Origin of the sequence: Microbulbifer mangrovi (genome assembly GCF_002009015.1) — a bacterium.
Classification (GTDB): domain Bacteria; phylum Pseudomonadota; class Gammaproteobacteria; order Pseudomonadales; family Cellvibrionaceae; genus Microbulbifer; species Microbulbifer mangrovi.
Genome location: NZ_LZDE01000323.1, coordinates 1 through 43,189 on the forward strand (window position 1 = coordinate 1; position 43,189 = coordinate 43,189).

Sequence of the window (43,189 nt, forward strand, 5' to 3'; positions counted from 1 at the left end):
CGCGCTGGTCCACCTACGATGCCGCGCGCACCGGGCTGAAACGGCCGGAAGACCTGCCCGTCAGTATTCAGGAACGCGCCTGGACATCGCCAATCTGGTACACCCCTGACGCACAACCGCAGTAGGGAAGATCCGCCTGCGCGTCCGGTATCACTCGGGAAATACCTTTTCCCGGTTGCCGCGCCGCAGGCGACTGAAATACTGTAATTCCCAGGGTCGCAGTGCCACCAGCAGACTGGAACCGTAACGCTCATTCAGCGCCAGCGCACTGTCGGCGTCGTGCAACTCATCAAACTGCTGAAGTAGGCGATCCATTTTTTTCATCAATTCGGCGTTCGCGGCCCGCGACAACATGCCCGTGCGGAACACGAGTTTTTCTCCGGGGCCGGAGAAACTGGACGCCAGGAACTCCGGCTGTATTTCCCTCTGAAACAGCTGCTGTATCGGTCCCTTGGGGAGCCAGTGGAATTCTTTTGCCACGATCAGCCGGTAGCGGTTGAGCGGCATTAGCTCGATCAGCTTTAGCCGGTCGAGACGCGCCAGCAACTGAATGCTTTCGGTCTCACTCAAATCGTAGGTTTCGAGAATCTGCTCGATGGTCCAGTGGTTGAGTACACAAACCGCCATCAACAGCAGATGAGGGTCCGCGGCCACTTCGCGCTCCTGCTCTTCGCTGAGGGTGGCGATGCCCCGTCGCGCCTCTGCCGCCTTGCGCACCAGCTCCGCAAAATCCAACCCGGCGATACGACACAGGGATTCGAGCCGGTCAACGGATAAAGTACCGCCGGTTAACATGCGCTTGATACTGCTCTCCGACAGGTCCAGCTGCCGCGCAATCTCCACGTAGGTCACTCCCCGCGCCTTCAGTTCGCGCTTCAGCGTCTTCATTAGCGCCTGTACCTGGCTCATTGCTCTCCTCCCTTGAAACTACCCATAGAACCCTGTCTCGCAGAGCCACAACGGTATCACCATTTGATACTTTCTAGCTCAATCGACGCGACTTTTTCAAATTCAGGTGATTCCTGCGAGCCTTTACCGATAGATTCCTCAGCAATGCGTGCCCTGGTGGCGCGCATTCCCAATCCGCCCCTGTTGGCATATGGAGGAACCGACAATGCAAGGTTTATGGCGCAATACCATCGGCTGGTGTGTGTGTTTACTCATGGGCACCATGGTACCGGGGCTCGCTGTGGCCGCAGGCCTGCTCACACCGGCGAACAGCAATCTGCCCCAGTTGGAAATCAAGGAGCACCACGTCAACGTGGTCATCGAAGACGGCTACGCCATCACCGAGGTGGACCAGACGTTCGCCAATCCGCACGACCAGGAGCTGGAAGCCATTTACACCTTTCCGGTCCCGGCAAAAGCCTCGGTGGGAGAATTTACCTACTGGATAGATGGCAAGCCAGTGACCGGTGAGGTGATGCGCAAACAGCAGGCGCGCGCACTGTACGAACAACAGAAATCCCAGGGCAGACGAACCGCCCTGACCGAACAGGATGAGTACCGCAGCTTCGACAGTCGCGTCTATCCCGTGCTGCCAAATGACACCGTGCGTATCCGTCTGGTGTACATCCAGCCGGTACACGCCGAACTCGGTATCGGGCGCTACGTATATCCACTCGAAGAAGGGGGTGTGGATGAGGAACGTATGGCGTTTTTCACCTATCAGGAACACGTGCAGGAAGCCTTCAGTTTCAAGCTGACAATGCGCTCCTCCTACCCTATCGACCAGTTCCTGATGCCCGCTCACCCGCAGGCACAAGTACAACGCGCTTCGGACCAGGAATGGCAGGTGTCATTCGCCAATTCAGCCGGCGCCGCCGCGTTTGCCGATGCTGAAGACCATACGCAAGGACAGCTACCGGAATCGATGACCACAGCAACACCGACTAATGGCAGCGCGTTTACCCTAGACAAGGACATTGTCGCCTACTGGCGACACCAGCCCGGCTTACCCGGTGCCGTGGACATGGTCACCTACCGCCCCGAAGACAGCGACCGCGGTACTTTTATGCTGACACTGACACCGGGGGATGACCTGGGTGAAATATCCCAAGGGCGCGACTGGACCTTTGTGCTCGACCTCTCCGGCTCCATGGCAGGGAAATATCACAGCCTTGCAGAAGGTGTGCGCAAAGGGCTGGGCAAACTGCAGCCGGGAGATCGCTTCCGTATGGTGCTGTTCAACGACCAGGCCCGTGAACTGACCAGTGGCTATGTCGCCGTCAATGACGCCAACGTGCGTCACTATTTGCAGTTGCTGGAATCGACTCAGCCTGACGGCGGCACCAACCTGTTCGCCGGCCTGAAAACCGCATACAACGGACTCGATGCCGATCGCCCCAGTGCGGTAATCCTGGTGACGGACGGCGTCGCCAATGTGGGTGTGGTTGCGAAGAAGGCCTTCCTGCAACTGCTCGAACAACACGATATCCGCTTGTTCACCTTCGTGATGGGCAACAGTGCCAACCGTCCGCTGCTGGAGGGCATGGCCAAGGTATCCAACGGATTCGCCATGAACATTTCCAACAGCGATGATATTTCCGGTCGGCTGGTGCAGGCGGCGGACCAGTTGCGCCACGAAGCCTACCGGGATATCTCCCTGAGTATTTCTGGCACCAAGTCAGGATTCAAGGTACGCGATATGAGCCCGGCACAGATCGGCTCCCTGTACCGCGGCCAACAGCTGATCGTGTTCGGTCACTACTGGGGCGATGGTCCGGCGAAGCTCGATATCCAGGGCAAGGTTTCAGGCCGCGAGGTCCACTACCGCTCAGACTTGAAGTTCCCGGCAACCGATACCCGCACCCCGGAACTGGAGCGACTCTGGGCTTATGCCGCCATAGAAGATATCCAGAACCGCATGGATTACCTAGGCCACGACAGCGACAGTGAAGACGCCATCGTCGGCCTTGCAGTGGAGCATGGGCTGGTAACGCCTTACACCTCAATGGTAGTGGTGGAAGAACAGGTATTCGAACAACAGGGCATTGTCCGCAACAACAAGGCCCGCGTAGAACGGGAAAGAAACGCCCGCGAAAACCGGGCCGTAGCACCAGTCCAGGATAACCGGCAGGACAGTGCGCAACCGGCCTTCAGCGGCAAACGCGCCTATCCCCGCAGCAGTGGCGGGTCGACAGGTCCGGTTATGATCCTGCTGTTACTTGGCGTAATCCTGTTGCGCCGGCAAACTCGCCGACATGCGGTCGGAAATTAATCCATTAACAAAAATTTCAGGGCCTCAGCGGGCCCTGTTTTTTTTGCGTAATGCGCAAGTTATCCTGTTTAGCTTGGAATGTTGTGTAACATTCAGTCGCGACGGTTTTGATACAAACGCTGCACCACAGCCAATACGACCGCAGTTGTCCACCCGAACATGATGATGCCGATGGCGGCCTGAAAAGAAGACAATAAACGCAAGCTGCCTTCGAGCACGATATCCCCGTAACCCAGTGTGGTGTAAGTCACCATGGAGAAATAGATCGCTGGCTCGCCTTCACTGAAGACTCCCAGCCACCGGTAAACCAATGCCCAGGTCATGACTTCGGCTACGGATGCAAAGAACATCAGTAAAACCACGGCCGACACCACCACTGGTCGGCCTGTGGGAAGGAATGGATGAGCCGGGTGTAACGCAGCGATATAGCGGCTCCAGCGGATAGCGACTGTCATCGCTATCGCGTGAATCATCGTATTCACCACCAACAATACCGATGCGATTAACAAAACTTTAAATAGCATCTTCTCACTTCAACGCGCTCTCACTCGCGAAACACCTTGAGTCAGCATCCGGTGTGCTGTTGCATTTCTTCGCGAGGCTCTGGTGGCACCAGCTCAATCGATGACAGGTGTTGCCGCATCTCTCAGCACCCGTCCAACCCCGCTATCACCTGGCCGATGGCTAGATTAAGAAACAAAGAATGGCGACACAGATACCATCGTTATCCACTGCAGAGGAGCCAAGGATTAAAAATTGACGACATACCTAGACACTATCGAGCTTAGACCTTGCAGTAATAAGACACCTAAATAGCTTCGCCACATAATATTCTCTCTAATATCGTCGGTTAAATACACCTACGCGGCGTAATCTCAACCAATATCTAGAAATTCATTAACCGCGCTTTTAAAAAAGTTTTTTGGGGATGACCAGCCCCTTGTCCGCATAGCACTCAAGGCGCGTCTTTACCGTTAACTCCAAAAGTGCGGTGGCAGAACAAACTAAAGCCCCCTCCGCGAGGCCGAAAAAGCTGAGGTTTTTAACACGATGAAACGCTTACTGGTTATCTTGCTGATGAGTTTTCCCTTCTGTCTGGCGCAGGCACAAAGCTACGGCCGACCAGAGACTTTCGGTGGCGGCCCACCGGATCGCTGGATGGTGGGTGCCGAAGTCTATATCTGGGGCGCCAGTGTTAGTGGGGATACCAGAAGCGGCGACAGTATTGATATTGACTTTGATGAGCTGCTCGAAGACCTGGAAATGGGCTTCATGGGCACACTGGCCGCCAGTCGCAACGAGTGGACGGTGTTTGCGGATATGATCTACCTGAATGCCTCCGACGATATCCGGCAAACCGTTCGCTTTCGAGGTGAACTCTTTCGTGTCGGCGCAGATATTGACCTTCAGGGCTTTGTTTCCACGCTGGGCGGCGCCTACCGTTTTTATGAGACGGATACCACGCGGCTTAACCTGACATTCGGCGCGCGCTATCTGTGGCTCGACGTGGATGTCACAGGACGCTTCGATCGATTCCGCCGCTTTAGAATTGGTGATTCAGATAGTGTCTGGGATGCTGTGGTCGGCTTCCGCGGCAAGACGGATATTGATGAGCGCTGGTATCTTACCTACTACGCCGATGTAGGCGGGGGCGACAGTGACTCGACCTGGCAGGCACTGGCGGCAATCAATTATCGCTGCTACCGCTACGATATTGTCGGTGGCTATCGCTACCTGAAATGGAATTTTGACCGCTCGCCATATTTTGATGACCTGGCGCTGAGTGGCCTATTCGCCGGCGTCAAATTTTCGTTTTAGCAGCCCGGTCACCTTATTAAATTTCCGTGACATACGATGGAATATGCTGCCACTTACGGAGCCATTTCCTCCGGGGTGCTAGATTTTTTCAGAAAACTTTACTCTAACCTGGTTCCGCCAATGCACCGTTTACTTAAGCTTATCTGCCTGGCTACAGCCGCTATCCTATTTGGCTCCGCCCAAGCCGCTTATGCACAGTCAAACGTCTCGACCCCACCTTCCATAACAACACCAGACAAGGTGGAGTCGCGCATAGGCACACTGGAATTCGACGACGGCATGCCAAGCGAGGAGACCAGCAAAAAGGTTTATGAACAGCTGGATCTGGCCCACGCGGTACGCGCCTTTTCCGACACCATGCGCGGGGTGAGTATCCACGCAATGCGCAAGGGCCTGCGCGATATCGGCGTCAAGGATAACGAGGTATTGGTTTTTTCCCAGCTAATGGACGCCAAGTCGCTATTCCTCACCGCCAACGCGGACACAGTGTATCTGATGGGCGGCTACGATCTCAGCAACGGTCCCCTGGTCCTGGAGGTGCCACCGCAGGTGCTCGGCACGGTGCAGGATGCATGGTTTCGCTGGGTGATCGACATCGGTATGCCGGGGCCGGATCGCGGTGAAGGCGGAAAATACCTGATCGTGCCCCCGGGTTATGACGGTCCATTACCCCAGGGTGGCTTCTACGTAGCGCACTCCAAAACCATCCATGGCGTATGGTTTGCCCGCGCCTTCCTGGAAAACAACAACGATCCAAAACCGGTGGCCGAACGCATCCGCAAGTTCACCAGGGTCTATCCGTACAACCCCGGCGGCGTCGGCACCTCCGTCGCTGAATTCCTCGCCGGCAAAGCCAAGCTTGGCAAACCCACCAAGCCCGCCGAAACAGTATTTCATGAGGGCAGTGGCAAGGTGATGAATACCGTTCCGCCAAACGACATGTCGTATTACGAAATGCTGAACGCGGTGGTGCAGGAAGAACCAGCGACTTCGCTTGACCCGGAACTGATGGGGCCTATCGCCGCCATCGGTATCGTCAAAGGCAAGCCGTTCGCACCGGACGCGCGCATGAAAAAAATTCTTGAGGAAGCGCTGAAAATCGGCAATGCCACATCGCGCACCCTGTTAATGAATCCGCGGGATCGCAGTTGGTTCTATTACGACGATTCCAACTGGCAGAACATGCTGTTTGTCACCGGTTACGAATTCGAGACGCCGATTCCATTGATCACCAAACAGGGGGTCAAGCCATTCCCGACCACCGGCTACCGCCAGCTCGATGCACGCCAGGCGTTCTTTTACGGCGTTACCGGTATCACCCCGGCCATGGCCATGCGTCTCACCGGCATCGGCTCCACCTACCTGTGGACCCTGACGGATTCGGACAACAACTATTTCGATGGTTCCAAAACTTACAAGGTCACCCTGCCGAAGAATATCCCCGCCGAGAAGTTCTGGTCGTGGACCCTGTACGACACCATGACGCGCTCGATGCTCGATACGCCGCAGCGCTATCCACGGGCCGGCAGTCAGAGCTACCCATCTCCCGCCGCCGAGGCCGCCAGTGACGGATCTATCACCGTATATTTCTCGCCGGAACAACCGGATGGCGTGGCTAGGGGGAACTGGATCCAGACCATTCCGGGCAAAAGCTTCTTCCCGATTTTGCGCCTCTATAGTCCACTGGAACCCTTTTTCATGAAACAGTGGCGCCCAAGTGAGGTAGAACGGATGAAGTGATCGAATTCAGCCCTCGAAGCCCACTTGAAAAATTGAAGGGTTAGCAGCGCGGGCCGGCCGTTCTAGTACCGGCCCCACGCTTAATTACCAGGCGCCACCCGATGGTCACCCTTTCCCCTGCAACCTCGCCACCTCATGCTACTTTTACTGTTGCCTTTGAGAATTTCTGATAATTATTTATTCGCTATCTGCAGCGCCATTCAATCAAAACTGGGGCGCCATTAACTCAAGATACGACGAGCGGCCAGCCAACGATAATCAGGCCGCCAGCGTCAACCGGTGTTAAACGGAGTTAACAATGAAAAAACTCAAGCTGGCCGCTTGCTTGGCATTTTTATTCCCAATTATTGCGCAAGCGCAGATCCCTGTTTCCGATGTAGACCTTACCCGTTTTTACGTGCGTGTCGGGGCCAGCTTTGTTTATCCCGATGACAATAACACCTCACTCAAATACTATCTTTTGCAGGACTGGGAGCTCTACAGAACCCGCTGGGAAATCGAGGACGACACCACCTGGAATGTTTCCGGTGTATGGCGGCCGCTGCCTTATCTGGGTATTGAAATGCTGTACGTGGGCGATTCCGATCACTCACTGCTATTGCAGAATTTCCGCGCCCGCCCCGGGCGGGACAATATCCACTTCGGACGATTCAGTGCTTCTTCCGCCAACCTGTTCGTCAACTGGTATATGACTGACCTCGACTGCCTGGGGCAACCCTACATCGGGGTCGGTGTAAATTATTCCGACTATTACGATGACGATCTCTATCCAGAATTCCAGCACTACTTATACGGCAGTGGTATGGCAACGGGCCCCGGGCATTTCGGGATGACCCACTCCTGGGGCGCCAGTGCACAGTTGGGTATAGACTGGCGCCTGGGTCGCGGGTTTATGCGCTCCTGGCTGATCAATGCGGCGGTGATCTACACCGATTCCAACCTCGATACAGAAGTTACCTACCCAACCACACTCGGCTACGAACGCCTGTATTCAGACTTTGAAACCAATCCCTGGACTCTGAATCTGGGTATTACCTATGAGTTCTGATTCAGTATTCCGGCGACACTCAGGTTTTTGGCTCATGCTTGGGTTGACGGTGTTCCCCTTGAGTGCCGTTGCCGACTGCAGTCCGGGTAATACCGGTACCGCCGGGCCCGACCAGATATTGTGTGACGAAGACAACGACGCGGCGGGGGCCGACGTAAACAGCCTGGGAGGCAACGACACCCTGGATCTGAATGGTGGAACCATTGGCAATGTGGACGCAGGGGAAGGTGATGACCAGGTCAACGTGAATGGCGCAGTCGTCGAAACCAGCCTGCTTACAGGCAATGGTAACGACACCGTCATCATGGACGTTCGGGATTCGGAAATCGGGAACTACTTTGGCGGCGGGCTGGATACCGGCGCGGGGGACGATCGCCTCGAGCTTTACGATGGACTCATCTTCGTTGCCGATATGGGCGCCGGCGACGATTACGTGTTACTCGATGGCGGCTTTATTTATCAGAATCTGCTACTCGGCGACGGCGACGATACCCTCTACCTGGACGAGGGCCTGGTTTACAGTGTCGATGGTGGAAATGGATCTGACTATATAGAAATAGATGCCTATGCCTACGAAGGCGATGCCATTCTCGATGGCGGCGATGACCTCTACGCCGAAGACGGCTACGTTGACACCCTGCGCTTCAAACTGGATCACCTGATTGACGGCAGTGACCTGCGCAACTGGGAGCGGATTATCGTCAACGGCAGTACACGCTTACGCCTGTTTAATGACCTGTTTGTTGGTGGTGGCAGCGATGGGCGGGAGGCTCTGGGGCTGGATATCCGCTTTGGCGCCATTGTTGAACCCACGGAATCTCAATTCACAATTTTTGGCGATGTAAACAACGCTGGCACCCTGTTACTCGCAAATGAGGAATTCAACCGTCTCGATATCAGCAGCCACGCAAATGGACGTTTCGGAAATTATGACGGGCGCGGGCGCGACGCGCGCCTGTGGATGGATACTACGCTCGCTGGGGATAATTCCCCTACAGACTTCCTGTCTATCGAGGGTAACGCAAGCGGGCGCACCTTCGTGCGTATTTATAATGCCGGCGGTGACGGTGCAATCACTACCGGCAATGGTATTCCCGTTATCCACGTTGGTGGGGATAACCCGCGCAGTGCTTTTGTTCTCGACGGCGATTACCGCGGCTACGACAGACGTCCGGCTACTGTCGGCGGTGCTTACGGTTACAGCTTGCATCGCGGAGGAATAAACAACTCGGACAACGGTACCTGGTACTTGAGATCGACCATCACTGATCCCTTCACCGATAGCGGCGACCTTATTCCGCGTTGGCAACCGGGCGCTGTCCTTTACGAAACCTATGCCCAGGCGATCCGCAGGATGAACGCACCAACCACGCTGCGCAAGCGTGTGGGCAACCGCTTCTGGGCCGGGACCAGTCACCGAGATCGCGGTGTCTGCTGCTACGGCAATGCCATCGAACGCGCGATTGACGGCGGCGGCCTGTGGATAAGAGGAAGTTCCGCCTACAGCGAAAACGATCCCGAGCGGTCAACATCCTATGCACAGTGGCAACAGGACTTTGGACTGATTCAGTTAGGCGCAGACTTTTCCTTTGATCCGGCGGTTTACCGGGGACGCCTGATTCTCGGTGTTTTTGCCCAGTACGGCTACGGCAGTACGGAGCTGGATAGCTTTTTTGGGCACGGCGATATTCGCACCGATAACTGGGGCATTGGCAGTACCTTTACCTGGTATGGCAGTCAGGGTAGCTACGCGGATATCCAGGCACAGTTCAACTGGTTCGACTCCGATCTTTACTCTCACGAGCTGTGGTATCTCGGTACCGGTAACGATGCCATTGGCTTCAATTTTTCCGTTGAGGGTGGGCACAGTTTCAGGTTGTGTGACTTTTACTCCATCACTCCCCAGCTGCAGCTGGCCTATACCGCTGAAGATATCGATGACAATTTCGACCCTTACGGCGTCTACCTGGAAGACACCGATAACCAGGGTGCATTTGCCCGACTGGGTGTGGCGTTCGAGCAACGGGTGAGCCAGCGCGTCAACCGCAATATGTACGGTCAACTGCTGCTGGAACGCATCGGACTCTATGCCATCGCCAATGCGTTCTATTACTTCGACGACAAGACGGAAGTGGATGTTTCCGGCAGCGCGCTTTATCAGGCACGCGACGACTGGTGGGGCCAGCTGGGGATAGGGTTTACCTACGACCAGTGCGGCGACCGCTGCTCGGTCTACGGAGAGGTCGACTATGCGACCAGTATGGATAATTTCGGGGACAGCTATCAGGCGAGCCTCACATTCGGCTTCCGCTTCAAATGGTAGTCGGGAACACTGAATGTCCGCATACAGCCGAGGGTTAGCCTGCCCCCCGCTTTTATTTATAATCGGCGAATGACTGATCCTGGCAAGACCGCTTTTCTCTCAACCTATCCAGACCATTGGCGCAATCTACTGTGGGCGCTGACCAGTCGCGACATCAGTACACTCACTTCCCTGCCCTGGCTCCCGAGCGAACGACGCGCAGAATTGGGCAATTTTTTTGCCGCACCCGCGACGCGCGCTTCGCTGGAGAATATTTTGCAAATGTTCGTGGAGCCGGCCAGCAGCCGGCGCCTGGGGGTTTACTTCGAAAACCTGTGGACGTTCGCTTTCCGATATCACCCTCAGTACCACCTGATTGCGCGCAATCTCCCGCTCAGAGTTGTAGGCAAGACTCTAGGTGAACTGGATTTTGTGGTGCGCTATCTGCCCGATGATGTCACCGAACACTGGGAAGTCGCAGTGAAGTTCTATTTACAGGTCGCAGATGTCTGGGTCGGCCCCGGCCTTAAGGACCGCCTGGATATCAAACTTGCACGCACCCGGGACCACCAGCTTCCGATCATCCACCAGCCTGAGGTCGAGCCACTTCTGCGCGACCAGGGTATTGAGATTCAGCGGCAATGGACCCTGATGCCCGGACGCCGCTTTCGCCCACTGGACACCGCCACAACCGGTGAGGATTACTGGTGGTCCGACTGGCCGAGCTTCCTGCAAGCCTTTGCTGACAAGCCCTGGCACTGGCTGCAACTGCCCAAGCAGTGCTGGCTGGCCCCCTGCACCGCCACCCACGATACGCCGCCGGCGGCATTGACCGATGCCACACGCGCAATCAACGAGAAACTAAAAGCCCGGGGTCCGCTGTGTGTGGCCGCTGTGGATAAACACCGCGAGGTCACCCGCGGGTTTATCGTGCCGGATGACTGGGCTTCCCGGGCTCAGCTCGCCATTCCCTAGCAAATGAAATGACTGCCGAACTTGACACCAGTCAATCCTCGTTTACAATTTTCAGAAATTTCTGAAAGTTAAGAACATAATGAAACTCTCCAGTCAGGCGCAGGCCTTCGTACTGCATTTTGGTGAAATGGGTAGCCGCTGGGGCTTCAATCGCACCGTCGGGCAAATGTTTGCCCTGCTGACGATCCACTCCGAACCGGTAAACGCCGACCAGCTGGCGGAGGCGCTGAAGATCAGTCGCGGCAATGTGAGCATGGGGCTCAAGGAATTGCAGGCGTGGCGCCTGATCGAATTGCATCACCAGCCCGGTGACAGAAAAGATTATTTCACCGCGGCCGGTTCCATCTGGGATCTCGCCCGCACGGTATTTGAAGAACGCCGCAAGCGCGAACTGGACCCCACCCTCACTCTGTTACGACAGCTGCTGTTGACCGATCCTAGAGACCCGCAGGAAGCTCAGGCGCAGGAGCGCATCCAGGAAGTCTATAGCCTGCTGGAAATGCTCGACCAGTTCGCCAATACCCTGAGCAAACTGGAGCACAAGGACCTGATCCGGCTCATGAAACTCGGCTCGGGACTGAACAAACTGCTGGATCTCAAGGCCGGCGCCAAGTCGAAAAAGACCAATAGCTAAATCAAGGGAGAAGCGCACCCCCCAAACGTTCCCGGCACCCGCTGTAACCCACCCGCGGCCGATGGCCGCCTGCCACCGAGGTACCTATGCTGGACACTCTGATGCTGTCGCGAATACAGTTCGCCACCAATATCAGCTTTCATATTCTGTTCCCCACCATCACCATTGCCCTCTGCTGGATCCTGTTCTTTTTCAAACTCCGCTTTGATCTCACCGGTAACCCCGTGTGGATGCGCGCTTACCGGTTCTGGGTAAAAATATTTGCATTGACGTTTGCGCTGGGCGTGGTGAGCGGTATCACCATGTCGTTCCAGTTCGGCACCAACTGGCCGGGCTATATGGAAAAGGTGGGCAATATTGCCGGGCCTCTGCTGGGTTACGAAGTACTCACTGCGTTTTTCCTGGAGGCCACCTTCCTCGGCATTATGCTGTTCGGTATCAAGCGCGTGCCGAGCAGGGTACACACCTTCTCCGCACTGGTCGTGGCCATCGGCACGACGCTCTCCGCATTCTGGATTCTCGCGCTCAATTCGTGGATGCAAACGCCGGCGGGCTATGAGATCCGCGATGGTGTGGTGCATGCAACGAACTGGCTTCAGGTCATCTTCAACCCTTCCTTCCCCTACCGCTTGGTGCATATGCTTCTGGCGTCGGGGCTGACGGCAGCGTTTTTTGTTGCCGGCCTCTCCGCTTACCGAATTCTGAAAGGGGATGAAAAACAGGCGCCGCGTCTGGCACTGAAAACCGGTCTGATCCTGGCCGCGGTGCTGGCCCCCCTGCAGGCATTTGTCGGCGACCTGCACGGGCTCAATACCTTCGAGCACCAGCCGCAGAAAATCGCCGCCATGGAAGGGGTATGGGAAACCGAACAGGGTGCACCGCTGCTGCTGTTTGCCATTCCGGATGAGGAAACCCGCAGCAATCACCTGGCCGTGGGCATCCCCAAGCTGGCGAGCCTGATTCTCACCCACCACAGCGATGGCGAGATCCGCGGCCTGAATACATTCGAGGGCGACCACCCACCGGTCAAGCCGCTGTTTTTCGGCTTCCGCATTATGGTGGGCATGGGCCTGCTGATGATGGCAATTGCCTGGGTTGGCTGTTATCTGCTGCGCAAGCCACAGGTACCACGCACCTTTCTCAAAGTGCTTGTAGCGATGACTTTTTCCGGCTGGGTGGCCACTCTGGCGGGCTGGTACGTAACCGAGGTCGGCCGCCAGCCGTGGCTGGTCACCGGGATTCTCACTACCGCAGATGCGGTTACTCCGGTTGCGCCGGCCAATGTGGGGCTTTCACTCACCCTCTACCTGATTGTCTACGTAATCCTGATGTGGGCATATATCCACACCCTCAAACGCATGGCGCTCAAGTCGGTGTATGTGGAGGAGTTTGAAACCAACGAGCCCGCACCAGATGGCAGCCTCACCAATCTGCCCGAATCCAAAATCGCCGGAGGTACCCGATGAACAGCTTGAGCGCAATTTCCAGTAGTGGCGACTGGCTGCCGGTGGTGTTTATCGGGCTGATGGGGCTGGCGGTACTCGCCTACGCGATTCTCGATGGCTACGACCTGGGTGTGGGCATCCTGTTGCCCATGGGCGAGCAGGATGAGTGGCAGCGCGACACCATGATCGCGTCGATCGGCCCCTTCTGGGATGCCAATGAAACCTGGCTGGTACTGGCGATTGGCCTGCTGCTGATTGCATTCCCGGCGGCACACAGTCTGATCCTGATGCATCTGTATATCCCGGTGGCGATCATGTTGATCGGGCTGATCATGCGCGGGGTGGCGTTCGACTTTCGCGCCAAGGCGGCGGTGGATCACAAGCTCGCGTGGGATCGTACCTTCAAGATCGGCTCGCTGGTTACTACGCTCACCCAGGGCTATATGCTCGGCCAGTACGTGATGGGCTTTGACCAGAGCCTGCCTGCCCTGCTGTTCTGCGGCATCAGTGCTCTCGGAGTGACCGCGGCCTACAGCTATATCGGTGCCGCCTGGCTGGTACTGAAAACCGAATCCTCACTGCAGACGCGGGCGGTGCGCTGGACCAGAGCGGCCGGGCGCGCATCACTCGTCGGCGTGGTGGCGGTGTGCCTGATCAATCCGCTGGTTAACCCGGGGGTATTCGACCGCTGGTTTACCTTCCCGCTGGTGATGTTTGTGCTGCTGATTCCCACACTGTGTTTTCTCGGTTTTGTGGCCAACGATATCCTGCTACGCCGTTTGCCCAAGGAAGCAGATCGTCACTGTGGTGTGCCATTCGCCATCGTAGTGGGGATTTTCACGCTGTGCTTCAGCGGGCTCGGTTTCAGTTTTTTCCCGGACATCGTGCCCGGCCAGCTGTCCATCTGGGAGGCCGCCAGCGCGCGGGAGTCGCTGCAGTTTATTCTGGTAGGTGCCGTGGTGGTTGTCCCGATGATCCTGATGTACACGGCGTTCTCGTACCGGGTGTTCCGCGGTAAGGCCACCGACCTGCACTATCACTAAGCATTTCCATTCATTGGCACCTAAACAAAAAGCCCCCGGGATTAACCGGGGGCTTTTTATGTGACAATGCTGGTGCAGACAACCGGCCTACTCCTGCCGCTTGCGATATTTTTTTAACACCTTATAGGGTTGCTCCGTGTACCAGGCGTAGCCGCGGCGACGCTCTTCCGATATTTCGTCCACGTCGAAATAGACCTTGCCATCGCGATCGCCAAAGATCGGGCGATCTCCGTCGACCTCGTAAAAGCGCGCCCACAGCGGGTCGGCATCTTCCTCCGGCACCAGTGACGGCAGCTTGCCGTCGCGGCGGTAGCGCAGGCCGTCGATGCGGTGCTTCTCAAACCAGTCTTTGGCATCGTCGATGGACTTCTGGATATGTGCCGGCGGTTGCTCCAGTGACATCAGGAACAGCACCAGGTCGGCGCTCTCACTGGTCGCCAGCGCTACCGGCTCAAAAGCGCGCGCTGCGGTGGGGGCAAAGGTTTCCGCATCGTGCTGGGCGCCCCAGATAGCCGGTTTGCCTTGCACCTCAACCTGGGTGGCAGCCACCATTTCCAGTGCCCGATGCAGGCTGTCTTCGGCCTGTTCACGCAGTGCCTGCGGCAAGAACGTCAGGCGCGGATCATCATTGGCCGCGGCGGCGACAATGGCCAGCAGGCTAGTGATCGCGGTGTCGTTGTAGGTGATGTAATCGTGATACTTGCCCCGCAGCGGGAAGGTCTGCGGCCAGCCGCCGTTGGGATACTGGGCGATCAGGATGTACTTGAGCGCGCGGGTTGCAGAGTTGCAGTAGCGCGCTTCCCCGAGGCTGTTGCACGCATTCGCCATCACCCAGAACTGGGTACTGGTGGCGAGATTGTCGAAGGTGGGTACGTAGCTTTTCTCGGTGCCGAACTGGTAACCCTTCTGTCGTGGCACCCCCATATCGGTGCGCTTGGACCAGCCGCCGGATGGCGTCTGGAAAGTCAGCAGGTTTTCAGCGATCTGGCGCCCTTCCGGCGTGGTGAAAAAGTCGCTATCGGTGGCCGCCTTTTGCGCATCAAAACCAAAGCGCTTGGCTTTTTTCGGCTTGGGAGACTTGTCCAGACCCGCGGCCTTGGCTTCCGCCTTAACTGCGGCCTGGTCCAGCTTGTAGAGCTGCTCCGACATGGCCTGGTATTCGGCCATGGTCTTGGCGGGCCGTAATTGATCCAGCGGATCGGCCTCTGCACTGCAACCGGAAACGCTGAACACCAGGGCCGAGAGCAGCAGGGAGCGGATCGGCAATTGCGTAATTTTCATACAAGAGCTCGCTACGGGATTCTGTCAGGCAGAATTTAATTATTTGGTAAGGCCAAACGATGGTAGCAAAAGCCGTGTTGTGATGAAACTGTCCAACAAACCGGACACAAAAAAGCCGGGACAAGCCCGGCTGGAAGGATGCATTCTGGCCCGCGAGCCTCCGCTCAGGCAGAGGCCCCGGCCAGTTGCGCGGCCTTGGCCCGGCGCTTCTCGCGCGCCGCCCTGCGCTTGCCGCGACGCTGGTTCCAGATATAGATACCGGTAATCGACAGCAGCAGCGGTGACAGGCCAATCACGCACCAGATGATCTTACTCACGAGCCCGGCAAAGTTGCCGAAGTGCAGACGGCGATAGCTGTCGAGAATCTTGGCTCCCAGTGAAGCATCGCGGATATCGTAATTGAGCATATGCTCACCACTCTGGGCGCTGTAGGTGATGTTGCTGGCGTACTGGCTAAGCAGCGGGTTGCCGGTATGTACATCGCCCCAGAAAGTCAGGTTTCTACCGGGCTCCCAAGGGAAGGAAATATAGGTGGTCTCGAAGTTCTGCAGCTGGTTACCGGTGTCGTCCATCAGCGCCTGCAGGGAGAGATCGTCGCTGTACAGCCGCTGCTCCATTTTGTAGTGCTCGTGCCCCTCGGCGTGCTCTTCCATTTCGTGGGCGAAGTGGGTGATGTTCCACCAGGCTCCGGTAAACCCGAGAATCAGCAGCACCGGTGCACCGATAATACCGGTCATTTTGTGCAGGTCGGAAAAGTACACGATCATGCGCGCGTTCCAGCGCAGGGTGAAAAAGTTCTTCCAGAATTTGCGGTACAGAATAAAACCGGTGATGCCGAGCAGGCACAGCAGAATGGAAAACACGCTGGTTACCAGCATGCCCCAGTCTCCCATCAACAGGGTGTAGTGCAGGTCCAGCAGCCAGTCGGTGAGATGATGGGTCAGCCCCATGGGGGCGCGCAGGGGTTCGCCGCTGTACTGGTCGATCAGCGCATAGGTCCACTCGTCGGTGCCGCGCTGCATGGTGTAAACCAGGTCCGCGCGCTCCTTGTCCTGGAACAGCGCCCAGCCGACCACTTCATAGTCCGGGAAATTACTCTGCAGGGACGCCTCCAGCGAATCCAAGCTCAGACGTTCGCGCCCGCCGGACTCTACCCGCACCTTGTCGGCGAGGAGCAGGGAATCAATTTCGTGCTTGAACACCAGAATGCTGCCGGTCACGCAGATGACCAGCAGCGGTACAAAGGCGATCAGGGCCATCCAGCTGTGCAGTTTGAACAGGGTCTTATTCATGATTTTTGGCGGTCTGTAAAAACACAATTTCTAAATACACAAACGGGGCGACGGGATTCAGGCCCGTCGCCCCAGAGGATCACGTCACAGCGTTACCGAATCAGTAGCGCCAGTTGACCGACGCGCTGAAGTTGCGCGGTGCGGCATAAAAGCCCTGATCCCAGTAGAGGCTGCTGATGTATTTCTCGTCGGTGAGGTTTTCCCCATTGAGGGAGAAGCTCAGCTGCTCGGTCACTTTGTAATTGGCGAACAGTTGCAGGGTGGCGTAGGCATCCTGCTCGATGGTGTGGCCTGCAGCGTGCATCCGGGAAATATCGTCCTGCCAATTCAGGCCGCCGCCCACTTTCAGCCGGTCAAGCATCGGCGGGCGGTAGCTGGCGTAAAGGCGCACCGTCTGTGCCGGGATAAAGTCGCGGTTCAGGCCGTTGCCCGCCTTGTTGTCGATATTCACCTTGGCGTAGCTGAACTCCATGTTCAGGCCGTCGATCAGCTCACCGCTCACGGTCAGGTCGAAACCGTCGCTGTCGTAATCACGACCTTCGTAATAGTCGATCATGATCTGATCATTGATCGGATCCGGGGTCTGGCCGGCGAATTCCGCCACATTGTTTTGCTGGGTCTGGTAATAGGCCAGGGTTGCAATCACCTTGCCGCCCAGGAACTGCCCCTTCACACCGACTTCGTCATTCACCCCTTCGGTTGGATCGATAAAGGTCAGGTCTTCGGCGATATCGTCCTGGGCGCGGAACGTCTCGGTGTGGCTCGCGTACAGGGAATAGTTGTCGTCAACCCGGTACACCACGCCGGCGTATGGCAGCACCTTGCCGTCCACCTCGGTCAGCTTGCTGGTGCCGTAACCCACGCCCTCGGCTTCCCAGTTCACGACACGCGCGCCGCCCACCAGACTCAGGTTGTCGGTAACACGGAAGCGGGTCGCGGCAAACACGGCGCTCTGCTCGTATTCGAAGTCACTGCCGGTGAGGCCGTCGGTATACACCGGGCGCACCGGCGTCTCGCCGTTCCACTCGGTGAAGTCACCGATCCACGGGAAACCATTGGTGTAGTCGTACAGGGAAACTTCGGTGGTGGAGCCTTCCGACCAGTTGTAGCCAAACAGCAGGTTGTGCTCGCGGCCCAGCAGGTTGTAGGTACCGGAAGCGCGCACGTCGAAGACGTCCCGGTCTTCTTCCAGGGTGTACTTGCTGGCGTAGCCAATCAGGCCTTCATTGGTTTCGCGATCCGGCAGGCTGTACATGTACAGCAGGTCGCTGTCGCCTTCGATATCTGCGGTGCTGTAGTAGCCCTTTACTTCCCAGCCGTTGGCAAGCTCGTGCTTCAACTCTGCGAAAACTTCTTTCTCGATATTGTCCCAATAGGCCCATTTGGCAGAGGTATTGGAGGACACATCGTAGTTGGTAGCTGTGCCGTCGGAGTACACCAGCGGCAGCGCGCCCCACATGGGGCTGTCGGCGAGACTGCTCTGGTAGCTGGCACCCAGGGTCAGCAGGGTCGACTCACCCAGATCTTTTTCCAGGGCACCGTAGGCTACGGATTTGTCGGTGGCGTAGTAATCCAGATAGGAATCAGCATCTTCCTTGGTCATTACCAGGCGGCCGCGCAGACCGTCGGTCAGGGTGCCGGAGACATCGCTCTCCAGACGCAGGCTACTCCAGGAGCCAGCGATGGCACTGAACGACATCTGCAGATCGTCGGTGGGACGCTTGCGCACCATATTCACGGTGGCAGACGGGTTACCGGCGCCGCTCATCAGGCCATTGGCACCGCGCACCACCTGGATGCTCTCGTAGATAGAGGTGTCGCTCTGGCCGTTGCGGTTGCCGTAGGTGGCGGGCAGGCCGACACCGTCAACCTGGAAGTTGGTGACATCAAAACCGCGCGAAGAATAGTAGGTCCGGTCGGTTTCAACACTCTCAACCTGGATACCGGGGACAGCCAGCAGCGCGTCGTTCAGGTTGTACATGTTGAAGTCATTCAGCTGGGTGCTGCCGATAGCGGACACGGACTGTGGCGTATCCATGATCGACAGACCCAGACCGGTGGCGGTGTCTGCCCCGTCTATCAGGTAGGACTCCGCCTGTTCCCCCACGACTTCTACGTTTTCCACTACATTAGATTTGTCGTCGGCGCTGGCGCTGCCCGCCGCGATAAGAGCAGTTGCCAGCAGAGTACGCGCAAACATGTGCTGTTCTGATTGCATCTTTGTATATCCCCAGAAGATGACCCCATGAATTTGGAACGGGATTCTAAAGAAGCACCCTGGTAAATGCAACTTATTATCATTTAGCTTTAGTTAAGCATGTGGGGAGTCTGCCGCCAGCCCGGCTGACATCGAAATCAACAGCTAGACTTTTATCTGTAACGATTAAATTTTCACCAACCTACTGGAGATACATCAATGGCAATACCCTCTCACGCACTGGAAGCCGATTTCCCCAAATTCGCCCAGACCATTCGGCACTTGCGCGAGGACGACCTCGAGTTCCGTTCCAGCAGCGACAGTTACCACAAGCTGGATAAGGAAATACGTGGGCTCGAAGAACGAGGGATAGCCACCGATGACAATCACTTCAATCAGTTAAAGATACGCCGGGCACACATGAAGGACCGGCTGTACCAACAGATCGTTCGCGAAAACGGCTCGGCCTGATACCAGATCAAGAGCCGGCTGAGGCTGCATCAAGATACGTCGATCAACCACAGGTAACAGCCCCCGGGCGCAAGCCTCCACCGGGCACATATTTCATAAATCTGCCACGGGAAACGACTAAGCTGCCCCCTATTTGAGGCGGCAAAGTGACTCCCGAGCGCAAGAGCCTGAACTGGATTCTGCTGCATAGTGCTGCGATGCTGGCGGTGCTGTGCAGCCTGTTTACAGGATTGCGTATCGCCACCCTGCAGCGTCCGCTGGTCGCCGAGTTCGAGGAGCTGCTGCCACAGGGCGCGCTACACCCGCTGCATTTTTTCAGCGCACTTACCATTTCCCTCTGTGCCCTGTTGTATCTGATTTTTCGCGTCAGGAATGCCAGCTTGAAGAAGCGTCCACTCTGGTGTGGATGGCACAGGGCTATTATCCGCGCCGGTTACCCGCTGCTGGCAGGATCAATTGCCAGTGGCTGGCTTTTGTTTTTTATCGCTGGCGCCAGCGCGCGCGACATCCATTTTTTCTGCGCCCTCGGCATGGGGCTGTACCTGCTGGTGCACGGAGGCTTCTACCTGATTCGCTGGGGGCGCTCTGCACTTTTCCACATTGTGCTTCCCGCGCGGTTGCACCTGGGTATCACCGCACTTGCCGCAGTCCCTCTGCTAGCAATCACATGGCAACTGACCAGCCGACAGAGCCATTACCCGCTCGAGGTAGCAAATATTCCCCTGAGCGATCACGTCCATATCGACGGCAATGCCGATGAGCCCCAGTGGCAAGCCGCCCGTGCCATTACCGTGTATACCGATGGCGGCGCCAACTTCGATCACGGTGCTACCGACGTGACCCTGCGCGCGCTGAGCAACGGCACGGAATTTTTCCTGCTGGCCCGCTGGCGGGACCGGGATAAAAGCCTGGCGCACCTGCCCCTGTTGAAAACCGACAACGGCTGGCAGGTGCAGCAGGAGGGATTCCACGAGTTCAATGAAGTGCGCCATTACGAAGACAAGTTCGCGGTATTGCTCTCTCCCAGCTGCGCGTTTGGCGCCGCCGGCACTGCACATCTGGGCCGCAAGCCACTCTCCGAAAAACCTGCCAACTGGCACGGCAAGGGCTACCACTACAGCACGGACGGCCAGCTGCACGACCTGTGGCACTGGAAGGCTGTGCGCACCAACGATATGTATCTCGCCGACGATAACTTTATCGGCCGGGCGGACCGACCCCGCGCCGGCGAGCGCCGTTATACCGCGGGCTACCAGCAGGATGGCAAGGAGTCCGGCGCTTATGTCATGAACTGGCAGTGGTATCGCCGCGACGGTATTACACCCAAACGATTGCCGCAGAGCCTGGAACAACTGGCTGCTCTGCCCGGCACCGGACAAGGCCCATGGGTTATTCCCTGGTTCGATTATCGCCCGTATACGGACACCGCCGACGCCGACATTCCAGTAGGCAGCGTGCTGCCCTCGGTGATGTACAACTCCAACCGGTTCGAAGGCGATCGCGCCGATGTCCGCGCGCGTGCGCGCTGGCATCAAGGGTACTGGACACTGGAAATGGCACGCAGCCTGGTAACGGGTTCGTCGCTGGATGTCCCCATTGGCGATGGTATCTGCCTGTGGGTTTCCGCATTCGACCGCGCGCAGATTGCCCACACCCGGCACACCCGTGCAATTCGCCTGGCGTTCCCCCAATGAACCGCTGGTATCGCACCTTCGTCGTTACCGGCCTGCCCCTGGCCTTGGGTGTGGCGGCATTCCTTACGCAACCCGCCGCCCCGGGGCCACAGCCATATCATCTGGTGAAAATAGATAACCGCGGCGCAGCGCTCGCTCCCTGGTCCGGTCCGTGGTCCTGTGTGTGTGACAGAAATACCGGCCTGTTGTGGGAAGTCAAAACTGACGATGAAAGTATTCACGACGGGCTCTGGACCTACTCCTGGTACCGGGAAGCAGAAACCGGATTTACAACCGTTGCCACCACATCTCATGCCGTGCCGATACCGGCGACAGGTTCAGAAAACCTCGGCGACTGCTATTTCGAGCCGGACCGCTGCGATACCGCAGACCTGCTTCGCCGCACCCGCGCACAGCAACTGTGCGGTGAACATCATTGGCGACTGCCAACGGCAAAAGAACTACACACGCTGGTCTATACCGATAGTAAAGCGGGTCAACCCTCGATCAATACCGCGTTTTTTCCAAAAACCAAGCGCGGAGATTACTGGACCGCAGACTTCGGAAAACCGTTACTGGGTGTTTACCAGCACCTTGGAAACGGCGCTGAGGCGATCAGTTTCGTGGGAGGGCAACAGGTCACAATTCCGCACCGCAATGCGGCATTTGTGCGCCTGGTGGCGAAAAATTCAAAAAGCTGTCACTAACCGCTCCCACACTCTCCCGCGCAGTACATTTTTTCAAATCAATTCGCCCCACAATAATCCTTCAACAGGACAGTTTTCCCATGAACAATTTTCTGGGTAGTAATCTATGGGCCAGGATCGCGCGCAGCACCGCCTATGCTGCGATGCTCGCAGGGCTATCTGTCGCAGACGCCAATGCGGCCACAAAACATCACCGGCTCGTATGGGATAGTGACGGTCGCAACAGTGCAGTGATCGGCTTTTCTCCCGACGGCAGCAGTAACAATCCGTACGTAAGCTTTGGCTACACCACCGATGAAAGCGGCTGGTCCACTGCCGGTGTTGATACCACCCGCACCTTCGACGGCAGTGTGGTCAGCCATTTCGTACGCCTGGAAAACCTCAGCGCGGATGCGGAAATTTTTTATCGTGTGTGTGATCAGGATGGCTGTGGCGATCGTTTCTGGTTTCGCACCGCGCCACAAAACAACGACCCGTTTGTGGTCGTTGCCGGCGGCGATACCCGCACCGGCCACACCACCCGTCGTCAGGGCAACCAGTTGCTGGCAAAAATTCGTCCGCTGGCAGTGATGCACGGCGGGGACTTCACCGATGCCAACAGCGCTTCGCAGATGCTCGCGTTCCTCGACGACTGGGAGCTGACCTACTCAAGTGACCAGATCGATGGCTACAGCTACCAGCGGATTTATCCCCTGATCCCCACCCACGGCAATCACGAAGACAACAACTATTTCACCCTGTGCCAAGTGTTCGGTGTAGATTTCGATGGCGACAGTAACTGCAATCCGGATGACACTTACGGTGCTGTGCAGGTATCCCCGCTGTTGCGGATTTACACCCTCAACAGCCAGTTCAAAAACAGTGGCTGGTCCTCCTATGCTAGTGCTATGAACAGCTGGCTGCAGAGCGACCTGGCAGCCTATGGCAACAGCGCCGAATGGCGTTTTGCCCAGTATCACAAGCCCATGTTTCCGCACTACTCCGGCAAGTCGGAAAACACCATTCTGCACAGCTGGTGGGCACAGGATTTTTACGATTACGCAATCAACCTGGTGGTCGAGTCGGACACCCACATGACCAAGCTCACCGAAGCGCTCGTCCCCGACGGCAGCGGCTTTGCCGCAACCAGTAATGGCGGCACAGTCTACGTGGGAGAAGGCAGCTGGGGGGCGCCGGCGCGCTCTGCCAACGACCCCAAATCCTGGACCATCGATCTCGCTAGTATCCAGCAGTTCAAGGTAATCCAGGTTAGCAGTGATGACGTGATTGTGCGCACCGCGCAGTTCAATACCTCTGCCAGCAACTTGAGTCGCGCCGAACGCGCAGCCGATCCACTGGTGCTGCCGGCCAACGTCAACTGGTGGAGTGCCAACCAGGTCGGTGAGGCCATGAACCTGACGCGCAACAGCAGTAACCGCAGCGTGATCGGCGGCGGCAGTTCCGGTAGCAGTTCCAGCAGCTCTTCTTCCGGGAGTTCTTCTGGTAGTTCCTCCGGTAGTGGCTCGGGCGGACAAACTACTGCGCTGGCCACCAGTGACGATGTTTTCGTCACCGCCAACTACACGTCGACCAATTACGACGGCAGTAACGAGGGCCTATTAGCTGACGGCAGTGACTCTACCTATGGCCAGATGATGACGCTGGTCAAATTCGATCTCGATGATATCGCCAGCTGTAGCAACTTCAGCAATGCCACACTGGAATTGAATGTCACCAACTACTCCAACAGCAGCTTCGGTGTTTATCTGGCGGCCAGTGACTGGCAGGAAGAGTCTGCGACCTGGGGCAATATCGGCGGCAGCGGCATGCTTGGCAGCCAGGTAGCCAGCTTCACCCCATCGTCCACCGGACTGCGTCAGGTCACCCTCGCCGGCAACGTGATCGAGACCTGGCTGGGCGGCGGTAATTACGGACTGGTGATTGCCTCCCTCGGGGGTAGCGACGGTGTCGATATGACCTCCAAGGAAACCGGCACCGCGCCGGTGCTGACCGTCGACGCCGATTGTGGCGGCAGCTCGTCGAGCAGTTCCTCGGGCAGCTCCTCTAGCTCGGGCAGTTCTTCCGGTTCCGGTACCAGTCAGCAGTTTGTGCAGGCTGCATCGGATGACGTTTTTATCGGCTCTTCGCAGGGCGCGAATAACTTTGATGGCAGCAGTGATGGGCTGCTGGCGGATGGCAGTGATCGCCAGTATGGGGAGCTATACACCCTGATCAAATTTGACCTGACAGGCACAGAAAGCTGCTCCAGCTTTACCCAGGCACAGCTTGAGCTGAACGTCACCGATCGCTCTGGAAATACCTACGGTGTTTACCGGGCAACAAGCGACTGGCAGGAAGGCAGTGCTACCTGGAACAGTGTCGGTGGCAGTGTCATTCTCGGCAGCCAGCTGGCGAGCTTTGTGCCCTCCTCCACCGGCACCCAGCAGATAGACCTGCTGTCCTCCGGTATCGTGGAGACCTGGCTCGGTAACAATACCGGGCTGGTAATCGCCTCCCAGTCTGGCAGTAACGGAGTCGACATGACCTCCAAGGAAACCGGGCAGGGTCCGCTGTTGCGGCTGCAGGGACTGTGTCCTAGCAACTGATTGAGCGAGCCGTTTCACAAAACGCGGCACACAAAAAAAGGGCTTTGCCTTGCAAAGCCCTTTTGGGTTTTCTGGTCTGGATACGGTTTTTACTGTTTTTCCATACCTTTGAGGTTGCGGTCAAAAAAGTCTTTCATCATCGTATACCAGTGCTTGCGGGTTTCCTTGCCGCGCAGGCTGTGCTTTTTACCCGGGTAGGTCATCAGTTCAAACTGCTGCCCATTATCCTGCAGCTGCTTGATCAGCTTGGTGGTATTGGTGAACAGGACATTGTCATCTGCCATCCCGTGATAGATCAGCAGTGAGCCTTTCAGATCCTTGGCGTAAGGGAATACGGAGGACGCCTCGTAAGCCTCCGGGACTTCGGTGGGGTTACCCATATAGCGTTCGGTGTAATGGGTGTCGTACAGCCCCCAATCGGTTACCGGTGCACCGGAAATACCTGCGGCGAAATAATCGCCAGCCTTGAACATGGTCATCAGCGCCATGTAGCCGCCGTAGCTGTGCCCATAAACGCCGATACGGGCGGGATCCACAAACGGCAGGGAGCGCAGGAATTTCACACCAGTGACCTGGTCGTCCACTTCCACGCTGCCCATTTTCTTGAAGATCGGATCTTCAAATTTCTTGCCACGATGGGCGGAGCCGCGGTTGTCCAGGGTAAACACCACGTAACCCTGCTGCGCCATGTACTGGTTAAAAGGCCTGTCCCAGCTGTTGGTGACCAGCTGTGCGTGCGGACCGCCGTACAGGAATACCATGGTCGGATAGGTTTTCTTGGGATCAAAGTCCGCCGGCTTGTACATGCGGTAATACAGGGTGTGCCCTTCCGGCGCCTTGATAGTACCGAACTCCGGCTCAATCCAGTCACTCATGTAGGGATGCAGCGGATGGCCCTTCTCCACCTTGTTTTCCTGCAGCCAGGTGACCCGCTTGCCATCGACACCGTGCAGGCTGACCTGGGCGGGTGTGGACGGATTGGAATAAGTATCGATATACCCAGACGCATCATCGGCAAACTCAATACTGTGCATGCCGTTGCGGGAGGAGATTTTTTCAATCTTGCCGTTGCCGCTGAGGTCGGTTACGTACAGGTGGCGCTCCAGCGGGGTATCTTTACGCCCGGAGAAATACACCTTGCCGTTCTTTTCATCCAGCGCTTCCAGTGCATCGATCGCCCAGTCACCACTGGTGAGCTGCGCCAGTTGCTTGCCGGAGAAATCGTACAGGTACAGATGCTTATAGCCATCCTTTTCCGAAGCCCAGATAAACCGCTTGCTGTTTTTCAGGAAACGCAGGCCGTGGAACAGGTTGACCCAGGTATCACTGGTTTCTGTCAGGGCGGTGCGGGTCTTGCCGCTGGGGATATCCACAAAACGCAGTTCCAGTCGGTTCTGGCTGCGGTTCTGCCACTGATAGGAAAGCAGGTTGTCACGGGCCCATTTTACCCGTGGAATATAAATGTCTTCGTTACTGCCCAGGTCCAGCCACTGGGTTTTGCCACTGGCAAGATCGAGCACACCCAGTTTGATCTTCACATTGGGACGACCCGCCGCCGGGTAACGTTGCTGGATCATATCGATCCGGTCTGCGTAGATTTCACTGCGGGTGACTTCGTCCACCGGGCTTTCATCCACCTGCAGGTAGGCGATACGTTTTTCATCCGGTGACCACCAGTAACCGGTCATGCGGTCCATTTCTTCCTGGGCCACAAACTCCGCCATACCATTTTTTATGGTGCCCTTGCCGTCGCTAGTGAGCTGTCGCTCCTTACCGGTTTCCAGGTCCACCACAAAAATGTTCTGGTCGCGGATAAATGAGACAAAGCGCCCCTGCGGGGAAACGCGCACATCGGTCTCGAAGGCTTCGGTCTGGGTGAGGCGCTTGGGCTCACCGTTGTTCAGCTGGTAGTAGAAAACATCACCGGCGAGAGGAAACAGCAGGGACTTGCCATCCTTCGACCAGCTGTACTCCATAATACCGCTGCCGAAGATCCGCTGCCGCTCGCGACGGGCCTTCTCTTCGTCGGAGAGATTTTCCTCTCCACTATGCAGCCGGTCGGAATTCACCAGCATGCGGGTCTCGCCATCCTTCAGGCTGTATTCCCACAGGTCATAACGGTTGTAGTCATCCTCGCGCCCCTTGAGGAAAGTCACGCGGCTGCCATCCGGAGAATACTGCAGCGCACGGGGACTGGTACCGCTCAATGCCGGGTCGGAGAATATTCTGTCGATAGTCAACTGTTCCGCAGAGGAAAAACTGGCAAACGCGCAGCCCAACAGGAAAAACAATTTCCGCTTCATGAAAATACTCGCAGTCAAGAGTCTGGACGTCGGAAACTGCGCGGCAGCCCCCAAAAACAAGCGGGAAATAATAGGACGGCAGCGGGCCTGGCGCCAGAATTTGCGGTGACCTGACCCCAGAAAACGTCGAGCTTCAGTGGCTAATTCGAACGCCTAAGTCATCGCTCGCCCTGCACCACATAGATCACGGGCTGGACCGGGTTCTTGATAAAGCCCCATACTGCACGATACTCAAATTCAGCCCGATCAACCGGAAGCGGGTATCTCTCCGGAAACCAGCCTGTGGATAACCCATGAAAGCAAAGCGCACACTCTTCAGAAATATCTGCCCCGTTTTGGCCGGCACACTTGTACTGGGGGCCTGCAGCGGCAGAGATGATACAAGCCACCCCCAGGATCAGTTTCTGGAAAATATTGCCGCCTATTGTGACCAGGCATTTGCCGGTGAAATAACCGCAAACGAGCCGCGCACCAACGAGCCAGACGCGTTCGAGGGAAAGACACTGATAATGCATGTGCGCGGTTGCGATAACCCCGAACAGGAAATTCGTATTCCGTTTCATGTGGGCGAAGACCGCTCCCGCACCTGGATACTGACGCGCACTGCGGATGGAATCCGTCTCAAGCACGATCATCGTCACGAGGACGGCAGTGAGGATGCAGTAACCATGTACGGAGGGGATACCGGAAGCGAAGGAACGGAAAACCGGCAGGAATTTCCCGTGGATCAGGAATCCATCGAGACCTTCAAGCGCGAGGGATTGAATGCCTCACTGGAAAATACCTGGGCGATGGAGATTCACCCGGGCAAGGCTTTCATTTACGAGCTGACCAGACCCAATGGACGAGAGTTCCGCGTCCAGTTCGATCTGACCAAGCCCGTAGAGACACCGCCGGCACCCTGGGGACACTGAGCAAGTCAGGCGCGCTCGACGAACACCGAGCGCGCTGTCCCACCGATCACCCGCTTAACACTCGCTTACCAATCTTTACGCCGCGACGACCAACAGCTGCTGCAACATACGGTCATAGGGATCTCACAACTCAGGAGAGACCATGAAAAATTCGTATTTGACCGTTGTTCTGGTGACCGCCGCGACACTCGGCGGTTGCGCCAGCGCACCAGATGCACCTCCCGTATTCTCGGAATCCTTCATCGCCAATATCACCGAGCAGGGGAACCGCATGTTCACCTATACCGCAACCGTCAATGGTGAGGGGGGCGGGGGCGCGCCCGGTGGCGGCATGCGAGGTCGAGGTCCGGGAGGAGGTAAAGGCGGTGGCCCCGGCGGCGGCATGGGGGGTGGCGCCGGTGGAGGACCTGGCGGCGGTATGGGCGGCCCGGGTGCCGTTGGCATGAGCAAGAAAATGCGAGAAAACCCGGAAAAGGCTGCCCGGGAAAGACTGGAAGAAGTGCTCTCCCAGACCAGTTATTGTCCGCACGGCTGGTTTGTCATCGAGAAAAGTACGCTGCAGGGGAAGGTTGAGATTCGCGGCGAATGTCGCGCTCGATAAAGCATTACACCAAACGATAAATATATGGGGTCAGCATGCACCAGAAACTTGATACAGCAGAAAAAAATAAACTACCCGAAAGCGACAAAACCGTACAAGAAAAAACCCTGAACCGGCGACAGATGCTCTCCGCACTGGGCCTTACCGGTGCCGCTATGGTCGCCGCCTGTAGTAATGGCGGCTCGTCAGGCAATACGAGCAAGGGAAACTCAGGGGGATCCTCTTCGAGTGGTTCTTCTAGCAGTTCTTCTTCCGGCGGCAGTTCTTCCGGTAGTAGTTCCGGTGGAACCCCCGGCACCTGCACGCTGATCCCCGAGGAAACGGAGGGCCCCTACCCCCTCACCGCGGTACTCAGTAATTCTGCCATGGTGCGTTCCGACATCACTGAGGGAAAGACCGGGGCACCACTCACTCTGGTACTGAACCTGGTGGATGTAAATAATGACTGTGCCCCGATCACCGATGCGTCGGTCTATATCTGGCACTGCGATAAAGACGGGGTCTACTCCGGATATTCACAGCCGGGAGCGGATACCCGTGGAGAGACGTTCTGCCGTGGCATCCAGGATGTGGATGGCGATGGCATGGTGCTGTTTGAAACCATCTATCCCGGCTGGTATACGGGCAGGATAACCCACATACATTTCCGGGTATTTCTGTTCAGCAGTTCGACCGCTACCGCCACCTCGCAGATAGCGTTTCCGGAAGAAATTACCCAGGTGGTTTATGCTTCGGCCCTGTATGCAGAACACGGGCAGAACAGTTCTGTCAGCGGTTTCTCTTCAGATAACGTGTTCAGTGATGGGGTAAGTTATCAATTGGCCGAAGTCAGGGGTGACCTTGAAAATGGCTACGTAGCTACTTTACAGGTCGGCATTGCGATCTGATTTTTTCTGCTTCAGATTTAAATAAGGCCGGTATATACCCGGCCTTATTTAATCGGTTAGAGAAAGCGCGCTTAATGTGCCAACAGGTAGTCCGCGTGGAAACGCAGATGCTGCTCGATAAAAGTAGCGATAAAGTAGTAGCTGTGATCGTAGCCGGCGTGGAACTCCAGCTTTAGCGGGTAACCCGCCGCGTCGGCCGCTGCCTTGAGTGCATTGGGCTTCAACTGCTCTTCCAGGAATTGGTCGTCCTCCCCCTGGGAGACCAGCATGGGCATCCGCTCCTTGGCCCTGCTGAGCAAAGAGGTCGCGTCGTATTCTTCCCACAACGTCGTATCAGCGCCCAGGTATGCAGACAGGGCCTTTTCTCCCCAGGGACAGGCAATCGGGTTACAGATGGGGCTGAACGCCGATACAGAGGTGTAGCGGCCGGGATTTTTCAGGGCGATGGTGAGCGCGCCGTGCCCTCCCATGGAATGCCCGAAAATCGCCCGCCGCTTGCTCACCGGGAAATTGGCTTCAACCAGTTTGGGCAGTTCTTCGACCACGTAATCGTACATCTGGTAATGCGGCTTCCAGGGCGACTGGGTGGCGTTGACATAGAAGCCCGCCCCTTTGCCCAGATCGTAACTTTCACTGTCTGCCACTGCATCACCGCGCGGGCTGGTATCTGGAATCACCAGTGCAATACCCAACTCTGCCGCCATACGTTGGGCACCGGCTTTCTGGGAAAAATTCTCGTCGGTACAGGTAAGCCCCGAGAGCCAGTAAAGCACCGGAAAACGCTCATCCTTTTCCGCCTGGGACGGCAGGAAAATAGAAAAGCGCATATCACAGTCAAGCACTTCCGAGCGATGGGCGTACTGGCACTGGGTGCCATCGAAGCTATGGGTTTTGCTGACAAGTTCTACGGTCATCGGGCTACCTTACTTGTAGTGAATCACACTGCGGATACTTTTACCCTCGTGCATCAGGTCGAAGGCTTCATTGATTTTTTCCAGTGGCATGGTGTGGGTAATAAAGTCATCCAGCTGGAATTCGCCGGCGAGATAGCGCTCTACATAATCCGGCAGCTGGGAGCGACCCTTGACGCCGCCAAACGCGGTGCCGCGCCAGACCCGTCCGGTCACCAGCTGGAACGGCCGCGTGCAGATTTCCTGCCCGGCACCGGCCACACCGATAATTACCGATTCCCCCCAGCCCTTGTGACAGCACTCCAGTGCCGAGCGCATCACGTTGACATTACCGATACATTCGAACGAGTAATCCACCCCGCCATCGGTCAGCTCGACAATCACGTCCTGGATGGGCTTGTCGTATTTTTTCGGGTTGATACAGTCGGTGGCACCAAGTTTTTTCGCCAGCTCGAATTTCCCCTCGTTGATATCGATGGCGATGATCCGCGACGCCTTGGCAAGGCGCGCACCAATTATCGTGGCGAGACCGATGCCACCGAGGCCGAACACCGCCACTGTGGCGCCCTCCTCCACCTTCGCGGTATTCGCTACCGCACCCATACCGGTGGTGACACCGCATCCCAACAGGCAGATTTCTTCCAGGGGGGCGCTCTTGTTCACCTTGGCCACGGAGATTTCCGGCAACACCGTATATTCGGAAAAGGTGGAGGTGCCCATGTAGTGATAGATAGGTTCACCATTGATGGAAAAGCGCGTGGTGCCATCGGGCATCAGGCCCTTACCCTGAGTCGCGCGAATCTTCTGGCACAGGTTGGTCTTGCCGGATTTGCAAAACTTGCACTCACCGCATTCCGGGGTATACAGCGGAATCACGTGATCGCCCACCGCGACGCTGGTTACGCCCTCGCCCACGGACTCCACGATACCGCCGCCTTCGTGGCCAAGAATGGCCGGGAAAACACCTTCCGGATCATCACCGGAAAGGGTAAAGGCATCCGTGTGACAGACACCGGTCGCCATCAATTTGATACGTACCTCGCCAGCCTTGGGGGGCGCGACCTCCACGTCCTCGATAGACAGAGGCACACCCGCCTTCCAGGCAACCGCCGCTTTACACTTGATGGTCTCTGCAGACATATCCATTCCTCTCCTGATACTGATCGGCGAGCGCCGAACCTGAGCCAAAGCTTAACAGATCCACATTGACCAACGCCGCCCAATCGCACACTCCCGGGGCAGGTGACGCAAGATTGCACCCCACTGGTGCCCGGTGGATCCCGCAGCTACTTCTTCTCCCCCGGACGCCCTGCAAGTACGGAGCCCGAGGCCGGCTCACAAGACAGTGAGAGAAGGATGGGAAACGCTCTCGGGAATTGGCCCGGTCCTTGCTCCACTAACGGTAAAACACTACAAAGGCTCAACAACGATGACAGACCACCAGTGGCTGATGACTTCCCAGGCCCTCAATATCCTGCGCAAATTGCGCAAACGTATTCAGGCGGAATTCGATATCAGCCTACGCTTTTCCGATTTTGATTTTGAACCCCAGCTGGCGGAACTCAAACACCGCAGCCACGACGACGAATCCCTGAAGCTGATTGCGCAACTGGAAACCCTGAAAGGCGGTCCGTTCCTGACCGGTAATGAGCCACCCGAGCGCCTCTACCGCGGCCAGCGGGTACTGAAAGAACAGGGCAAGAAGGATATCTACGAAATGATTTACGGCGAGGAGCTGGCACTGCACGATGGCCGCGGCGCATCCAGCCAGCCGCGTAAAATGTACCGCGGCCAGCCGGTTATAAACTGAATGGACCAGGGGACTCCTCCCCTGGACCGGTCGAGCTGTCTTGAGACCAGTTAGCGCCGGGCCAGGCTCAGCAGCGCATCCGCTTCCAGATCATCTTCCACCTGATCCAGCACCTCTTCCGCGATGTCGGCCAGCAGGCGCTCGGTGGCCTCGCGGGTAGTATCTTCCACCACACCGCCATCCTTCGGCGCTTTGGTACGGTAGCGGGCATGCAGTTTCAGCGTGGAGATATCCACAGTCCCTTCCCGCAACACATGCGCGCCGATGGCGCCCTGCAGGCGATAGTGGAACTTGCCGTAGGCCGTCATACTGCCCTTTTCCAGGTCGTAATCCTTGCTGCTGAAGATATCCAGAATTTTCTGGCGAATAACGACATCGAAATCCGTATGCAGGGTCAGCGGTGCGCGGTTGGTCACCAGGTGCACCCGCTCATCTTCGAAGAATTCCCCAAATCGCATTTGTACCTGCTGATCCAGGTACTGGCTGAATTCCTCACTGGCTTTTTTGCGGATATCGCCGAGGCCCCCTTTGCTACCGGAGAGCGCCAGCAGTAACTCAAGGTTGTTACCGGTGAGCGGGGTGGGTGCTTCGATGCGGATTTCTACAGGGGTTACCGCCAACCGGATCAGCGGGTCGGCACTGCCCACGCCCATCCAGCCCTCGGATGCCTTGGCGGCGGCCGACAATGGCGAGAACGCCGCAAGGGCAACCAGCAGAGAAACAGCGGGCGAACATAGCGATGAATGAACAGCGGAGGAGAAAGAAGAGAGTATCGTATTTGTGCGGAACATGGTTTTCGCTCCCGTGGGATTCCAGGCCGGGCCAGGGACAGCGCACCAGCACCGCCCCGTGGCGCACGAAGCATTTACCCTCTAACCCTTGCAACCTATGGGCCAGATTTCGAGCGAAAAACGCGACAAACTGTCTTTTACCGTATATTTATCCGTAAATTCGGAGCAAAAACTGCACAATTAGCAAAAGTATCCCCCGGCAACCGCGATCAGGCGATCGCCGGGGGGACCAAGCGGGCGGAGATTACTGCAGCAGGCGGGTGCGCAGCAGGGCCAGCTCCTGCGGGTCCACGTCGAGCGCATGTTCGATATAGCCTTCAACAGATCCGTGCTGACGCGCCATTTCGTCAAAGGCACTTTCCAGCCAGGAAAGCTCTACCCCAGACATGGCGCCGCGAATATCTTCCGGTAGCTGGGCAAAGAATGCGTACATACGCTTTTCCTTCTCGCTGGCGTCTTCCGGCAGCGCCATCATCTTGACACCGGCCAGTGTCTTGTTCGACAGCATGTAGTCCTGCTTCACCGTCTCGCGATCCACCCCCAGGGCGGTCAGAATCAGCGCAGCGCCGATACCGGTGCGGTCTTTGCCCGCGGTGCAATGGAACAGCAGCGGGTCTTCGCTCTCGATCAGTTTCTGGAACATGGCGCGATAGGCGGGCGTCTGCTGTTTAACCAGATCCGTATATCCCTTGTCCATCAGCTCAACCAGATCCTGCTTGGAAAAGTCGGGTCTGGAAAACAGCTTGGCAAAGTCCTGTTCCCAGTTCATCTCGTAATCCCACTCGAGCGTGATCGCGCTGCTTCCGCGCCAGTTGTCCGGCTCATTGGACCGTTCACTGGTAGAGCGAAAATCGACGATGGTGGCAATCTCGCGATCACGCAGGTACGCGTAATCATCGGCGGTCAGGTTGGTGAGAATTCCGGAACGGTACAATTTACCCCACTTAACGGTTTTGCCGTCTGTGGTTTCATAGCCGCCCAGATCTCGGAAGTTGCGCCCGCCCTCCAGCGGCAGTACACGCACCTGCTGAACATCAGATTGAACCGCTGCAGTCTGTACTTTGTCCGCAATCGGTGCTGTGGCAGAGCACGCCCCGAGAGTGGTCGCTACGGCAATCGCCAGAATCCCGTTCATCCATTTGTTGTGCATAAATCACCTGTCAGAAGTTTTTAAAAGTTTGGGTCGCTGGTTCATTAGAAATTGACGCGGAAGCCCGCGAGATAGCGGCGGCCGTAGCTTTCCACCTGATTCGGATTGCTTTCATCGCCGGTGTAACGCACGTCCTGCTCGTCGGTCAGGTTATTTGCGTTGGCGTAAAGGGTGACATCGGAGCCGAACACCGCCATCGGCAGGTCGTAACTCACCGACAGGTCTACACGCTTCTGAGCATCCCAGTAATCGTTCATACCCACGTTCTCGGTAGTGGAGAGCCAGTCGTCGCGGTACTGCTGATTCAGGCGAATGGAGAAGCCTTCCATCTCGTAGAACACAGAGGCGTTGAAGATGGTTTCGGATGTGCCTGGCAGGCTGTGGCGGGTGCCGTCCTGAGTTTCAAACTCGCTGTCCAGCAGGGTCAGGTTGGCGCTGATTCCGAAGCCCTCCAGAACCGGCAGGAAGTCCGCAGCCTGGGCGATGGCATTGAACTCGGCACCACGCATTTTGCCGTTGCTGCCGTTGACGTATTGGGTGTAGATCCAGTAGTCCGCGCCCACTTCCGGCAAGTAGGCATCGCCGGCAATCACATCGCTCTGTGCGTAGATCACATTGTCGATGCTGCGGGTAAACAGGCCGGCGCTCAGCAGGCTGGCATCGCCCGCATACCACTCCAGGGACATGTCTGCACCGACAGACTCCTCCGCTTCCAGAGACGGGTTACCCGCGGTGACGCTGCTCTGAACGAAATCGACCATGTCGTCCCCGCGCCATTCGGAGTAGGTCGGGCGGCTCACACCGGTGGAGACAGACAGTCGCAGCTTTACCTCTTCTGCCAGGTCAACATTCAGGTGTGCGCTTGGCAATACGTTGGTAAAGCTGTCTTCGAAGTTGCTGGTGGGGCCTTCGCTCAGGTAATCGGTGTTTTCAACGCGCGCGCCCAGTACCAGGTTGCCCCAGTCATAGTGGGTGGTAACCATCGCGTAACCCGCGGTGATATCTTCTTCCAGACGGATCGCTTGGGAGTCGTTGGGGGTAAGGTCCAGACCGCCTACAGCAGTATCCCACGCCCGGCGCAGTCCCTTGTTGTCGTAGTAGGTAGCGCCGGCAATGCCGTTGCTGAACTGGCTGTCCCAGGCTTCACCGGTGGCAAAATCGTTGATACTTACGTCAGATGGGAAGAGCCCATAGGACAGCACCATGCCAAAGCCATCGGCCTCACGGGAGTCCATCTCGATACCCGTTTTTACCACGGCGTCCTGGCCGAACAGCTGCAGTTCGCGCTCTGCATCCAGCTTGAACTTGGTCGCATCGATGGTCATTTCGGAGCCGATCAGCATGCCCAGGTCAACGGCGTAGTTAACGTCATTTACATCGATCGGCGCCTGAGCAATCGGGTCGAACAGGCCGGTTACTGCCGGATCCAGTAAATCGGAGACATCAAAACTCGCCATCGCGAAACCACCGGCGCTGCGCGGCAGCGGCAGGAAGAAGTTGTTTTCGGTTTCGGTGAAATTGATGCGGGATTCGATATGCCACGCACCCAGGGCGAAATCGGCCCCCAAGGTGTTGGTGAAAGTGGAGTTTTCGTACAGGCCGTACTCCAGGGAACGACCTACCAGGGCAAACTGGTTTTCAGCCGCGGCGCCTGTGGCCTGGGGCGCACCAACCGCCTCGGCACCACCCGCAAAGTCGAACACATACTGGTTGCGCTCTTCGAAGTCCTGAAATTCGTTATACAGGGTGCATACGAATACCCGCTCCAGCGCGCCGTCACCACGGAATTCAAAGCGACCACCGTAGGCGCGGTCTTCACGGGTTACCTTGTAGCTGCGGAAGTCCAGTTCGTTGACCAGCAGCTCGCCATTTTCGTCGCGCTCCAGATCGAACTCGCGGTTATCGGTGGTCTGCTCACGACTGTTCTCCGAGGTAAACAGGGAGAAGCCGAAGTTGTCGCTGGACCAGGAAGTACGCAGGGCCCGCTTTTCAATATCGCCATCGCCCAGTTCCTGGTTACCCATGCCCACATCGGTGGAGAAGGCCCAGCCCTCTTGCACAAACGGGTCAAAGGTGGAGATGTTGATATGTCCGGAAACCGCGCTGCCGGGCATGTCCGCCATGATCGCCTTGTTGGAATCGATACGGCTGGTGATTACGGAAGGGAAACTGTCGAAACGCGGTACACGGCCGTTCTCGGCACCCGGGATACTCAGGCCATCAATAGCGAGCGAGGTGTAGCGAAAAGGCGCACCGCGGAAATTGATGTAGCGGGCCTGGCCCTGGTCGCGCTCGATGGCGAGACCGGGCACACGACCGAGGGAGTCCGCCAGGTTCTGGTCGGGGAAACGGCCGATGGTATCGGCAGAGATAATATCTACCGTGTTGTCGGCATCGCGCTTGGCATCGATGGCGGCCTTCTGACTATCGCGGATGGGCGACGCCATTACCACGATCTCTTCGACCGCTGCGCCGTCAATGTTTGAGCCATCCACAACCTGCTGTGCCATTGCCCCCTGAGTAGTGCCTGCCGCAGCCACTGCAATCAGCAGAGACAGTCTGCTGTGAGAAAAATTGTTCATCTTTAATCTCCGAAGCTGTTTCTTCGAATAAGTAGAATTTGGTCTTGGAAGCTGGCCAACTGGCCGCTGGGGGCATATTCGGGAGCCGGTGTGACAGAGGGGTTAAAAAGACAACCCGGAGCGGGAATGAGATATCTCTAAAAACAAAAATCCCTATAAATCAGAGAGTTATGACTATACAAAGGTCATCAATGAATCTGTATCTGGTCCGCTGAAAGCGCCAGACGATAGCTGTAGCGACCGCTTTTCATATCCCGGCGAGATTCAAACAGGTAGGGTTCCACCAGCACCTCGCCCAGAGCGGACACCAGCTCATCGCGGATTTTGTTGCGGTTCTGATCCAAGGTTTTTGCGCGCAGGCCATGCTCGCGAAGATCATTGATGGACTTGTTGTGTCCACCCAGTTCCTCCATCAATGTGATCAGAGGCTCGGCGCCATCCCGATCTGGCCGACTGGTGGGCGGATTGAGATACCAGCCATCCCCGGCGAGACGCCGGCGCGCATACCAGAGAAAATAAAAGAACGGGGTCTTGGACAGGGTGATCGGAATGCCGTGCGCGATCACCTGCAGCTGTTCGCACTCGAACTGCAGATAGGCGGGCGCCAACGCAACCGCCAGCGCCCGATCCAGATCCGGCGGCCCTTCAATTCCCTTGTGCAGCGCCAGGTCGAGCCACAGGATCTGCTGCGGATCCAACGTTGCCAGCTCCGGCTTTGCCAGCCAGTTCAGCAGTGATTCCATTGACAGGCCAAGTTGATCCCGCAGGCGTGCAAACAGGTCCCGTTGCAGTGGGTTGAATTGCTCGAGTCTGGCAGACAGTCGCCGCGCCAGCTGTGGCGCTATGCCCGCACCTGACAGCGTACGTATCTGGAGCCTGCGCGCAGAGGACAGGGGCGCGGGCCACAGCCAGACACACCCGACCAGCAACAGCGCGAGGACGCCCTGACTTGCCAGCAATACCGGCCAGTTGGTATCGCACTTCAGGGAAAACAGCGTGCGGTCCTGCCGTTCGCCATCCCCAATATGCCAGCCCACGGCAATCTGGTCGCCGCCGGATGATGGCGATACGCCCGGCTCGCCGATCAACTGCTCTACCCGCGCGCGACAATGCCGGAGCAAGGGTAAGCGACCTGTTGCAGGTAGCGCCGCCAGATCACGCTCCAGCTGCCCAATCACCCAGGAATGGGGGCCGTTGTTCGCCAGCCGGTTTTGTAGCGCGAGCGCCAACCGCTGCGGCAATTGTTGCTGGAATTGTCGCGCAAGGTCATCGGCGAAGGAGGCGTGCGCATACCAGTAGGCAGAGCCCGACAACAGCGCGGTCAACACGCACCAGGCCAGCGGCAGCCAGCGCTTGCACCTAGCCACGACAGTGCGCCGCCCCCGGGAAATCCCGGTGTGCACTGAAGTAGTCAGTGGTGGCATCATCAAATGCCTGGGCAATCGCGCAGTCGATTTCCGCCGCGCGCGCTTTGCGCACGAACAGCGTGGCGGCGACCACGTTGTCCGCCATTAAAATACGCTGCAGCGGTATATCCAGGTCCTGCTCCAGAAACAGTCCGCCACTGACGAGGTCCAGGTCGCCCCGGGCAAAGGCCCGGTAGAGGCTATTCGCATCGTCGAAATAAACCAGGGGCTGGCGGGAAATATCCACCCCCAACTGTTTCAGGGAAGCCAGAGGCAGTAGGTGGAAAGTGTGGCTGAGCCTGTCGTTCAACAAACCGATTTTTTTGCCCCGGAAATACTCCCGGGTGAGCTGTGGCTGGCCATTGCGGCTGAACCAGAAAACCTTGTACTGGTCGTAGCGCAGCAGGGGTTCGTAATAGCGGGAATATTCCGGAACCAGACCATGCAGGCTGTGCTCGCGGTTCCAGATCAGATCGTAATCTTCATTCAAGACCTCCTCCGCAGTGAGCTGCTGGCGAGGTTTCCAGGAGATGCTTATCGTTTTGTACTGCTCGGCCATGGCCGGGGCGCGACACAGGTTGTCGGCAATTTCCCGGGCAAAAATCGAAGACACGGTAAGCAGGTTGAAACTCCCCTGACCGCTGCCACCCGTCTCACAGTGGTAGATGTGATAGTCCCCAAGCAACGGCAGTGTTGCCTGCTGTTTCGAGAGCCACAGGCACATTGCCAGCACAGCGGCGAGGAACACCGCCAGCATGCCGAAATAGGCCTTGTGACTGGTCAGGAACAGCGGAAGCATAGGAGAGATAGAAAGTACGATTCGGTAGATTTAGCCCGCAGTCTATGTACTTTTTATGACAAACCTATGACCTGCCAGCGCCTGCAGCCGTCACCCGGACGGCGCAGTGGAGCGTCCCCGGTGATCACGCTCGCGCGCAGTTAAAAGCGAGGCGCGCAATCCTACCAGTCAGCCAGTGCAATCCCAGCGCAATCAATGATGTGCGGAAACCGCCGCGGTATATCGGTGGCTACTGTGGTCATCCATGCCATGGGTGATGTCCCCCATGCTCAGCATGCCAACCATACGCCGCGCACCATCCACAACGGCCAGGCGGCGAATCTGCATGCGCTCCATATGGTCGATGGCCTCTTCCATATTTTCATCCGCGTAGCAGTATTCGATATTCTCCGTCATCACATCCCGCGCGCAGTGCTCGCGCAGATCCCAACCCTCGGCAAGGCCGCGGCTGACAATATCCCGATCGGTCACCATGCCGATCAAACGGTCGTTTTCTCCCACCGGAATCGCGCCCACATCGTGGTCCCGCAGTAGCTGCGCGACCTCGGTCAGCGGCGTGTCCGGGGAGCACCAGGTCACACCGCGGTGCATGGCTTGTTCGACTTTCACGTTACACCTCCCGCGCACAATTGTCGGTTCACCAGTTGCCACAATGATAGCGACCCCACTGCCAGTAACGACTACGAACCCGACCGGCCGCGGGCTACCATTCAGCAACAAAGCACAGCAAAAACAGAGGTGCACTGTCATGTCTAAAGCCTGGGTTCTGGTAGCCAACCATACTCACGCTCGCGTGTTTGAGGCGGAAAAACGTGCGGGTAAGCTCAACGAAGTAGAATCTCTGGTTTACCCGGAGGGACGCATGAAAGGGCAGGAACTGCTCGCCGATGCCCCGGGGCGCGCGTTCGACAGCTACGGCCAAGGCCGCCACGCGATGTCTGAGCCCACCAGCCTGCGCAAACAGGGTGCCCAGAAGTTCGCACGGGATATCGCCCACACCCTCGAAAAGGGGCGTCAGGAAGGTCGCTTTGACCGCCTGTATATCGTTGCCGAGCCCTCCATGGCCGGCAGCCTGCGCATGTCCATGAGCTCCCCCTGTCTCGCCGCCATCGCCGGCGAATCCCGTAAAAACCTTACCACCTGCGACAGCGAACAGATCCGCGCACAGCTGCCCACGTGGCTTTAGTCTGAGTAAAAACAAATGCCACCACTGTTCCCTGGTGGTGGCATTTGATTTGTTGCCGACAGCCTGACACCATTCCCGCAAGCACCTCTTTTAGACCAAGGAAGCGTTAATGCTGAGACTGTTTCAAATCCAGCGCGGCAAGATCAAAGAAACCTATGCGGGCAGCGATTATCACAGCCAGCCCCTGTCTGACGCGGCCTGGATCGACCTGCAGGACCCGGAGGAAAATGAGCGGGACCTGCTGGAGCAGCTGCTGCGCACCGAGCTTCCGGAATCCGAAGATGTCGAGGAGATCGAGTCCTCCGCGCGTTACTTCATCGATTCCGCGGGTATTCACGTCCACTCCCTGTACCTCACCCAGAGCGAAGGCCGCCACGAAACCGCCACCGCGGCCTTCATCCTTCAGCCCCAGCGTCTGATTACCGTGCGCGATACCGAGCTGGCAGACTTTCGCCTGCTGCGTATGCGCGCGCGCCGCAACCAGGTGGAAGCCCACAACGCCCAGGAACTGTTGATCCAGCTGTTCGACCAGAAGGTGGAAAACCTCGCCGACGCCCTGGAAGACAACTACCTGAAACTCGGCGAAGTCAGTCATCTGGTACTGGAGGACGAAGACGCCGACCTGGAAGAAGCCATTGATCACCTGGCCAAGCTGGAAGACTCCAACGGTAAAATCCGCCTGTGCCTGATGGATACCCAGCGCTCCATCGCCTTCCTGCAGCGCCACCTGAAGGACGACCCGGAACTGCGCGAGAGCTGCTGGGCGATTCTGCGCGACATCGACACCCTGATGTCGCACACCACCTTCCTGTTCGAGAAGATCAACTTCCTGATGGATTCCACCCAGGGGTTTATCAGCATCGAGCAGAACAAGATCATCAAGATCTTCTCCATTGCCGCGGTGGTTTTCCTGCCTCCCACCATGGTCGCCAGTATCTACGGCATGAACTTCGAGCATATGCCGGAGCTGGAGTGGCTACTGGGATATCCGTGGGCGCTGCTGTTGATGTTGCTGGCGGGTATGGCGCCGTACCTGTACTTCAAGAAGAAGGGGTGGTTGTAGCCACCCGCCCTGATACGAAGGCATTGGTGCCGGGTAGGCCCACAGTCTGACCGGCAACCCCATCCCCAGCTGCTAACCTTAAATGGTTCGAAAGCACCATAGGGAAGCAGGGCAATAATGGCGACGGCGGGTAGTCAGGGTTCCACCTCCAGCAAACCTTTCCATATGCGGCGCTGGCTCAGCGTTCAGCAGGCCGTCGACCACCTGAGCGCCCTCTCGGAAGATCCCCTCACCAGCGACGACCTGGCGCGCCTGGCAGAAAATCACACCCTCGATCTCTACTGGTATCGCCCCGGCCAGCAGCTCAGCTATATCGACCGCCCCGGCAAACCCAGAACCGAACTCACCGAACCCCTGCGCCTGTGCCCCGAGTACAGCAGCGATTGGCGCGCCATCGTCGGTATCCTGCGCCAGCGCCCCGCCCTGCCCGCAGAAGAAAATGACACCCCGACCATGCAGGACGACAAGGGCAACCGGCTGCAGATCACCTTCGACTTCAGCCACCGCCCGGAACCCTTCAGCGGCCGCTGGTATCCCAATTACGGTGAGCTGGTGGTAAAGCGCCGGGACCTGGAACGGCTGGAAAGCCATCTGTTCAGCGAAGATGACGACCAGGCACTGGCCCCCAACCTGTTACTGGACGTGATCTGGCAGCTGGAACAGCTGGCCATGGCAAATGGCCACGACCAGTCCGAGCAGCCACACGATCTCGAATGGCTCACCCACGAACTCAGCGATCGCACCAAACTGGACCCGAACCTGCTGGGCAAGGTCCTGAATGCCGCCGAGCGCCAGCACGCCGCGCACTAATTTAAGGCGCGCAACTACTCCCCTGCCCTCGCCACTTGGTCCACCGCTCTTATCCATTCTGCGAGCGCAGGCTGCAGACCCCGCGTTTGCACCTTTGCGATTTTTTCGAAAAATACTTCCGGCTTTTTGCGCTATTCCCGCGCCACAGAATTTTTATAATGCGCGCAATCTGAATTTTCTGACGGAGTCCTTTGTGCAGACCCGCAATAGCACAACCCATTACGGCTGGGTGGCCGTACTTTTCCACTGGCTGATGGCTCCGGCCATCATCGGCATGTTCGCCCTCGGCTGGTGGATGGTAGACCTGTCCTATTACGACCCCTGGTACCGTCAGGGGCCGGATATCCACAAGTCGGTGGGGATACTGCTGTTGATATTGCTGGTTGCACGACTGGTGTGGCGCTGGGCCAATGAAACCCCAACCCCGGAACCCGCCCCCCGCTGGCAACAACACGCCGCGGGTGCCGCGCACTGGTTGATTTATGGGCTATTGCTGGCGATTTTCGTTTCTGGCTACCTGATCAGCACCGCGGATGGCCGTGCCATCGAGGTGTTCAACTGGTTCAGCGTGCCGGCCACGCTGCAGGGACTGGAGAACCAGGAGGATATCGCGGGCGTGATCCACGAGTGGCTCGCGTGGGGTCTGATAGGACTGGTGGTGGTACATGGCCTTGCGGCATTCAAGCACCACTTCGTCAATAAAGATGGCACCCTGAAGAAAATGCTGGGCGTAGCGCCGCGCAGATAACGATTGATTCAAACCTGTTTCACGATTTTCACACTCTGTTTAATAACCAACAGGAAACTGACCCATGAAGAAACTTGCAGTTCTGCTGTTTGCTACCCTCATCGGTGCCTCTGCCCAGGCGGCCGATTACAAGTTCGATACCAAAGGCGCGCACGCGTTTGTCCAGTTCCGCATCAAGCACCTGGGCTACAGCTGGCTGTATGGTCGCTTCGACAAGTTCGACGGCAACTTTGTTTACGATGAAGCCAAGCCTGAAGCGTCTTCCGTGGAAGTCACCGTGGACACTACCAGCCTGAACAGCAACCACGCGGAGCGCGACAAGCACCTGCGCGGCGAAGACTTCCTGAATGTGGCTAAATTCCCGACCGCTACCTTCAAGAGCACCGCATTTGAACCGAAGGGCGACGGCAAAGCGGTGCTGAAAGGTGACCTGACCCTGCACGGTGTAACCAAGCCGATCACCATCGACGTTGAAGAAATCGGCGGCGGCAAGGATCCCTGGGGCGGCTACCGTCAGGGCTTCACCGGCACTACTGAGTTCAAGCTGAAGGACTTCGGCATCGACTACGACCTGGGCCCTGCGTCCCAGACCGTTGAAATGATTCTGGACGTGGAAGGTATTCGCCAGTAATCATCGTTTGATTTCATCTCACAGGATGGAAACTCGAGAGCCCGGCCTTTGTGCCGGGTTTCTTGTTTTTGGGCTGCGTGACACCGGGGTGGGAGCATGAGCTCTGTTTTTACTTTTACTGGCGGCAAAGCACCGGGTATTCCTTTTCAGGACCGCTGTGAATACA

The 43,189-nt window shown here is 57.2% G+C and carries 37 protein-coding genes; 23 read left to right on the forward strand and 14 right to left on the reverse strand.

Annotated features, from left to right (window positions below):
- Positions 1-125: DUF3604 domain-containing protein (locus tag B4U49_RS18875; RefSeq protein ID WP_143735642.1), on the forward strand; the 125-nt coding region annotated here is incomplete at its 5' end.
- Between the two features lie 25 nt (positions 126-150).
- Here the strand turns inward: B4U49_RS18875 and B4U49_RS12165 are convergent.
- Positions 151-909, reverse strand: a complete 759-nt coding sequence (locus B4U49_RS12165) for a helix-turn-helix domain-containing protein (protein ID WP_078084873.1) — start codon at positions 907-909, stop codon at positions 151-153.
- Between the two features lie 205 nt (positions 910-1,114).
- On the opposite strand from B4U49_RS12165, the gene B4U49_RS12170 reads away from it, so the two are divergent.
- A complete protein-coding gene (locus B4U49_RS12170) occupies positions 1,115-3,220 on the forward strand; it encodes a VIT and vWA domain-containing protein (RefSeq protein ID WP_143735643.1) in 2,106 nt (701 codons plus the stop codon).
- 92 nt (positions 3,221-3,312) lie between these two features.
- On the opposite strand, the gene B4U49_RS12175 is transcribed toward B4U49_RS12170, so the two are convergent.
- Entirely contained in the window at positions 3,313-3,693 is a 381-nt protein-coding gene (locus tag B4U49_RS12175) for a potassium channel family protein (RefSeq protein ID WP_158078614.1), read from the reverse strand.
- A 577-nt stretch (positions 3,694-4,270) separates the two neighbouring features.
- Here B4U49_RS12175 and B4U49_RS12180 point away from each other — a divergent pair.
- The 8 genes from B4U49_RS12180 (at position 4,271) to B4U49_RS12215 (ending at position 14,225) form a co-directional block, all read left to right on the forward strand.
- Positions 4,271-5,038 (forward strand): hypothetical protein, encoded by a 768-nt coding sequence (locus B4U49_RS12180; protein WP_078084876.1) that lies wholly within the window; start codon positions 4,271-4,273, stop codon positions 5,036-5,038.
- Positions 5,039-5,278: 240 nt separating this feature from the next.
- Positions 5,279-6,778, forward strand: a complete 1,500-nt coding sequence (locus tag B4U49_RS12185) for a DUF1254 domain-containing protein (protein WP_204903031.1) — start codon at positions 5,279-5,281, stop codon at positions 6,776-6,778.
- 298 nt (positions 6,779-7,076) lie between these two features.
- Positions 7,077-7,826: an OmpW/AlkL family protein gene (locus B4U49_RS12190; protein ID WP_078084878.1), complete on the forward strand. Its 750-nt coding sequence runs from the start codon at positions 7,077-7,079 to the stop codon at positions 7,824-7,826.
- Positions 7,827-7,860: 34 nt separating this feature from the next.
- Positions 7,861-10,149 (forward strand): autotransporter family protein, encoded by a 2,289-nt coding sequence (locus B4U49_RS12195; protein ID WP_158078615.1) that lies wholly within the window; start codon positions 7,861-7,863, stop codon positions 10,147-10,149.
- A 69-nt stretch (positions 10,150-10,218) separates the two neighbouring features.
- A complete protein-coding gene (locus B4U49_RS12200; RefSeq protein WP_078084880.1) occupies positions 10,219-11,103 on the forward strand; it encodes a DUF1853 family protein in 885 nt (294 codons plus the stop codon).
- 79 nt (positions 11,104-11,182) lie between these two features.
- Complete coding sequence (locus B4U49_RS12205) at positions 11,183-11,737, forward strand: GbsR/MarR family transcriptional regulator (protein ID WP_078084881.1); 555 nt, start codon at positions 11,183-11,185, stop codon at positions 11,735-11,737.
- Positions 11,738-11,823: 86 nt separating this feature from the next.
- Positions 11,824-13,203, forward strand: coding sequence for a cytochrome ubiquinol oxidase subunit I (locus B4U49_RS12210; RefSeq protein WP_078084882.1), 1,380 nt, complete (start codon positions 11,824-11,826; stop codon positions 13,201-13,203).
- Complete coding sequence (locus B4U49_RS12215) at positions 13,200-14,225, forward strand: cytochrome d ubiquinol oxidase subunit II (protein ID WP_078084883.1); 1,026 nt, start codon at positions 13,200-13,202, stop codon at positions 14,223-14,225. Before B4U49_RS12210 ends, B4U49_RS12215 begins: the two co-directional genes overlap by 4 nt.
- An 87-nt stretch (positions 14,226-14,312) precedes the next feature.
- On the opposite strand, the gene pelA is transcribed toward B4U49_RS12215, so the two are convergent.
- The 3 genes from pelA to B4U49_RS12230 all read right to left on the reverse strand — a co-directional run bounded on the left by pelA (position 14,313) and on the right by B4U49_RS12230 (position 19,016).
- Positions 14,313-15,506 carry a pectate lyase gene (gene pelA / locus B4U49_RS12220; protein ID WP_078084884.1) on the reverse strand — a complete coding sequence of 398 codons (1,194 nt, stop codon included), beginning with the start codon at positions 15,504-15,506 and terminating at the stop codon, positions 14,313-14,315.
- Positions 15,507-15,670: 164 nt separating this feature from the next.
- Complete coding sequence (locus B4U49_RS12225; protein WP_078084885.1) at positions 15,671-16,798, reverse strand: PepSY-associated TM helix domain-containing protein; 1,128 nt, start codon at positions 16,796-16,798, stop codon at positions 15,671-15,673.
- A 100-nt stretch (positions 16,799-16,898) separates the two neighbouring features.
- Positions 16,899-19,016, reverse strand: coding sequence for a TonB-dependent siderophore receptor (locus B4U49_RS12230; RefSeq protein WP_078084886.1), 2,118 nt, complete (start codon positions 19,014-19,016; stop codon positions 16,899-16,901).
- Between the two features lie 198 nt (positions 19,017-19,214).
- Here B4U49_RS12230 and B4U49_RS12235 point away from each other — a divergent pair, with 198 nt between their 5' ends.
- From B4U49_RS12235 to B4U49_RS12250, 4 genes are all read left to right on the forward strand, one after another.
- On the forward strand, positions 19,215-19,466 hold the full coding sequence (locus tag B4U49_RS12235; RefSeq protein ID WP_078084887.1) for an HP1242/YdcH family protein: 252 nt from the start codon (positions 19,215-19,217) through the stop codon (positions 19,464-19,466).
- 146 nt (positions 19,467-19,612) lie between these two features.
- Positions 19,613-21,160, forward strand: a complete 1,548-nt coding sequence (locus tag B4U49_RS12240) for an ethylbenzene dehydrogenase-related protein (protein WP_204903032.1) — start codon at positions 19,613-19,615, stop codon at positions 21,158-21,160.
- Entirely contained in the window at positions 21,157-21,846 is a 690-nt protein-coding gene (locus B4U49_RS12245; RefSeq protein WP_078084888.1) for an Lcl C-terminal domain-containing protein, read from the forward strand. Before B4U49_RS12240 ends, B4U49_RS12245 begins: the two co-directional genes overlap by 4 nt.
- Before the next feature lie 80 nt (positions 21,847-21,926).
- Positions 21,927-24,431: a DNRLRE domain-containing protein gene (locus B4U49_RS12250; protein WP_078084889.1), complete on the forward strand. Its 2,505-nt coding sequence runs from the start codon at positions 21,927-21,929 to the stop codon at positions 24,429-24,431.
- An 89-nt stretch (positions 24,432-24,520) separates the two neighbouring features.
- Here B4U49_RS12250 and B4U49_RS12255 read toward each other — a convergent pair whose 3' ends face one another.
- Positions 24,521-26,734 carry a S9 family peptidase gene (locus B4U49_RS12255; protein WP_078084890.1) on the reverse strand — a complete coding sequence of 738 codons (2,214 nt, stop codon included), beginning with the start codon at positions 26,732-26,734 and terminating at the stop codon, positions 24,521-24,523.
- A 335-nt stretch (positions 26,735-27,069) separates the two neighbouring features.
- On the opposite strand from B4U49_RS12255, the gene B4U49_RS12260 reads away from it, so the two are divergent.
- The 3 genes from B4U49_RS12260 (at position 27,070) to B4U49_RS12265 (ending at position 29,136) form a co-directional block, all read left to right on the forward strand.
- Entirely contained in the window at positions 27,070-27,648 is a 579-nt protein-coding gene (locus tag B4U49_RS12260; RefSeq protein WP_204903033.1) for a hypothetical protein, read from the forward strand.
- A gap of 142 nt (positions 27,649-27,790) precedes the next feature.
- Positions 27,791-28,249, forward strand: coding sequence for a hypothetical protein (locus tag B4U49_RS18880; protein ID WP_143735644.1), 459 nt, complete (start codon positions 27,791-27,793; stop codon positions 28,247-28,249).
- A gap of 35 nt (positions 28,250-28,284) precedes the next feature.
- Positions 28,285-29,136 carry an intradiol ring-cleavage dioxygenase gene (locus tag B4U49_RS12265; RefSeq protein WP_239692608.1) on the forward strand — a complete coding sequence of 284 codons (852 nt, stop codon included), beginning with the start codon at positions 28,285-28,287 and terminating at the stop codon, positions 29,134-29,136.
- A gap of 71 nt (positions 29,137-29,207) precedes the next feature.
- Here the strand turns inward: B4U49_RS12265 and fghA are convergent, their stop codons facing one another.
- Complete coding sequence (gene fghA, locus B4U49_RS12270) at positions 29,208-30,050, reverse strand: S-formylglutathione hydrolase (RefSeq protein ID WP_078084892.1); 843 nt, start codon at positions 30,048-30,050, stop codon at positions 29,208-29,210.
- Positions 30,051-30,059: 9 nt separating this feature from the next.
- The gene (locus B4U49_RS12275) at positions 30,060-31,187 is read right to left on the reverse strand and encodes an S-(hydroxymethyl)glutathione dehydrogenase/class III alcohol dehydrogenase (RefSeq protein WP_078084906.1); all 1,128 of its coding nucleotides are present in this window, start codon (positions 31,185-31,187) and stop codon (positions 30,060-30,062) included.
- Positions 31,188-31,476: 289 nt separating this feature from the next.
- On the opposite strand from B4U49_RS12275, the gene B4U49_RS12280 reads away from it, so the two are divergent.
- Positions 31,477-31,857 (forward strand): hypothetical protein, encoded by a 381-nt coding sequence (locus tag B4U49_RS12280; RefSeq protein ID WP_078084893.1) that lies wholly within the window; start codon positions 31,477-31,479, stop codon positions 31,855-31,857.
- A 50-nt stretch (positions 31,858-31,907) separates the two neighbouring features.
- On the opposite strand, the gene B4U49_RS12285 is transcribed toward B4U49_RS12280, so the two are convergent.
- From B4U49_RS12285 to B4U49_RS12310, 6 genes are all read right to left on the reverse strand, one after another.
- Positions 31,908-32,648: a hypothetical protein gene (locus B4U49_RS12285; RefSeq protein ID WP_143735645.1), complete on the reverse strand. Its 741-nt coding sequence runs from the start codon at positions 32,646-32,648 to the stop codon at positions 31,908-31,910.
- A 244-nt stretch (positions 32,649-32,892) separates the two neighbouring features.
- The gene (locus B4U49_RS12290) at positions 32,893-33,798 is read right to left on the reverse strand and encodes a tyrosine-protein phosphatase (protein ID WP_078084895.1); all 906 of its coding nucleotides are present in this window, start codon (positions 33,796-33,798) and stop codon (positions 32,893-32,895) included.
- A 44-nt stretch (positions 33,799-33,842) separates the two neighbouring features.
- Positions 33,843-36,380, reverse strand: a complete 2,538-nt coding sequence (locus B4U49_RS12295) for a TonB-dependent receptor (RefSeq protein WP_078084896.1) — start codon at positions 36,378-36,380, stop codon at positions 33,843-33,845.
- Between the two features lie 188 nt (positions 36,381-36,568).
- Positions 36,569-37,747 (reverse strand): hypothetical protein, encoded by a 1,179-nt coding sequence (locus B4U49_RS12300; protein WP_078084897.1) that lies wholly within the window; start codon positions 37,745-37,747, stop codon positions 36,569-36,571.
- Positions 37,740-38,585 carry a hypothetical protein gene (locus B4U49_RS12305; RefSeq protein ID WP_078084898.1) on the reverse strand — a complete coding sequence of 282 codons (846 nt, stop codon included), beginning with the start codon at positions 38,583-38,585 and terminating at the stop codon, positions 37,740-37,742. Before B4U49_RS12305 ends, B4U49_RS12300 begins: the two co-directional genes overlap by 8 nt.
- Positions 38,586-38,777: 192 nt before the next feature.
- The gene (locus B4U49_RS12310) at positions 38,778-39,194 is read right to left on the reverse strand and encodes a CBS domain-containing protein (RefSeq protein WP_078084899.1); all 417 of its coding nucleotides are present in this window, start codon (positions 39,192-39,194) and stop codon (positions 38,778-38,780) included.
- A 139-nt stretch (positions 39,195-39,333) separates the two neighbouring features.
- Between B4U49_RS12310 and B4U49_RS12315 the strand changes: the two genes are divergently transcribed.
- The 5 genes from B4U49_RS12315 to B4U49_RS12335 all read left to right on the forward strand — a co-directional run bounded on the left by B4U49_RS12315 (position 39,334) and on the right by B4U49_RS12335 (position 43,023).
- Positions 39,334-39,771: a host attachment protein gene (locus B4U49_RS12315; protein ID WP_078084900.1), complete on the forward strand. Its 438-nt coding sequence runs from the start codon at positions 39,334-39,336 to the stop codon at positions 39,769-39,771.
- 109 nt (positions 39,772-39,880) lie between these two features.
- The gene (gene corA, locus B4U49_RS12320; RefSeq protein ID WP_078084901.1) at positions 39,881-40,834 is read left to right on the forward strand and encodes a magnesium/cobalt transporter CorA; all 954 of its coding nucleotides are present in this window, start codon (positions 39,881-39,883) and stop codon (positions 40,832-40,834) included.
- 117 nt (positions 40,835-40,951) lie between these two features.
- Positions 40,952-41,644, forward strand: a complete 693-nt coding sequence (locus B4U49_RS12325) for a hypothetical protein (RefSeq protein WP_078084902.1) — start codon at positions 40,952-40,954, stop codon at positions 41,642-41,644.
- Positions 41,645-41,837: 193 nt separating this feature from the next.
- Positions 41,838-42,392 (forward strand): cytochrome b, encoded by a 555-nt coding sequence (locus tag B4U49_RS12330; protein WP_078084907.1) that lies wholly within the window; start codon positions 41,838-41,840, stop codon positions 42,390-42,392.
- A 64-nt stretch (positions 42,393-42,456) separates the two neighbouring features.
- Positions 42,457-43,023, forward strand: coding sequence for a YceI family protein (locus B4U49_RS12335; protein WP_078084903.1), 567 nt, complete (start codon positions 42,457-42,459; stop codon positions 43,021-43,023).
- The last annotated feature ends 166 nt before the right edge of the window (positions 43,024-43,189 follow it).

What these genes read in the sequence shown, in the direction of transcription:
- B4U49_RS12255 (WP_078084890.1), bottom strand. Translation starts at nt 26,734, where the DNA reads ATGAAGCGGAAATTGTTTTTCCTGTTGGGCTGCGCGTTTGCCAGTTTT.
- B4U49_RS12265 (WP_239692608.1), top strand. Translation starts at nt 28,285, where the DNA reads ATGCACCAGAAACTTGATACAGCAGAAAAAAATAAACTACCCGAAAGC.
- B4U49_RS12205 (WP_078084881.1), top strand. Translation starts at nt 11,183, where the DNA reads ATGAAACTCTCCAGTCAGGCGCAGGCCTTCGTACTGCATTTTGGTGAA.
- B4U49_RS12335 (WP_078084903.1), top strand. Translation starts at nt 42,457, where the DNA reads ATGAAGAAACTTGCAGTTCTGCTGTTTGCTACCCTCATCGGTGCCTCT.
- B4U49_RS12250 (WP_078084889.1), top strand. Translation starts at nt 21,927, where the DNA reads ATGAACAATTTTCTGGGTAGTAATCTATGGGCCAGGATCGCGCGCAGC.
- fghA (WP_078084892.1), bottom strand. Translation starts at nt 30,050, where the DNA reads ATGACCGTAGAACTTGTCAGCAAAACCCATAGCTTCGATGGCACCCAG.
- B4U49_RS12280 (WP_078084893.1), top strand. Translation starts at nt 31,477, where the DNA reads ATGACAGACCACCAGTGGCTGATGACTTCCCAGGCCCTCAATATCCTG.
- B4U49_RS12275 (WP_078084906.1), bottom strand. Translation starts at nt 31,187, where the DNA reads ATGTCTGCAGAGACCATCAAGTGTAAAGCGGCGGTTGCCTGGAAGGCG.
- B4U49_RS12315 (WP_078084900.1), top strand. Translation starts at nt 39,334, where the DNA reads ATGTCTAAAGCCTGGGTTCTGGTAGCCAACCATACTCACGCTCGCGTG.
- B4U49_RS12195 (WP_158078615.1), top strand. Translation starts at nt 7,861, where the DNA reads ATGCTTGGGTTGACGGTGTTCCCCTTGAGTGCCGTTGCCGACTGCAGT.
- B4U49_RS12290 (WP_078084895.1), bottom strand. Translation starts at nt 33,798, where the DNA reads ATGCACAACAAATGGATGAACGGGATTCTGGCGATTGCCGTAGCGACC.
- B4U49_RS12325 (WP_078084902.1), top strand. Translation starts at nt 40,952, where the DNA reads ATGGCGACGGCGGGTAGTCAGGGTTCCACCTCCAGCAAACCTTTCCAT.
- B4U49_RS12230 (WP_078084886.1), bottom strand. Translation starts at nt 19,016, where the DNA reads ATGCAATCAGAACAGCACATGTTTGCGCGTACTCTGCTGGCAACTGCT.
- B4U49_RS12170 (WP_143735643.1), top strand. Translation starts at nt 1,115, where the DNA reads ATGCAAGGTTTATGGCGCAATACCATCGGCTGGTGTGTGTGTTTACTC.
- B4U49_RS12200 (WP_078084880.1), top strand. Translation starts at nt 10,219, where the DNA reads ATGACTGATCCTGGCAAGACCGCTTTTCTCTCAACCTATCCAGACCAT.
- B4U49_RS12285 (WP_143735645.1), bottom strand. Translation starts at nt 32,648, where the DNA reads ATGTTCCGCACAAATACGATACTCTCTTCTTTCTCCTCCGCTGTTCAT.
- B4U49_RS12175 (WP_158078614.1), bottom strand. Translation starts at nt 3,693, where the DNA reads ATGATTCACGCGATAGCGATGACAGTCGCTATCCGCTGGAGCCGCTAT.
- B4U49_RS12305 (WP_078084898.1), bottom strand. Translation starts at nt 38,585, where the DNA reads ATGCTTCCGCTGTTCCTGACCAGTCACAAGGCCTATTTCGGCATGCTG.
- corA (WP_078084901.1), top strand. Translation starts at nt 39,881, where the DNA reads ATGCTGAGACTGTTTCAAATCCAGCGCGGCAAGATCAAAGAAACCTAT.
- B4U49_RS12295 (WP_078084896.1), bottom strand. Translation starts at nt 36,380, where the DNA reads ATGAACAATTTTTCTCACAGCAGACTGTCTCTGCTGATTGCAGTGGCT.
- pelA (WP_078084884.1), bottom strand. Translation starts at nt 15,506, where the DNA reads ATGAAAATTACGCAATTGCCGATCCGCTCCCTGCTGCTCTCGGCCCTG.
- B4U49_RS12235 (WP_078084887.1), top strand. Translation starts at nt 19,215, where the DNA reads ATGGCAATACCCTCTCACGCACTGGAAGCCGATTTCCCCAAATTCGCC.
- B4U49_RS12190 (WP_078084878.1), top strand. Translation starts at nt 7,077, where the DNA reads ATGAAAAAACTCAAGCTGGCCGCTTGCTTGGCATTTTTATTCCCAATT.
- B4U49_RS12165 (WP_078084873.1), bottom strand. Translation starts at nt 909, where the DNA reads ATGAGCCAGGTACAGGCGCTAATGAAGACGCTGAAGCGCGAACTGAAG.
- B4U49_RS12245 (WP_078084888.1), top strand. Translation starts at nt 21,157, where the DNA reads ATGAACCGCTGGTATCGCACCTTCGTCGTTACCGGCCTGCCCCTGGCC.
- B4U49_RS18880 (WP_143735644.1), top strand. Translation starts at nt 27,791, where the DNA reads ATGAAAAATTCGTATTTGACCGTTGTTCTGGTGACCGCCGCGACACTC.
- B4U49_RS12215 (WP_078084883.1), top strand. Translation starts at nt 13,200, where the DNA reads ATGAACAGCTTGAGCGCAATTTCCAGTAGTGGCGACTGGCTGCCGGTG.
- B4U49_RS12180 (WP_078084876.1), top strand. Translation starts at nt 4,271, where the DNA reads ATGAAACGCTTACTGGTTATCTTGCTGATGAGTTTTCCCTTCTGTCTG.
- B4U49_RS12210 (WP_078084882.1), top strand. Translation starts at nt 11,824, where the DNA reads ATGCTGGACACTCTGATGCTGTCGCGAATACAGTTCGCCACCAATATC.
- B4U49_RS12225 (WP_078084885.1), bottom strand. Translation starts at nt 16,798, where the DNA reads ATGAATAAGACCCTGTTCAAACTGCACAGCTGGATGGCCCTGATCGCC.